Origin of the sequence: Bradyrhizobium mercantei, assembly GCF_001982635.1 — a bacterium.
Classification (GTDB): Bacteria; Pseudomonadota; Alphaproteobacteria; order Rhizobiales; family Xanthobacteraceae; genus Bradyrhizobium; species Bradyrhizobium mercantei.
Map to the genome: position 1 here is coordinate 843,602 of NZ_MKFI01000003.1, position 57,671 is coordinate 901,272.

Annotated in this window: 42 protein-coding genes and 2 riboswitches (1 of these 44 cut by a window edge); of the genes, 22 read left to right on the forward strand and 20 right to left on the reverse strand. The window is 59.4% G+C overall.

Going from position 1 to position 57,671, the window contains the following annotated elements:
• Positions 1-43, forward strand: the final stretch of a protein-coding gene (locus BI327_RS43565; protein WP_283807796.1) for a hypothetical protein. It extends 80 nt beyond the left edge of the window; the window shows 43 of its 123 coding nt (coding positions 81-123); its start codon lies off the left edge, out of view; it ends in the stop codon at positions 41-43.
• Between the two features lie 159 nt (positions 44-202).
• On the opposite strand, the gene BI327_RS17590 is transcribed toward BI327_RS43565, so the two are convergent.
• The 3 genes from BI327_RS17590 to BI327_RS17600 all read right to left on the reverse strand — a co-directional run bounded on the left by BI327_RS17590 (position 203) and on the right by BI327_RS17600 (position 2,124).
• Entirely contained in the window at positions 203-943 is a 741-nt protein-coding gene (locus BI327_RS17590) for an OmpW/AlkL family protein (protein WP_245334846.1), read from the reverse strand.
• Between the two features lie 373 nt (positions 944-1,316).
• Positions 1,317-1,730 carry an ArsC/Spx/MgsR family protein gene (locus BI327_RS17595; RefSeq protein WP_076861980.1) on the reverse strand — a complete coding sequence of 138 codons (414 nt, stop codon included), beginning with the start codon at positions 1,728-1,730 and terminating at the stop codon, positions 1,317-1,319.
• 7 nt (positions 1,731-1,737) lie between these two features.
• Complete coding sequence (locus BI327_RS17600; protein WP_083742114.1) at positions 1,738-2,124, reverse strand: hypothetical protein; 387 nt, start codon at positions 2,122-2,124, stop codon at positions 1,738-1,740.
• A gap of 480 nt (positions 2,125-2,604) precedes the next feature.
• Here BI327_RS17600 and nifH point away from each other — a divergent pair, with 480 nt between their 5' ends.
• The 8 genes from nifH to BI327_RS17635 all read left to right on the forward strand — a co-directional run bounded on the left by nifH (position 2,605) and on the right by BI327_RS17635 (position 10,245).
• The gene (nifH, locus tag BI327_RS17605) at positions 2,605-3,489 is read left to right on the forward strand and encodes a nitrogenase iron protein (RefSeq protein WP_076862202.1); all 885 of its coding nucleotides are present in this window, start codon (positions 2,605-2,607) and stop codon (positions 3,487-3,489) included.
• Positions 3,490-3,642: 153 nt separating this feature from the next.
• On the forward strand, positions 3,643-4,359 hold the full coding sequence (locus BI327_RS17610) for a nitrogen fixation protein NifQ (RefSeq protein WP_083742115.1): 717 nt from the start codon (positions 3,643-3,645) through the stop codon (positions 4,357-4,359).
• Between the two features lie 313 nt (positions 4,360-4,672).
• A complete protein-coding gene (gene nifV / locus BI327_RS17615) occupies positions 4,673-5,821 on the forward strand; it encodes a homocitrate synthase (protein WP_076861985.1) in 1,149 nt (382 codons plus the stop codon).
• A 229-nt stretch (positions 5,822-6,050) separates the two neighbouring features.
• Complete coding sequence (gene nifW, locus BI327_RS17620) at positions 6,051-6,419, forward strand: nitrogenase stabilizing/protective protein NifW (RefSeq protein WP_076861987.1); 369 nt, start codon at positions 6,051-6,053, stop codon at positions 6,417-6,419.
• 129 nt (positions 6,420-6,548) lie between these two features.
• Entirely contained in the window at positions 6,549-6,845 is a 297-nt protein-coding gene (locus BI327_RS41735; protein ID WP_143271626.1) for a hypothetical protein, read from the forward strand.
• Between the two features lie 625 nt (positions 6,846-7,470).
• Entirely contained in the window at positions 7,471-8,580 is a 1,110-nt protein-coding gene (locus BI327_RS17625) for an electron transfer flavoprotein subunit alpha/FixB family protein (RefSeq protein WP_076861989.1), read from the forward strand.
• Between the two features lie 9 nt (positions 8,581-8,589).
• The gene (locus BI327_RS17630) at positions 8,590-9,897 is read left to right on the forward strand and encodes an FAD-dependent oxidoreductase (protein WP_076861991.1); all 1,308 of its coding nucleotides are present in this window, start codon (positions 8,590-8,592) and stop codon (positions 9,895-9,897) included.
• Positions 9,898-9,948: 51 nt separating this feature from the next.
• Positions 9,949-10,245 (forward strand): ferredoxin family protein, encoded by a 297-nt coding sequence (locus tag BI327_RS17635; protein WP_076861993.1) that lies wholly within the window; start codon positions 9,949-9,951, stop codon positions 10,243-10,245.
• 1,088 nt (positions 10,246-11,333) lie between these two features.
• Here BI327_RS17635 and BI327_RS17645 read toward each other — a convergent pair.
• From BI327_RS17645 to BI327_RS17670, 6 genes are all read right to left on the reverse strand, one after another.
• Positions 11,334-11,879: a carboxymuconolactone decarboxylase family protein gene (locus tag BI327_RS17645; RefSeq protein WP_076861997.1), complete on the reverse strand. Its 546-nt coding sequence runs from the start codon at positions 11,877-11,879 to the stop codon at positions 11,334-11,336.
• Between the two features lie 6 nt (positions 11,880-11,885).
• The gene (locus BI327_RS17650) at positions 11,886-12,440 is read right to left on the reverse strand and encodes a peroxiredoxin (RefSeq protein ID WP_076861999.1); all 555 of its coding nucleotides are present in this window, start codon (positions 12,438-12,440) and stop codon (positions 11,886-11,888) included.
• Between the two features lie 388 nt (positions 12,441-12,828).
• Complete coding sequence (locus BI327_RS17655; protein ID WP_076862001.1) at positions 12,829-14,046, reverse strand: TIGR02679 family protein; 1,218 nt, start codon at positions 14,044-14,046, stop codon at positions 12,829-12,831.
• Positions 14,043-18,173: a TIGR02680 family protein gene (locus BI327_RS17660; protein ID WP_076862003.1), complete on the reverse strand. Its 4,131-nt coding sequence runs from the start codon at positions 18,171-18,173 to the stop codon at positions 14,043-14,045. Before BI327_RS17660 ends, BI327_RS17655 begins: the two co-directional genes overlap by 4 nt.
• A complete protein-coding gene (locus tag BI327_RS17665; protein WP_076862005.1) occupies positions 18,170-19,477 on the reverse strand; it encodes a TIGR02678 family protein in 1,308 nt (435 codons plus the stop codon). Before BI327_RS17665 ends, BI327_RS17660 begins: the two co-directional genes overlap by 4 nt.
• Positions 19,474-20,994 (reverse strand): TIGR02677 family protein, encoded by a 1,521-nt coding sequence (locus tag BI327_RS17670; protein ID WP_076862007.1) that lies wholly within the window; start codon positions 20,992-20,994, stop codon positions 19,474-19,476. The genes BI327_RS17665 and BI327_RS17670 overlap by 4 nt, the downstream gene beginning before the upstream one ends.
• Positions 20,995-21,533: 539 nt before the next feature.
• Here BI327_RS17670 and BI327_RS17675 point away from each other — a divergent pair.
• Positions 21,534-22,517: an AAA family ATPase gene (locus BI327_RS17675; RefSeq protein WP_076862009.1), complete on the forward strand. Its 984-nt coding sequence runs from the start codon at positions 21,534-21,536 to the stop codon at positions 22,515-22,517.
• 14 nt (positions 22,518-22,531) lie between these two features.
• On the forward strand, positions 22,532-24,991 hold the full coding sequence (locus tag BI327_RS17680) for a S8 family peptidase (RefSeq protein ID WP_076862011.1): 2,460 nt from the start codon (positions 22,532-22,534) through the stop codon (positions 24,989-24,991).
• Positions 24,992-25,604: 613 nt separating this feature from the next.
• Here BI327_RS17680 and BI327_RS17685 read toward each other — a convergent pair.
• Positions 25,605-25,808, reverse strand: coding sequence for a hypothetical protein (locus BI327_RS17685; RefSeq protein WP_076862012.1), 204 nt, complete (start codon positions 25,806-25,808; stop codon positions 25,605-25,607).
• Positions 25,809-25,826: 18 nt separating this feature from the next.
• Entirely contained in the window at positions 25,827-28,178 is a 2,352-nt protein-coding gene (metE, locus tag BI327_RS17690) for a 5-methyltetrahydropteroyltriglutamate--homocysteine S-methyltransferase (RefSeq protein WP_076862014.1), read from the reverse strand.
• Between the two features lie 112 nt (positions 28,179-28,290).
• Positions 28,291-28,490, reverse strand: a riboswitch (cobalamin riboswitch).
• A gap of 132 nt (positions 28,491-28,622) precedes the next feature.
• A riboswitch (cobalamin riboswitch) is annotated at positions 28,623-28,844 on the forward strand.
• 116 nt (positions 28,845-28,960) lie between these two features.
• Between metE and BI327_RS17695 the strand changes: the two genes are divergently transcribed.
• The 3 genes from BI327_RS17695 to BI327_RS42355 all read left to right on the forward strand — a co-directional run bounded on the left by BI327_RS17695 (position 28,961) and on the right by BI327_RS42355 (position 34,030).
• Positions 28,961-31,837, forward strand: coding sequence for a ribonucleoside-diphosphate reductase subunit alpha (locus BI327_RS17695; protein WP_076862016.1), 2,877 nt, complete (start codon positions 28,961-28,963; stop codon positions 31,835-31,837).
• 22 nt (positions 31,838-31,859) lie between these two features.
• On the forward strand, positions 31,860-33,005 hold the full coding sequence (locus BI327_RS17700; protein WP_076862018.1) for a ribonucleotide-diphosphate reductase subunit beta: 1,146 nt from the start codon (positions 31,860-31,862) through the stop codon (positions 33,003-33,005).
• Positions 33,006-33,889: 884 nt separating this feature from the next.
• A complete protein-coding gene (locus tag BI327_RS42355; protein ID WP_159450461.1) occupies positions 33,890-34,030 on the forward strand; it encodes a hypothetical protein in 141 nt (46 codons plus the stop codon).
• 147 nt (positions 34,031-34,177) lie between these two features.
• Here BI327_RS42355 and BI327_RS17710 read toward each other — a convergent pair whose 3' ends face one another.
• On the reverse strand, positions 34,178-35,035 hold the full coding sequence (locus tag BI327_RS17710; protein WP_083742116.1) for a host specificity protein: 858 nt from the start codon (positions 35,033-35,035) through the stop codon (positions 34,178-34,180).
• Between the two features lie 486 nt (positions 35,036-35,521).
• Here BI327_RS17710 and BI327_RS41740 point away from each other — a divergent pair, with 486 nt between their 5' ends.
• The gene (locus BI327_RS41740; RefSeq protein WP_143271627.1) at positions 35,522-35,731 is read left to right on the forward strand and encodes a hypothetical protein; all 210 of its coding nucleotides are present in this window, start codon (positions 35,522-35,524) and stop codon (positions 35,729-35,731) included.
• Positions 35,732-35,817: 86 nt separating this feature from the next.
• Entirely contained in the window at positions 35,818-36,057 is a 240-nt protein-coding gene (locus BI327_RS42360) for a hypothetical protein (RefSeq protein WP_159450462.1), read from the forward strand.
• Positions 36,058-36,609: 552 nt separating this feature from the next.
• Here the strand turns inward: BI327_RS42360 and modC are convergent.
• Entirely contained in the window at positions 36,610-37,791 is a 1,182-nt protein-coding gene (modC, locus tag BI327_RS17720) for a molybdenum ABC transporter ATP-binding protein (RefSeq protein WP_076862205.1), read from the reverse strand.
• A gap of 138 nt (positions 37,792-37,929) precedes the next feature.
• Between modC and BI327_RS17725 the strand changes: the two genes are divergently transcribed.
• The 3 genes from BI327_RS17725 (at position 37,930) to dctA (ending at position 46,576) form a co-directional block, all read left to right on the forward strand.
• A complete protein-coding gene (locus tag BI327_RS17725; protein ID WP_143271628.1) occupies positions 37,930-38,130 on the forward strand; it encodes a hypothetical protein in 201 nt (66 codons plus the stop codon).
• 2,638 nt (positions 38,131-40,768) lie between these two features.
• Positions 40,769-42,391: an outer membrane beta-barrel protein gene (locus BI327_RS17730; RefSeq protein WP_245334847.1), complete on the forward strand. Its 1,623-nt coding sequence runs from the start codon at positions 40,769-40,771 to the stop codon at positions 42,389-42,391.
• A gap of 2,871 nt (positions 42,392-45,262) precedes the next feature.
• Positions 45,263-46,576, forward strand: coding sequence for a C4-dicarboxylate transporter DctA (gene dctA, locus BI327_RS17735; protein ID WP_076862207.1), 1,314 nt, complete (start codon positions 45,263-45,265; stop codon positions 46,574-46,576).
• 369 nt (positions 46,577-46,945) lie between these two features.
• Here dctA and BI327_RS17740 read toward each other — a convergent pair whose 3' ends face one another.
• From BI327_RS17740 to BI327_RS17750, 3 genes are all read right to left on the reverse strand, one after another.
• The gene (locus BI327_RS17740; RefSeq protein WP_076862022.1) at positions 46,946-47,386 is read right to left on the reverse strand and encodes a VirK family protein; all 441 of its coding nucleotides are present in this window, start codon (positions 47,384-47,386) and stop codon (positions 46,946-46,948) included.
• Between the two features lie 599 nt (positions 47,387-47,985).
• Positions 47,986-48,657, reverse strand: coding sequence for a hypothetical protein (locus tag BI327_RS17745; protein WP_076862023.1), 672 nt, complete (start codon positions 48,655-48,657; stop codon positions 47,986-47,988).
• A gap of 61 nt (positions 48,658-48,718) precedes the next feature.
• Positions 48,719-49,468, reverse strand: coding sequence for a hypothetical protein (locus BI327_RS17750; protein WP_076862024.1), 750 nt, complete (start codon positions 49,466-49,468; stop codon positions 48,719-48,721).
• 734 nt (positions 49,469-50,202) lie between these two features.
• Here BI327_RS17750 and BI327_RS17755 point away from each other — a divergent pair.
• Both BI327_RS17755 and BI327_RS17760 read left to right on the forward strand, forming a co-directional pair.
• Positions 50,203-51,417, forward strand: coding sequence for a hypothetical protein (locus BI327_RS17755; RefSeq protein ID WP_076862025.1), 1,215 nt, complete (start codon positions 50,203-50,205; stop codon positions 51,415-51,417).
• A 657-nt stretch (positions 51,418-52,074) separates the two neighbouring features.
• Positions 52,075-52,428 carry a hypothetical protein gene (locus BI327_RS17760; protein WP_076862026.1) on the forward strand — a complete coding sequence of 118 codons (354 nt, stop codon included), beginning with the start codon at positions 52,075-52,077 and terminating at the stop codon, positions 52,426-52,428.
• A gap of 1,126 nt (positions 52,429-53,554) precedes the next feature.
• Here BI327_RS17760 and BI327_RS17765 read toward each other — a convergent pair.
• From BI327_RS17765 to BI327_RS17780, 4 genes are all read right to left on the reverse strand, one after another.
• A complete protein-coding gene (locus BI327_RS17765; protein ID WP_076862027.1) occupies positions 53,555-54,136 on the reverse strand; it encodes a hypothetical protein in 582 nt (193 codons plus the stop codon).
• 62 nt (positions 54,137-54,198) lie between these two features.
• Positions 54,199-54,669 (reverse strand): hypothetical protein, encoded by a 471-nt coding sequence (locus BI327_RS17770; RefSeq protein WP_076862028.1) that lies wholly within the window; start codon positions 54,667-54,669, stop codon positions 54,199-54,201.
• 16 nt (positions 54,670-54,685) lie between these two features.
• Complete coding sequence (locus tag BI327_RS17775) at positions 54,686-55,348, reverse strand: hypothetical protein (protein ID WP_143271629.1); 663 nt, start codon at positions 55,346-55,348, stop codon at positions 54,686-54,688.
• A gap of 59 nt (positions 55,349-55,407) precedes the next feature.
• On the reverse strand, positions 55,408-55,659 hold the full coding sequence (locus BI327_RS17780) for a hypothetical protein (RefSeq protein ID WP_143271630.1): 252 nt from the start codon (positions 55,657-55,659) through the stop codon (positions 55,408-55,410).
• A 687-nt stretch (positions 55,660-56,346) separates the two neighbouring features.
• Here BI327_RS17780 and BI327_RS17790 point away from each other — a divergent pair.
• Complete coding sequence (locus BI327_RS17790; protein WP_143271631.1) at positions 56,347-56,988, forward strand: hypothetical protein; 642 nt, start codon at positions 56,347-56,349, stop codon at positions 56,986-56,988.
• Positions 56,989-57,671: the final 683 nt, after the last annotated feature.

Consider the following 57,671-nt stretch of genomic DNA (forward strand, 5'->3'; position numbering starts at 1 on the left):
CGAAATGATGGACATCACGATTCATACAGATGAACAGGCGTGATCCCTCGTGCTGGCTTCGTCAATCGCGCACAACCGAAGCGGATGCGGCGTCGGGCCCGGCTCCCGGCGCTGCGCGTGATGACGCTTCTTCGAATCGTTACCTCGCTCGACCTCCTCGTTTAAGCAAATCTGTTCGATTCTTTTGGATCGTGCTCTTTACTCAGAACTTATACGTGACGCCGCCGCTAATCAGCCATGGGTCGATATTAGCGCGCCCCGTGACGGGGATCGTACCGTTTACGGTCGCCGAATAATCCGGCCGCAACCACAACTTCTTCACGTCAAAGTTGAGGCCCCAATGACGATCAAGCATATAGTCGAAGCCGAATTGGATCGCGGGGCTAACTGTGTTGTTGACGTGCAAATCTGTCACCACCAGGCCGGCGAACGGCGTCCTGGCCGCGGATTGGGAGAGGAACGCGGTGTAGTTGATGCCGGCGCCGATATACGGCTTGAATGGGCCGAATTGAGTGAAGTGGTATTGAAGCGTCAGCGTCGGCGGCAACAGCGAGGTTTTACCGATATCAAGCCCGCTCAGCATCCCAGTGCCGCTGATCTGATGTCTGGTCACGGCGAGAATGAGTTCAGCGGAGATGTTGGGGGTGAAGAAATAGGTGATGTCGAGCTCCGGTACGACCCGATCGCTGATCGAGAGCCCGGAATTCGGTGACGATAGGGGCGGGACGCCGCCGACATTGACCGAACTGCCTTCGGAATCTGGCAGCACGCCGAGCACGCGAAGGCGGATCATTAGGGGATTGAAGGGTTCGACCAGTGGAGGTCTAGCGTAGACTTGCGCCGGTGCGAGATCCGCAGCCTGTGCCGACGACGTAGCGCCTCCGTCGACCGCTGCCGCAAGCACGAGCAGGGACGCCTTCGTCAGAATTGTTCTTGCTCTCATCAAAGTCTCCATTCCAAAGTTCGCGTGGATACTCACGCGAACCCTCTGTCACATGAGCGGGATGGCAAAGGATTTGATGCGGATCAAATCGGCTGGGTCTTCGACGCAATTAAGTCGCCGAGTCACATCAGGGATACGCGAAGCGTTCCAAGCTGACGCCGTGCGTCGTATCCCACGCTTGCGCTGCAGGTTCGCTTTTGCGCGAAGCAAAAATCCGCCCGGAGCAGTATCGCCACATCTGCAGTGGGCGATAGAGACCTCTCATCTTCTAATCTTCGCAGCGCGAACTTTGCGCATCGCACGCGCCCTTGAAGAAAGAGGGAGAGAGAGCGTCTGTCCTGTCACTGCCATAACCGGAATTTTTGCAGTCGCCTCACTTGCGTGGACAGTCCATGGAAGTTCCCTCGCGTGAGCATCCTTCGAGATCATCTTGCGCGGTCCGCCCAAGCAACGACAGCACGGGCTCACGATCGAAACCCGCGCATCTTGCGCCGTCGACGTCGATCAGGGGGCGTCGGATCAAAAGCGGATCGCCGAGCATCAGCGCAAGTGCGCTCGCCGCATCGATCGTGTCAGGAGTAACTTCGCCCGACTTGATGCGCGGCGCGGAGGGGTTGAACCAGGATGCGACCGGCCTATGTCCGAAGAACAAGCGCAGTTCCTGCGTGCACCACGGCTCTTTCAAGATATCTTTGACAATCACGCGATGGCCCGCGGCCGTCAATGAGCGGATTTGTCGGGCGTTGGTGGCGCAGCCACTCTTTTGATAGAAGATGATCGTTGCCATGGCGCATCTATTCGAGCGCGCCAGGCTGAGCGATCGGTGTGACGCCACCACCGTCGAGAACGGCTTCGACCTTGTTGCGGTCTGCTTTCAACGTCGCTGGCTTGCCCTGCTCGCCAGGTGCGCCGTCTGTGATGCCGCCGCCCGTGTTGGCCTCGTCTGATGCGTCGCGGACGATCGGGATTCGAACGCCAGAGCATTGGGACGCCATTTCGCCGGTCAGCGCCGGCTCCCTTTGATCCAAAAGACAGCCGCCGAGCGACACCACACCCGGTTCCGGCCAGTCGCCCTTGGCAAGAGCGTGTTCCGGCGTTGCAAGCTGGTGCGTCTTGATCCCATCATACGACCTGCATCGCAGGGCCGCGCGGGCGATCTTGCCATCATCGATCACATACATCGGCCGCTCGCCTATCCCCTTTGATGTTTCGCTCCCGACCTGCATTGTCGTGCTCCGCCAACGATTCACCGCAAGGACCGATTGGCAATTCCCGTTCCACGCTTGAACGCGTCGAAGTAGCCCGCGGCAAGCCGGCCTTGACCCGTTTGATGCTTACGAGGCCTGTTCGGTTTCCGACAGGCGGGCCTAAGTCCTGTCAGGTACACAACAGCCGTGACCTTGCGCTAGATAAGCCGGGGTCTTCCGCAGGTGCGTGGGTTTGCAACACGTATTCAGACGCTTAACGAGCGCGGACAAGGGCTGGCACGGCCGTTGCTATAGGGATGGCGCAACACTGAGTAAGGGCTGAGTGCACGCAGACGCAAAAGACGAGCGATGCTCTCCTTCCCTTGAACCCGTGGGCTCCGTTTCTGAGCAAGAAACAAAGCTCGCGCGCAGAGCAGCGCGTAATGTTTGGCAAATCGGTTGATGGAGAGCAACATGTCTTCACTGAGGCAAATCGCATTCTACGGCAAGGGTGGCATTGGCAAATCGACCACCTCGCAGAACACGCTGGCAGCGCTCGCCGAGATGGGTCAAAAGATCCTGATCGTGGGCTGTGATCCAAAGGCGGACTCGACCCGCCTGATCCTGCACGCCAAGGCGCAGGACACGATCTTGAGTCTGGCAGCGAACGCCGGAAGTGTCGAGGACCTCGAACTCGAGGACGTGATGAAGATCGGCTACAAGGACATCCGCTGCGTGGAATCGGGCGGGCCCGAGCCGGGTGTCGGCTGTGCGGGGCGCGGCGTCATCACCTCGATCAATTTCCTGGAGGAGAATGGGGCGTACGAGGGCATCGACTATGTCTCTTATGACGTGCTCGGCGACGTTGTCTGCGGTGGCTTTGCGATGCCAATCCGCGAGAACAAGGCGCAGGAGATCTATATTGTGATGTCCGGTGAGATGATGGCGATGTACGCCGCCAACAATATCTCCAAGGGCATTCTGAAATACGCCAACTCTGGCGGTGTACGGCTGGGCGGCCTGGTCTGCAACGAGCGGCAGACCGATAAGGAGCTGGAACTGGCGGACGCGCTGGCCAAGAAGCTGGGAACCACGCTGATCTATTTCGTGCCTCGCGACAACATCGTCCAGCATGCGGAATTGCGCCGGATGACGGTGCTGGAGTATGCGCCAGACTCTCAGCAGGCCGATCACTATCGCAAGCTCGCGACCAAGGTCCACAACAACGGCGGCAAAGGCGTCATCCCGACGCCAATCTCCATGGACGAGCTCGAGGACATGCTGATGGAGCACGGCATCATGAAGGCGGTTGACGAGTCAATTGTCGGCAAGAGCGCCGCCGAACTCGCTGCCTCGTAAAGGTGGCGACTCGTGGCCTCGTAAGGGCGCGCGAGCGGGTGCCGGTCTCCCCCAGTTCCCCCCCATCCCGGGAGACCGGCATTCCGGCGCGAGACGCCCTGACAGGGTTGGGATGCGGCTGAGCATACTTGGACCCGCGGTGGAAAGGCCGGCATGTTTGAAGCGAAGTTGCCTCCGCGGTCGGTTGATTGTGCGATCGGGACGAGCGAAGACGTGCATAAAGGTATTGCAACCTATCGCCTGCTCACTGGAGTTCTCCCCGAAGACGCCGAGATAGCCGCCGACAGCGATTTCGATCGCCACGTGCTGGCATCTATTCTGGCGGCTGCCGTAATGGATGGTGGCTCACTTCCCGAAAAAGCCGGCCTGACAGACCATGAACTGGCGGCATTGCTGGATCAGCACTTCTCGTCGATTGAAATCAAAGCCGAACAGTCGCTCGCGTGTTTCGAGTCCAATGTGACCGACGAGGTCGCAATGGTGCGTGATCTCCTGCTCGCGCGACGGTCGACGGAAGGGGATATCGGCCGCTGGCTGGCTGCAATGATCGCCCGACGCGCCATTGAACCAGATCACTTGTGGGAAGACCTCGGACTGCGCAACCGAGGCGAACTCTCTCGGCTTCTAAGCCGCCATTTTGCGCCGCTCGCGGCGCGCAATATTAACAATATGCGATGGAAGCGGTTCTTCTATCGCACGCTATGCGAGGACGAGGGCCTCGTGATGTGTACGACGCCGGTGTGCACGCAATGTAACGACTTCAACGTCTGCTTTGGCGATGAAAGCGGTGAGAGCCGGATGGCCGAGCGCCGGCGCGACGTTCTGCTGCAGGCGGCGAGCCCGATCGTCGCCGGCGACTGGCCGATCTGAGGCGGGCGTAGAGAGCGCCTGTTGGCCAGCTTTCCGGTCGATGACTGCCCAGGCTTGGCGACCAGCCGGCGATCCGTGTCGCAAGCTTGGGTCGAATCCGGCCCGGCGAGGCGCAAGTCAATTTGACGCGTCCGCTCTGCAACGCTGTCGCGTTTGCGACAATCCAATCCCGACAAAAACCACATATCGGTCAATCGTTTGATGTGCTCGCCGGCGTGGCATGCCGGTTGCTGAAGCACATTCCGTGGTCGGACATAGCAGGGGGTTTCTCGTGATCGCTGCCGCAACTGTTGCAAAACCGTCATGGTCTGAAATGGCGCCGGCCAAGCCAATCGTGCTCAACGACACGACATTGCGCGACGGGGAGCAGGCGCCTGGCGTTGCGTTTACCGCCGACGAAAAGCTGGCGATCGCGCGGGCGCTGGAGCGGGCCGGGGTCACCGAAGTCGAAGCCGGGACGCCCGCCATGGGCAGCGAGGAGATCGCTGCGATCCGCGCCATTGTCGAAGCCGGTCTCCCGCTCACCACCATTGGCTGGTGCCGGATGCGAGAGGCCGATGTCGATGCGGCGATCGAGGCGAAGGTATCCATGGTCAACATGTCGATCCCGGCCTCCGACGTGCAGATCGCGGCCAAGATTGGCGGAAATCGCGAATTGGCGCTGGAGCAGATGAAGCGAGTAGTCGGCTACGCCTGTGAGCGGGGGCTCAAGGTCGCTGTTGGCGGCGAGGACTCCTCCCGTGCCGATGTCGAGTTTCTCATCACCCTGGTCGCAACTGCAAAGGCGGCAGGTGCGCGGCGCTTTCGCATTGCCGATACGCTCAGCGTGCTTGATCCAGATTCAACTTGCGCGCTGGTCGGGCATTTGCGTGCGGCCACTGATCTCGAGCTCGAGTTTCACGGCCACGACGATCTCGGGCTTGCGACCGCCAACACGCTCGCTGCCATCAAAGCCGGTGCGAGCCATGCCTCGGTGACGGTCATTGGGCTCGGCGAGCGTGCGGGCAACGCGCCGCTGGAGGAGGTCGCAGTCGCGCTCAAACAGCTCTACGGACGACAGACCACCATCATACTGCCGGAGCTCGAGAACGTCGCTGCGGTGGTCGCGGCCGCGGCAGCACGTGCGATTCCTCTGAACAAGGCGATCGTGGGTGAGCATGTATTCACTCACGAATCCGGTATTCATGTCGACGGTCTGCTGAAGGATCAACGCACCTATCAGTGGCTTGACCCCCGTTTGCTAGGTCGCTCCAACCGTTTTGTGATCGGAAAACATTCTGGACTTTCGGCGATCACAACGCTGCTCGACGAATTGCAGCTTGCCGCGAGCGCCGATGAGGCAAGACAGATTCTGTCGCGGGTGCGGAAATATGCCGTTGAGAACAAGCTGCCGGTTGAGCGCGAGACATTGGTTGGGATTTGGCGCGACGTCTGTGAACGCTCATTGAGCCATCGCGCGTGATGCCATGTCCAGCATTGTCCCCGCCGGCCATCGCCGGCGTCCAGGTGTCCGACCCTGCGCGGTGCCTCGCGAAGGCGATCCAGTGCTACTCGACCGTTTCGCGTTTCCGAAGCCTTGGTTGGCCGTTGGCCGATGCGTTGGGGCTCTGCAAGGCTAAAGGGTGGCAGGATTTTGCGGCTGTGCCGGGCCCGATCGCACGCCGGCGGCTTAGCCGAAGGGAGAGTTTTCGATGAGCGACACACCGGCGACAGCTGGCATCATGGAGCGGCTCAACGCGGCCGCCTCAGCAGAGGAGTTTTTTGCGCTCCTTGACGTCGGCTACGACCCCAAGATCCTCGACGTCGCACGCCTGCATATCCTGGGGCGTATGGGGCAACATCTCGCCAAAGAACAATTCGCCGGCGTCTCGGAACCAGAGGTCATGGCCCGGTGCAAGGCAATGCTGGAGCAGGCCTATGCCGATTTCGTGGTGTCGTCACCGATCGACCAGCGCGTATTCAAGGTGTTGAGGGATGCGGTCGCAGAGCCCAAGAACGCAGAGCACGAGAACGCAGAACCCAAGAGGCCCGCCTTCGTGCCATTGAGTGTTCTGAAGTAGCCGCGCCGTCACACTCGGTGCGGCTTGTTCCCGCGCCCTTGTCGTTACGGCCCAGGTTTGCGGTCTTCGTCTTCATCAAGCTCAACTCGCTGCACGAGTAAGCAAAGCGGCGTTGTTGGATTTGCGACCATGTCAGAAGTTGTCGTGCCGGTGATGTTGCAGGTTATCTTCGCCAAAACATCTCAAGCCATTGTTTTAACTTTTGATTTTCGATGGCGCCGGGACTGGTACGACACTTGCTGTTCTTCTGCCATGTCCGTCACTGACGGCGAGCTGCCGACTTTTGTTCCAGATGAGATTTGGAGGAAGACAAATGACGTTGCGTTTGCTGCTCACTCCCAGTGCCGCGATCATTTCATGGCTCATGCTCACGCGAAGCTCCGTTCGAAATTGCCTTCGGTGCAATTGAGATCAGGGATTGACTGAAAGATGCCGATCCATCGATAGCTCAAGCATCCACACGACCGTCCGGAGAAGGCATGCATACGGCCGTCTGCATCGAGCAGGTTACTGATTTTGCGCTCATCTTCCAACACCCCACGACCAGCAGCATCATCTGCCGGGAGGGTCAATCATCATGGTGGTGTGCGATTTCTTTGCACCGGAAGACGTGCACCAATTACATGACGGGTTCGTCGGAAAGATTAACGCGTTCGCCACAGTCAGCGCGTAGCGCCACGTCGAAGGCGGCGCGCGAGTGTTGCGCACAAATCGGAGCTGCCTGGTCAACCCTTCTGGAAGCGATGAGCGGGACTGGCCGCGGCGGCACGGCCAACGCCGTGCGGCGGGCGCGGGCGCCGGTCGCGATATGGGGCGCGGAGGAGGCCGGAGCCAAGGACATCTTCAAACATGACTTGTCGAAACGTGACCTGTGCGGCAACCGGCGATCGCCGAGCGCTCCTTTTTGCGCTGGGGCCAAACCGCAACGGCGGAGCCGATGGCGGCAGCCAAGAAGCCGGTCCGGCGCTGATCAATCCATCTTCAAGGGGCAATCGAAGCTAGAGCGCGATCCTGTAGCGCAGGCGCGCTGGTTCTGAGGGAATTCAAAGGTATGAGCAACGTCACCAAAGCTGCCATGCCGGCCGTAGGCGGCCGTGCCGCAGCCAAAAGAGAATTGCCGGAGCACTTTAAGGCCTATAAGCACGTCTGGGTCTTCGTCGAGCAGGAGCGCGGTCAGGTACATCCCGTATCCTGGGAGCTCATGGGCGCGGGCCGCAGGCTTGCCGACAAGCTGAAGGTTGATCTCGCCGCAATCGTAATCGGTCCGGAGGGGGAGGCGACGCGCAATGCCGCGCTTGAATCGTTCTGCTATGGCGCCGATCTGAGCTATCTCGTGCCCGACAACATTCTGTCGGAGTATCGCAATGAATCCTATACCAAGGCGCTGACCGAACTTGTCAACGCCTACAAGCCCGAAATACTGCTGCTCGGCGCCACCACGCTCGGCCGCGATCTGGCGGGATCGGTCGCGACGACGCTTCTGACGGGGCTAACTGCTGACTGCACCGCGCTCGACGTCGACGCTGATGGTTCGCTTGCGGCCACACGTCCGACCTTTGGCGGCTCGCTGCTCTGCACGATCTACACCTTGAATTACCGGCCGCAGATGGCAACCGTCCGCCCGCGCGTCATGCCGATGCCCGAACGTGTCGAGTGCGATGCGTCCCGCATCGTTATCCATCCGCTCGGTCTCATTGAGGACGATATCGTCACCAAGGTGCTGTCGTTCATTCCGGACCGCGATTCCGAAACGTCCAATCTTGCCTACGCCGATGTCGTGGTCGCCGGCGGCTTGGGACTGGGATCGCAGGACAACTTCCACTTGGTGCGCCAGCTCGCAACAGTCCTTGGCGCCGAGTATGGTTGCTCACGCCCTCTGGTGCAAAAGGGTTGGGTCTCGACTGACCGGCAGATTGGCCAGACCGGCAAGACCATTCGGCCAAAGCTCTATATCGCCGCTGGCATATCCGGTGCGATCCAGCATAGGGTCGGCGTCGAGGGCGCAGATCTGATCGTCGCGATCAATACCGACAAGAATGCGCCGATATTCGATTTCGCCCATATCGCCATCGTCAACGACGCCCTGCAATTGTTGCCGGCGCTGACGGCCGCATTTCGAGCGCGGCTCTTGCCGCATTCGCGCGCCCGGATCGCGAGCTAGGAGATTGTCATGATCGATGAGAGGTTCGACGCAATCGTCGTTGGCGCCGGGATGGCGGGCAACGCGGCGGCACTGACTCTGGCTAAGCGCGGCATGAAGGTCCTGCAGCTCGAGCGCGGCGAATATGCCGGATCGAAGAATGTACAGGGTGCAATCCTCTATGCCGACATGATGGAAAAGCTGATACCGGCCTTCCGCGACGAGGCGCCGCTCGAACGCCACCTGGTCGAGCAGCGGTTCTGGATGATGGACGATCGCTCCCACCTCGGCATGCAGTATCGCTCCGAGGACTTCAACGAGGAGCGGCCCAACCGCTATACCATCATTCGCGCGCAGTTCGACAAATGGTTCTCGTCAAAAGTGCGGGAGGCTGGCGCGACCGTATTATGCGAGACGACGGTTACCGAGCTCGCACGAGACGACCATGGAAAAGTGATCGGTATTCATACAGATCGCCGCGACGGCGAGATACACGCCGACGTCGTGGTGTTGGCCGAAGGGGTTAATGGCCTGCTTGGGACGCGTGCGGGCCTGCGCGCACGGCCGGAGCCTGACAAGGTGGCATTAGCGGTCAAGGAAATGCACTTCCTGCCGCGCGAGACGATCGAGGCTCGCTTCAATCTCGAGGGCGACGAGGGTCTCGTGATTGAAGCCGCAGGTACCATTTCCCGCGGCATGACCGGAATGGGTTTCATCTATGCCAACAAGGAGTGCATTTCGCTCGGTATCGGTTGCCTTGTCGCCGACTTCCAGCGCACCGGTGAGACGCCCTACGGGTTGCTCGATCACTTCAAGAGGCATCCCTCCGTGGCGCCGCTGATCGCAGGCTCCGAGGTCAAGGAATATTCCGCACACCTCATTCCCGAGGGCGGCTACAAGGCGATTCCGCAGCTCTATGGTGAGGGCTGGGTGGTGGCAGGCGACGCGGCGCAGCTCAACAATGCCGTCCATCGCGAAGGCTCCAACCTTGCGATGACCTCAGGCCGCATCGCCGCCGAAGCAATCTCCCAGCTGAAATCGCGCGGCGATCGCATGACCGCAAAAAACCTGTCGCTCTACAAGAAGATGCTGGATGATTCCTTTGTCATCAAGGATCTGAAGAAATACAAGGATTTGCCGATCCTGATGCACACCAATTCGCAAAACTTCTTCCTCACCTATCCGCAACTGCTCTCAAGGGCGATGCAGAACTTTGTGCGTGTCGATGGTACGCCGAAGGCCGAGAAGGAGAAGATGACTTTGAAATCCTTTGTCAAGGCGCGGTCGTGGACAGGTCTGTTCGGCGATGCATTCCGTTTCGCTCGTGCATGGCGCTGACCAAGATCGAGCCTGACAAACCAAGTCGAACTGGACAAAGGAGGTTAAAGCATGAATGCCGAGCCTTTAGTGCGTGTTGAGGACAAATTGTACTACAACCGCTACCTTGTCGACGTCGGCAGGCCCCACGTCAAGGTGCGCGCCCACACCACGCCATCGCCGCAACTCCTTGCACTTTTGAAAGCCTGCCCCGCGCGCTGCTATGAGCTTAACGACGAGGGGCAGGTCGAAGTCACCGTCGACGGCTGCATCGAGTGTGGCACCTGCCGCGTCATCGGCGAGCCGACCGGCGACATCGAATGGAGTTATCCGCGCGGTGGATATGGTGTGTTATTCAAGTTTGGGTAAGGGGTGAAAGATCGCGGTGTGACGCCATTGAACGAGACGATCCCGCCACGGCTTCAGTTCGCCTCTCACTGGCTTGATGCCGCCAGGCGGCATAGTTACTCCAGGTCGGAATCCGACGAACTCAGGCACAGCGAAGGCGTGGCAGAGCCATTTTCTCAACTCGAGCCGGCGCGCCATCTGTTCGAACTTACCGGCCACACATGCGCGGGGACAGACCGAAGTGTTCCCGAGATCATATGAAATTGGCCTATGCCAAGAAGGCATTTAACGAACAGGCATTCTTGGTCAAATATCCGCAAGGCAATAAAGCCGTCGCGACCAGCGCGAAGGAAAATCCTCGTCACGTGCCATACCCATGTGTCCTCATCGCGCGGCTTGCGTAGCCTTTCCGGTCGGATAGCGACCGGAAGACGTTCCTCAATTACGACATCAGAGGAATAGCAGAGCGCAAAATCTGAAAACGTTGTGTGGCTCATCCGGCCGCAGTCCCACTTTTAATCGCCGAGATCCGGATCCGCGAACGCGATCGGAAGCCGAGCGAGCCTAATACGTCATCGGGAACTGCGCTGTGGAGCGCTTGGTAACAATCTCCAAGCCAAAACCTGACGTAACGTCAGATTTGCATTCTGCGTTCGTGCTGCTAGCTTCAGCTCGGCTGGGGCCAATCTTGGGTGATGCTCGAATGAAAAAATGGTTGTTTGTGACTGCGAGCGCCGTCGTGCTTGCTGCGGCGGTTCCGACTTTCGTCGCTGAGGCATCGCAACCGGTCGACAACAATACGCAGGTCGCCGATGCATCAGATCCTTGCAGCCTGTACCCGTGGCTGGGTGATATCTGCACAACGTTTGTCTGCTTGACCGACCCGGTGTGCAGAAAAACGATAATAAACTAAGGAACAAATTAGACAGGGCGCAAACGACGGACTTGCGATGGCCGTTGATTGAGAAATCCACCGCAGCTTCAGTGCCCCTCTCGACACCGCGCCGAACGACGGCACTCGCAAAGCAACGCACTTTGCTTAAGAACCTGACACAAGGTCAGCTTGCGTCAGGTTTTCACCCGATCTGCAAAGAGCGGGCGAGGGTAGATCAGCCCGTCGGTGCAGCGTCATGCCCGGCCGCTTCGATCGCAACTGCAACCGACTGCACGATGGCGGCAAAACGCGCCGCAGTCTGTATCGTCTCACTACTGACGCCTGCCGCACGCAGCGCCTTCTCGTGCGCGTCAATACAGGCGCCGCAGCCGTTTATGGCCGAGACCGCCAGCGACCACAGCTCGAAATCGGACTTTTCAACGCCGGGATCGCTGATAACGTTCATCCGTAGCCGCGCCGGCATCATCTTGTACTCCGGGTTGCTGGCGAGGTGGACGAAGCGGTAATAGACGTTGTTCATCGCCATCACGGAAGCTGCGGATCTCGCTGCGGTGATCGCGACTGGGGTCATCACGGCGGCGGCAGCCGATTCCATCGCGGCGATCACGGCTGGACTACGGGTGGCGATCGCGCACGCCAACAGTAGCCCGTACTGGCGCTGCAGCGACAACGTCTCATCGGCGACCATCGACATCAGGTTGAGCCTGATGTCCTTTGCGAAGTCGGGGATTTGTTCCTTCAACTGCTCGATCGACGACATGCTGCCTCAAGCCGCGTTCAGCGTTTCGCCGCCGATCTCGCGATTGCACGGGCAGAGTTCGTCAGTCTGCAGCGCATCCAAGACGCGAAGTGTGTCCTTGGGGCTGCGGCCGACATTGAGATTGGTCGCATAGATATGTTGGATGGTGTTGTCAGGATCAGCGATGAAGGTATAGCGGTAAGCCACGCCCTCGGGCGAACGCACGCCAAGGCCATCGACCAAGGCCCCTGTGGTATCGGCAAATTGCCAGATCGGCAGATTGTGCAGGTCCTGGTGTGCGCGTCGCCAAGCGAGTTTGCAGAACTCGTTGTCGGTCGAACCACCCAGTACGACCGCATCGCGGTCGGCAAAATCCTTGGATAGCCGCGCAAACTCGGCGATCTCGGTCGGGCAGACGAACGTGAAATCCTTCGGGTAGAAGAAGATGATCTTCCATTTCCCGGAAAAGCTGTCTTCAGTCAACGTTTCGAATGCGCTCTGCCCTTCTTCCTGCGGCGTGTGAAAGCCAGGCTTTACGCCTGTGATTTCGAACGACGGCAACTTACTTCCAATTCCAAGCATATTGTCCTCCCAAGATCACTTCGCGCCGAAAACCGTGCTTCCGCCATGAGTGAAGCAAGCGACGTGCCACGTGATCTCGCGAGGCAGTTGGTCGACGCAAACGGGACGCTTGCTGTGGGGGATCTGATGCCATTGGCATGTTGGTCGTTCACTCGAGGAATCCCGTCGCGGCTTGTTCGGCAGCACTTTGGCCTCGTACTACGCGAGCCTAGCGTTGCTCGCCTCTGCATCCCCGATGCAGGTTCCTTGAAAATCGCCATAAGCATGTAAATTAGTGAGGAGCAATCGCGTGCGCGGGAGTCTCCCTTAGGGCCGAACCGACGAGATCTGCTCACCCTCGACGCACTCGCAGTCGATCGTCCGGACAGAAGTGCGTTCTCGGATTTAGTCAGGCGTGTAGCGACTCTTTGCCTAAAAGATCAATGATCCGCTCGGCAATGGCCTCTTCTTCGATCTTGATTCCGGTCTTTATCATGGCCGCGGTGAGATCTGCATCCCATGAAGCGATGACTGGCCGGCCGCTCAGTGGTATCGCGAGCTGAGGAGCGCTTTTGGACGCGGCGACGTAGTCTGCCGCTGAGAAGTGCCACGGTACGGCGCCGTATTTCGCTATTACGTAGTTGGCGATCATAATTCCTGGCCAATCATAGTCGCCATGATACCGAAGGTCTGCTCCCGATTCCTTGAGCTGCTTGAGAATGGTCCGCTGAGCCGCACCGAGATGGCCGTCGACGCAAACGACCGGAGGGCAGGCGGTCCCGAGTTGGTCGGCGAGGATTGCGACGAGATTCGGATTCTCGCACACCAAAATGGATCTTCTCGCCACCGTCCATTCCGAAGGCCGCCGAGCGAGAAGCCGCAGTGATGCGTATTGTGGTTCTCCGGGTGAGACTGGCAATCCGCTGCACGGCACGTTCAAGAACAGGGCAGGCTTGGCCAGTTCGTTCACCAGGATGCCGACCGCAGCCCATGTATCGCGGTCATCGCCTGTGTCGGTCGATGAGCGGCTTCGAAGGACGGCCAGCGTGAGAGTGGCGACCGGGCGGGCGCTGTCGAGGCCGTGAGCGTCTCCCAGATGCTCCGCCGCGATTTGGGCCCGCGGTACTCCCGCAGCGGGAAGCCGTCTGAGGATGTCTTCGGTTTGTCTACAGATAAGGGACGCGGAATCCGGTTGATTGCCTGATAGGCGCTTCAGGACGCCAAAGTTGAGCGGCGAGGCCAAATAGGCGATCAGATCGGTGTGCGAGCAGCCGGCCAGAACGGCCGCCCAACTTTCGCGAATCCTGTTCAATTCGGTTTCGCGGTGGATGATCGGACCGTCAAGAAGTTCGAGTGCGGTTCGAAGGGATGGTGCGATACCGGCATCGGAAAGCGCTCGGTCGACTGCGCTGACGTCGATGGAGATTGAGGCTGCCACGCCGCCTCTGCGGCCGACCAGGGACGCGAGTGCGGTGCGTTCCGTTTCGTTCAGCTTGCCCACCTGGATCGATGGGAGCTGGCCGTCGGCCGGTCCGAGCTCGTAGCGCCTGCGCAGCCGCGCGCGCAGATCGGAAAGCTCGGCGCCGCCGAGGAGCCGGACTAGTCGTTCGTCTATAGTTGATGTCATGCGCTACGATTTAACATCAGCCGCGCCGGTTCTTCCATCCTTGAGCGCGTCTTTCCGTTCCATCGCCAGCGGGAGACGTGAATTGCGTCGAACTTGTCGTGTCTCTGGAGTTGGCAGATCGCGACGCCCGGAAGCGTCTTGTAGCAGGCCCATTCGCGCTCGCTCGTGATAACGAAATCCAAATCGAACTCGTGGATCAGGCCCATACAGTGCGCCCGGACGCCGTCGTCGATGCCGGCGTACGCTTCGTCCAGCAGGACAAGGCGCGGCCGGGTGCTGTGCTCGTCGCCGTAGAAGCTTGCGACGGCTGCGAACATGGGAATGGTGAGACCCAACGCACGTTCGCCGCCGGAGGCAGGCTGAGAAATGGAAATCCACCTACCCATTGCATTGCGTTCGACGACGAAGCGGTGCCACTGGCGATAGTCGAGGGCAGCCGAAAGCTGCTCGCGGAGACTGCTGCCGCCCGACTCTTCGGCCTTGAGCCGCTCTTGCTCGATGCGTCGCTGCAGCATGGCCCCGATGGCTTGCCTGTCATTCTCGGTCCACAGATCCGCGTTCGTCTTGAGGAGACGCTTACGGGCGTCCTCCAGATCGGCGGGGGCACCTTGCGCTTCAGTGAGAGGGATCCACCTTAGGCGGAAATAGGTGCCCGTTGAGGTCGGGCGCTTTTCAATCTCCGCATTCACACGGTCCACATACTGCTCGGCGTCCTGGATGAGATTCCGGATTTGGACGGACATCTCCGACTGGAGGTGGTCCTCCAGAATCTTCGTCTCGCTTTCGGTGAGAAGGGTTCGGCGCTGCGTGATCTCGGTGTCGACCTGGGCAAGGACCTCAGCGGGAGACAGTCCGGTCTTGTTCTGGACTGCGATGGTGACCACCAGGCCGAATCCATCGACATTGTTACTGTAGGGGACGTATCCTAGTTGAGCGAGTGCATTCTGGAGATCGACGAATTCACCGTAGATTTTGGACTGCAGGCCGTCCCACTCGTTATCGCGGATGTCGCTGAGCGACTGGTTCAGTTCTGCGGCAAGCCCCCGCGTCTCGTCGACCGTCCATGTCCGGCCGGTGTCGGGGAACGCTACGTTGGGGGCGCCGGCGGCCATCAAGCCTGTTGCTGCGAGCGTTTGCAGATTGCTTGCCGCTCGCTGCCGCTCCTCTACGCGCGTCGCCAAAGCTTGGGTCGCAATTTCGTGCGCACCGACCGCCTGGGTATGGACGGCCACGGCCGAGAGTCGGCGCCCGTCCGTGCTGTCCACGTCGGCCCTGGCATCATTGAGACGCTTCTGCGCGTCAATGAGGCGGCGTTCCCACTGTTCGGAGGTTGCTCCCACACTTTCCTTGAGAGCATCGTATATGGCGCGCGCCGATGTCGCCGATATCGCCGCCGCTTTGACGTCTTCTGCTGCGGCATGATGGCGGCTCCGGGCGGTTTCCGCACGCTCGTTGGTGTCTTGAAGATTTTGCGCGGCGCGGATGGAATTCGAGCAATGTTCGACGACCACGAGGTGGGCTTCGCTGAGGCTATCGCAGGCAATCCGGGCCTGTTCGAGAGCCCGCTTGTCGCACGGAAGAGCGGTGTCGAGCGCGGCCTGCTCGGCGGACTCACTGCACGCTTTCAGAGCCTGTCGTGCGACCGCTGTACCGTTTGCCCTTGCTGCGACGTTTTCAGTGGCCCGGTGTAGATCGTTGGTTGCCGAGCGCACGGTGTCGTGCGACTTGCGGAGATTGGTGTCCGACGGGCAGGTCCTCTCGACCTGTTCGATGGCCTCCGTCGTAGCGGCATTGCTCGTGATGGCGGTTTCGAGATCGGCAAGTTGCTCGCCCAGAGCGGCCGCGGTGGCCTCAAGCTCTTCGATCTTTTTCAGTCTGGCTCTCTCCCGAGCGGAATGGCCAATGTACGTGGCGCGGGATTTCTCCCACGTGCCCGAGAGAGCGCCGAGGCGGAAGTGGCCGGCCGGCGATACCCACATCTCGGCGCCATCGTCGATGTCGGTGCAGGAGACTGCGCACAGAAAAGTCTCGACGGCATCCTGGACCGACGGTTCTCCACAGTGGACAAGCCAGTCGGCGAGGGTCCTACCGGTGACCAAGGGCCTCGAAACAAGCGACACGTCATGCTCGGTCTCGCCGATGAACATCCTGCCGTCGGGGAGGATCCACGCGTCGAGAAGTCCGGATGCCTCAAGTGCGGCTTCGAGGCCAGCCCGAACGCCGTCGTCGGCCTCCGATACAAAGTCAACGGCCTGCCACAAGGCTTGGCCCTTGCGGTCCTTGCGATCAGCCCTGCGTGTGTACGGGATGTGAGGGCGCTCGAATGAGCCGGTTTGCAGATCCGCGATCTGCTTTGCCATGGATTCCAGTTCAGCGCGTACCGCAGCCTCCTGATGTCTCAGCTTGGCCAGCGCCTCGGTCAGCCGTTTGTATGCAAGTCGGCACTCGGCTATGAGCTCGCGCGCGGCCGGGTTTTCGCCTTCGAGCGAGTGAGCCCATTCGACGAGGGCATCCACTGCGTCCTCGGTCGCTATTGCCATGAGATGTCCGCAGGCGCCGATATGGCGGCGCCACGCCGTACCGAGAGCGTCGATCTCACCGTTCAGCGCATTCTCGGCGGCAACAAGAGTCTTGCCGGCTTCGTCAAGCAGACCACGGGCAGTATTCTCGTCGCGCTCCGCGTTCGCCAGCCCCGAAATCTTGTTGTCGACTTCGCGAAGCAGCTCGACAACCGCATCGATGCTGCTTCTGCGGCCCCTGATCGCGGTCAGTAGACTGCCACGCTCGGATTGGAGAGAGGTCTGCCCATCGCGCCCAAGTTCGTTCGGCCACGCGGAGTAGGACTTCGCATGCTCAAATTGTGCGATCATGCCGACGGATCTGGCGAGATCGAGCGCCTTGCTTCGATTGACGGCAAGCGTTTCCATCGCGCGGTCTAGGTCGGCCCTTGCCGTTTGCTGGCGTTCGGACTCCGTCTTCAGATCTGCAGCCGCCGTTGCGGAGCGTTTCTCGGATGCAGTCAGCCGCCCCTCGGCCTCTTCCGCCAGGTTCCGTTTGGTCGCAAGATCTGCCGCCTTGAGGCCGTCGGGATGTTGAAGGATGCCTTTGTATGCCGCATCCGCCGCCTCGGCCTGGCGTTTCGCGGCGATGTTAGCAGTTTCAGCCGCTGTCGATTCATGAAGCGCAGAGGCCAATTGCGCGTCGGCATTGTTTACCTCCGCGCTTGCTTCTTCAAACTTGGTTCTTGCGGTACGGACCTCGCGCGCAAACGTGCGAATCCGCGCGCCTGCGTAGCGGCGGTAGGTTTGCTCGAATTTTCCAATGGCGGCGTGGGCCAATTCATAGGATTTGAGCTGGCTGCGATCCTCTTCAAGGCGGCTCATGGCTTCCGCGATGGTGTCGATCATTTCGGCCGCGACCGGAGGTAGGGCGGCAGTCAGGGCGTTGGAAAGACGCGTCTCGTCGGGGGTCTTTGTGAGCTGCGGATGGCGAAGCTGAATGAGGGTGTCGACCAGGATGCGGTAACGTTCCTCTCCGAGTTGGAAAAGTCTTTGATCCACGGCACGGCGGTAGTCGTCGGCGCGGTCGAAGAAGTGTCCGCCTTTGTCGGAGAGCCCATCCTTCAGCTGCGTTCGGCGAAGCACGGCTCTTTCGGGCGTGATGAACGAGCAATCCTGACCGACACGACTTCCGTCGATGATGAAAAACCAGCTTTCCACGTTCGCGCGGTCTTCGACCGCTTCCAGTCCGCACGCAAGCGTGACGAACTGGTTGTTGCCTTCCTCGTCGACGCGCCCGAACTCGACCCATACATATCCGACGCGGCGCTTGTGCCTCCCCATGAGGAGATTCCACGCCATCTTCTTGGTTCGATCGCCATCCGGCTCGACGCGGAACGGGCTCAGATTGGCGTCGAAGAGGAATGGTAGCGTGAGTGCCAAGAGTTTGGACTTGCCGGCGCCGTTATTGCCCCGATACACGATGTGTCCGTCGATGAACCAGAATTCCTCCACGTCATAGAAAAATATCTCCACGACGCCGGTCCGCAAAGGCTGCCAGCGCTTTTTTCCGGGAAGCGGCAGGACGGGGCCGGTGCTTTGTGGGTTGAAAGCAAGAACGGAGTTCATTCGTCGGCCTCCTCGGAAACATCGGGCAGCCGATCGTTGTCATCGCGATGCTTGATGTCCGGGTCGCCCAGTTTGTAGCGAGAAAGCGCCGGCAGAACCCCGATGCGGTCGCCTTCGATGGTGATGAGCTTGAGTTGGCTGAGACGGTAGATGGCAATCGCCGTCAGCTCCCGCGCGCCGGCTTCGCCCTGGGCGCTGCGCCGCCAATATCGGCCGTATCGCTCGGCCGATTCGGCCACGAACCTTTCGATTCGCAGGCGATCGGGAACGCCGCCGCCGGCATGTGCCAGGTGGTCTGCCACAAGGAGCGTGACGTGAGCATCGGTGCCGTCCGCCGGCATCGCGACGTCGCTGCAATTGCCGTCCGGATCGCAAAGTGCAATGCCCTCGGAACGGAGTTCGACGACAAGGCCGGTGCCAAGCGCGAGGCGGTTGGCCATCGCGCCGCGCTGATTGATGAAGTACTGCATGTCGGCCTCGTCAACTGTGCCGTCGTACACAACGGGATCGTCGAGAAGGCGCCTTGAGATGCGGTGCCGGCTGACATCGCGGCGGCCCTCGTCGGTCTCCGGCTGAATTTCTGCCGTGATGGCGGAGATCCGATCGACGGTTGTCCTCGGTTCATCGTTCTCAGGCCACGTGGATGGCCCACGAACGCATGCAAGAATGCTCGCAAGCGGCCCGCGATTAACATCGTAGAGGACGTCGCGGGACCGATCTTCCGACTGCCCGGACTTGACGAACGACTCGGCGTCTCCATCGATGGCATTGAGTACGCCGAGTTCGCCGAGCGCGACGCAGGCCGATGCAAGGTTGCGTCGGTCGTGGATGTCTGCCATGTCGAGAATGAAACCGCGGTTGAGGAGATCGGTATCCTTTGCAAGGGACAGGATTTGATCACCCAGGGCAGAAAGGGTGATCTGTGGTTCGCTCCGCGCGAGCACCGCGCACACCAGACAGAAGATCGCGTAGCGCCTGCGGTTGAAATTTGCCCATCCTCGCGTTGGATCGCTTGTATCGCTCGGGCGTTTCCACAGTCTGGCGTAGTCGCGCTCTACGCGCAGCGGCCATCCGGCCTCGCGGGCGAACCACTCCCTGAGATACGCGGAGTGACGTCGCACCAGACGGAGAGCCTCTCTTGCTTCGGCGGTTGTGGGCGTCAATAACGGGCGCATCAGGAGCGCGCGAACGGCCTCCCTGCGCTCGGCGTGTTCCTGCGTCTCCTGCTGGCGCAGGATCTCGCGTCCACCAGGGCGGCCGGTCTGAACGGGTGCTTCACGCCGCGTGGACGAGGCGGCGCTCATGCGGCATCCGTCGGTGTGATGGTGATGCGGTGGTCACGGCCACAAAACACGCCGTCTTCGGTGACGATTTCGGCTTCCGTGTCCGCGTCGAGCGGTTCAAGCCGGATGAGATAGAGACCGTCGTTGGACTGGATCTCGGTGACGCCATCGTCGTCGGCGGCCTTGGTCGCGATGGCTTCGCCCAATAGATCGAGGAAAAATCGGAACTCGTGCGAGTTTAGACGCCAGAGCGCCGAGAGGAGCAGGGGGCACCCTGTTGCAAATTTTTGTCTGGCTGCTTCGATCTGCGCATGCTCTTCACCGACCTGCGCTTCGAGCTTCTTGCGTCCGGCGCTTCGATCATGAACGTGCGGGAGCCGTCCGCGGGGCATGCTGTAGCCGGTCTCGCGGAGCCGCAGCGGAACGACGATGGACGGCGCCTTATGCCACGGAATGACACCGGTAACGTCAGCAGCGGCGGTGTTTTCGGCGTAGTGACGCGCTGGGTTGAGCGCAAACGCGGCTCGCGCAAGTCGGTGGGCGTCTTCGTCACCGTCGCAGTCGAGGAACCAGTGAGCGAGGCTCTTGAAGTCGGCCGAGCGGTCGCTGCGGCCGCTTCGGCGTTCGTTGATCGCGATGATTGCTGCAAGCAGTTGCGGAATCGCGGCGCGGGCGCGACTTCTGAGCTGTTCGCTCTGGGACCGCTCGCCGTTCGACCCGCCGACGAACCACATACGCAAGCCCTGCCACCGCTCGTCCCACATCTTCAGTTCCGCTTCGTAGGCCGCCAGCTCTTCGCCCGGAGGGGCGTTGCGTGCCTGACGGCGGGCCACCGACTGGAGCATCGCGTCGATACGCAACTGAAGGGCATTGATGTCTTCCGAAATCGCACCGCTTCGGCTGACCAAGTCGCCAACGAATTGGCGGATGTACTCGATGAGACGCTGCTTGTAGTTCAGCACAGCGTCCACGTCGCCGTCCTGCAAATCGACACCGCGGAGGACGCCGGCCATGAAGGCTCGCGCGGTCTCGGCCATGTTGTTGAACACGGTCATCAGACCGTTGAGGGTCTCATAGATCTTGGCGACGTCAGGATCGTTGCTTCGGCCGAGGTGGATCAGCGTGAGGAGGCTCTTGCCGATGTCTTCAAGCGCGACCGTCTGCAGTTCGCCGCGGCGCTGCATTTCCTTCGCGAAGGCGCTGAGCGCCATCTCGACGGAGACGCCGCCCTTCGAAAGCCGGTAGAGCATGCGGCGGCGATAGAACCCGCTCAACGAGGTTACGCGCGAATTGTCGGCCTGGCAGTCGAGATTGCCCCACTCGGTCAGCTTGTCGAGGATGGCGTCCAGTTCGGAAGTGGTCGGCGGCTCGCCCAGCCACTTTGCTTGCGCGAGAATCTCGGAAGGCCGGACGTAAAGCAGCAGTTGACGCTCTGCTGCCGCGCACACATCCAGGACGCACCGGTACAGCGCCGCATTATCAGCGGTGACGTGACGGAAAAGGTCCTGATGCGTGGCGATCTCGAATTGACCGCTCATGTATGCCCCATAACCACTTGAAATACCTCGCAATGGTGACCCGATGAGCGGCGTCCGTCAAAGCAAATCGGCTGTAGACGACCGCCAAACACAGGAGGCCGAACGTTTGCCCGTTCGGTGATGCCATGGTCTGGCACGGTCGTTCTGTGGCGACGGCGACCCATGGTTGTTTGCGCCGATCTCCCAGGAGTCATTTAGGCCGCACCCGCAGTGGCATTGGCCAGCGCGACCGCGGCTGCTGGTTCTTGACCAAAGACGACCAATGAGTATAATGTTCTCGTTATGTTCTGTCACTATCGACAGTGCATGTTTCTGCCCGCGGCAGGGTAGCCACGCTCCGTCCAGGGATATGACCGGAAATACTTAACCACTCATCGGTAGACTAGTGATTAGCCTTAAAGCCCTGCCGGGGTCGCTGAATCCTGTGAAATCAGGGCCGGCTCGAATAGATGTAAGCGCTTTTGTCCGATACAGCCCCAGGCTTGATCGTTAGTGTCGGTCTTGGAGGAACTCCGGGCTGGAAACAGAAGTAGGGAAGAATGTCGACCGCTCGCCACATCGTCGCGTTGCTGCGCTGCCATATCGACGGAGACGACGACCGCTTCCTCTCCGTGGCGACGCAGCTTGCCGCGCACGAGGCGAGGCAAGGACACGGCAAACTCGCCCAGGAACTGCGCGAGCTGATCGACGCGGCAAAGGGCAAGACTGCGCATGTCGGCCGGCGCGGTGCGGGTCCCGTTCCTCTGGCGCAGCCAAAAGGCGAACTGAGTAGCCTGTTGTCGGCGCGATATTCGGATATTCGCCTCAACAGCATGGTATTGGGGCCAAATCTAAAGGAGCGCTTGACGCGAGTTTTGACCGAACAGCGCCAACAGGAGCGCCTGCGCGTCCGCGGCCTGACGCCTCGACGGAAGTTGCTGTTAATTGGACCTCCGGGTTCGGGCAAGACGATGACGGCGTCCGCTCTTGCCGGCGAGTTAAAGCTACCGCTATTCACAATTCTCTATGAGGGCTTGATCGGCAAGCTCATGGGCGAAACGGCGACGCGTCTTCGCTTGGTGTTTGATGCTGTTGCAGTTCAGCGCGGCGTATACTTCTTTGACGAGTTCGATGCGATCGGTTCACAACGATCGCACGCGAACGATGTCGGCGAGATCCGGCGCGTGCTCAATTCATTCCTCCAGTTTTTGGAGAACGATGACGGCCCGAGCCTGATCGTTGCTGCGACCAACCACCCAGAGCTGCTAGACAAAGCCGTTTTCCGGCGTTTCGACGACGTCATTATTTATGGATTGCCGGACCCGGAGATCGCTCGCGGCATATTGGAATCGCATCTGACGGGATTTGACGTCTCGGACGTCAATTGGTCGTCGATTTTGGAAGCCACTGCGGGTTTGAGCCAGGCGGAAGTATCACGGGCTGCCGACGAGGCGGCGAAGATCGCCGTACTCGAGGACAGAAGCGAGATCAGGACGCCAACGCTGCTCTCGACATTGGCGGAACGCAGAGCCGCCACGAGTTGAGGTGCAGACGATAGATGGCACGACCGCCGCGCAATCGGCCGCATTTTCATGTTGAGGGTGGCGGTGAAGCAGAGCCGTACACATCACCTCGCATTGTCATCACAGGACTGCCTCCCGCCCGGGTAAGAGCGCAGCACGCAGAGAAGCTCGGCCACGCGATCGGTGCAGCCGTCCAGCAGGCCCGGCAAAAACTTGGAACCCGCGACCAAGCGATCGCTGAAGGCGAGAAGGGGTTCTATCTCGAATTCGAGATCCCGGCGGCGGAACAGGACGCTGTGGAAGGTCTTGAGAATAAGCCTGCCAAAATTGAGCTCGTTGCCGTTAGGTCTACCGCCGATAATCAGGAAATGGTTTCGGCCACCGTGTTCGTACCTGAGCGCTCGGCCGAATTCTTTGCCAAAAAGGTCGAGACGTATCGCGACGAGAACACGAAGTCGGGAAAGCCCAGGAACGAAGCCTTGGTCGCGCGAATCGAGGATGTCCGCCTTGGAGCCGTTCGTTCGCTCTTCACCGATGACATGGCGCTTTTTCCGATGGTTGGGCGTCAGGCGTGGTGGGAGGTGTGGGTTCGCGACGGTCGTTTGGAGACCCTTCGGCATGTCGCACAACGCCTCAATGTGACCCTGAAGGAACATGCCATCAGCTTCCCCGAGCGCGATGTGATTCTGGCGCTTGCCAACGAGGAATCGATGGCGAGGCTCGTCGACAATAGCGACGCCGTAGCCGAACTGCGCATTGCCAAGGATACGCCGACGCTCTTTCTCGAGATGCGCCCGGTCGAACAAGCAGACTGGGCGGGCAATCTCGTCGATCGTGTTAACGCACCTGATGCGGTGGCGCCGGCCATCTGTCTTCTCGACAGCGGGGCGACCCGGACACATCCGTTGATCGAGCCGGGCTTAGATGCCGTCGACCAGCACGCCTATGACAAGGGCTGGGGCGTAGGCGATAGCTCTTACTGGAATGGTCATGGCACGTCGATGTCAGGCGTCGCACTCTATGGCGATCTTGAAGCGGCGCTTAGCCATGGTGGTCAAGTTGACCTGCGCCATCGATTGGAGACGGTCAAAATCCTGCCGCCAGCTGGCCAGAACGATCCCGAACTTTATGGAGCAATCACGGAAGTCGGTATCAACAAGGCTGAGGCACAGGCTCCGCGTCGTCGGCGGGTCTTCTGCATGGCGGTGACGAGCGAAGTCGGTCTTGGTCGCGGTCGCCCTTCTTCGTGGTCGGCGGCCATCGACCAGCTTTGCTATGGAGGTGGCGACCGTCGACGCCTCATGGTGCTCGCCGCTGGGAATCTGCGAGGTGACATTGCGGCTCCGGACTACCCGGACCGGAACGACCTTGAAGAGGTCGAGAGCCCCGCTCAGGCGTGGAATCCGCTAGTTGTCGGAGCGTACACCGACAAGATCGGCATCTTTCATCCCGACTTCAATGGCTGGCAGCCAGTGGCGCCCGCCGGCGAATTGTCTCCGGCGAGCCGAACGTCTGGTGTTTGGGATCGTCAGTGGCCGATCCGACCGGATGTCGTGTTCGAAGGCGGCAACTTTGCCCATGACGGTGTCAATCCGGCGTCAGCAATCGACGACCTCCAGCTTATAACAACGCACTATCGTCCGCAAATGCGTCTCTTCGAGACGTTTGGCGATACCAGTGCGGCCGCAGCATTAGGCTCGCATCTTTGCGCCGGAGTTTTGGTTGCCCGGCCCCAGCTTTGGCCAGAAACGGTGCGAGCTCTCGCGGTGCACTCGGCCGAGTGGACGCCCGCCATGCGCGCACGGATCGAGGGGGCTGCTCAGGCACAGAAGGCGGCCATGCTTCGCCGATACGGATGGGGTGTGCCTGATATCGGTCGCGCAGTGATGAGTGCGACTGACGATGCGACCTTGATGGTCGAAGATGCTCTTCTCCCGTTCCGAAAGGATGGTTCGACCATCAAGACTCGCAGCATGAACCTCCACCGCTTGCCGTGGCCCCGAGACGAGCTGCTGGAGTTGGGAGAGCAAGATATCGAGCTGCGGATCACCTTGTCCTATTTCGTCGAGCCCAACCCCGGAGAGCGAGGATGGACGAGACGACACCGCTATTCATCTCACTCGCTGCGTTTTGCAGTGAAGCGGTCATTGGAGAGTCTCCAGCAGTTTCGCCAACGTATCAACAAGGCTGCGGAGGCGGAAGAGGAGGGGCAGGCTGGAGCCGCGGCGGGTGGCGACAATTGGGTGCTCGGTACGATCCGCGATAAGGGATCGATCCACTCGGATATTTGGCGCGGAAGTGCGGCGGAACTAGCCGAGCGAGATGCGATCGGGGTGTTTCCCGTCAGCGGCTGGTGGAAGGAAAAGCCTGCCCTTCAGCGTTGGGATCGCTCGGCGCGTTATGCGCTGGTCGTCTCCGTGAGAGCTCCAGGAGCAAACATCGACATCTACACGCCGATCGCCAACATGCTGGAAATTCCAGTACCTGCTTCATGAGCAGTTGCGGCGCGGGATAGTCGCGTTTGGTGAGTAGAAATCACCAAACGTTGAAATTTTTGATTTTTTGCCTTGACTGGCGGAAGGGGTGACTGCCGAACCGGACCATCAGCGTGTTTGGCTGAGATCAAGAAAGGTGCCGAAATTCACACCGGTCGCGGGAGAGATATCGATAGTTGAAATTAAGATAGTGCGACCAACACCAAAAAGTTCAAGCCGTCACGCACCCTCATCGGCGGGCGTCTGTCCTTGATCCCGAGGTCGGGCAGCTCTCGCTTGGCTTGCAACTCCTTGGAGCGCCTCGCCCAACGTGCCAGTACGCGACCCCGACGGATAGCGAGTTTTCGTGGCTTGCGGGCTGACGCCTCCGACCATTTTTGCAAACGAACCGAACGGACCCAGTGGTTTAAAAACGTCAGTTTGCCGCTTACAGTCGCGAGAGCCAGCTCCGGCATTGTCCGAGAAGACGCACTATTTTCTTGATTGACCATTCGGCACGACCGGCGACAAACCTGAATAACAGGCTTTAGAGGCAAGACAAGCAAGTGGCCCCAGCGGCCGCGTGGCACCAAAATGTGGCGGAGTGGTCACGTGAACCGGAGAGTCTTGCGAGTCAGACGCCATGTCCGGCGGACGCACCGAGGTGAAGCGCCAGAACCTCTCTTGGCGTTTCGTCCACCTCGATGGCTTGAGCGTTGCTGCCGACGAATTCCAGGATCGTCTTGTCGTCCTCGCGCGACATGCCGCTAACGAGCGAGATGTTGACATAGTAGGGCTCCGCTTTGCCATAGCGGGTGCATTTGATCCACAATTGCATCAGCAGCCTCGGTGACAATCAGCCTGCCGCCCGCAGCTCGCGTGCGGCCGCAACCATATTGACGAGCGCCGGCCGGACCTCGTCCCATTTGCGGGTTTTCAGGCCGCAATCCGGATTGACCCAGAGCTGGTCGTCGGACAGGCGCTGCCGCGCCAGCTTGAGTAGCTCGGTCATCTCGGTCACCTCAGGCACCCGCGGCGAGTGGATGTCGTAGACGCCGGGTCCGATCTCGTTCGGATAGCGGTAGTTCCGGAACGCGTCCAGCAAGTCCATCTTCGATCGCGATGTCTCGATCGAGATCACGTCGGCATCCATCGTGCCGATCGCGTCGATGATGTCGTTGAATTCGGAGTAGCACATATGGGTGTGGATCTGGGTCTCGTCCCGGACGCCGGACGAGCAGATACGGAAGCATTCTACAGCCCAGTCGAGATAGGTTGTCCACTCCGAGCGCCGCAGCGGCAGACCTTCGCGCAACGCAGCCTCGTCGATCTGGATCATGCCGGCGCCGGCGCCTTCCAGGTCGATGACCTCGTCGCGGATCGCAAGCGCGATCTGGCGGCAGGCTTGGCTGCGCGGAATGTCGTCGCGGACGAAGGACCAATTCAGGATGGTGACCGGGCCGGTCAGCATCGCCTTCATCGGCTTTGTGGTCAGCGACTGCGCATACTGCCACCATTCGACCGTCATCGGCTTGGGCCGAGACACGTCGCCGAACAGGACCGGCGGCCTGACATAGCGCGAGCCGTAGGACTGCACCCAGGCGTTCTCGGTGAAGACGAATCCTAAGAGCTGCTCACCGAAGTACTGCACCATGTCGTTGCGCTCGAACTCGCCATGGACGAGCACGTCGAGACCGATGCTTTCCTGCCAGCGCACGGTACGTGCTGTCTGGTTCTGCAGGAAGGTCTTGTAGGCGGTATCACTCAGGTCTCCCTTGCCATGCGCGGCGCGTGCTTTCCTGATTTCGTGGGTCTGCGGGAAAGAGCCGATCGTCGTTGTGGGGAAAGCTGGCAGGTTGAAGCGCGCATGCTGAACCTCGGCTCGCTCCTCGAACCGACTGGCGCGCCGGCGCATCGCCTCGTCGATGGCGGCGATGCGGCTTGCCACCTTCGCATCGTGAATGCGCGGCGAGGTCTTGCGCGTGGCTGCGGCGGCGTCGGATTCCTTCAAAGCCTTTGTGATCGACCTGCGCCCGCTCGCAAGTGCCGTGCCGAGCGCGGCTAGTTCCTCGATCTTCTGCACGGAGAAAGCCAGCCAACTCTTCACCTCGGCGTCGAGCTTGCCTTCCAAGGCGAGATCGATTGGCACATGCAGCAGCGAGCAAGAGGGCGAGATCTGCACGCGGTCGTTGCCGAGCTTTGCGACGACTGGCTCAAGTCGATCGAGGATTCTGCTCAGATCGGCGCGCCAGATGTTGCGGCCGTCGAGCACGCCGAGTGAGACGACGCGGTCGACGGGCAGGCGAGCGAGGTCGTCGAGTTGCTCGGGCGCGCGCACCAGGTCGAAATGCAGACCGGCCACGGGAAGCGCGAATGCCGTGTCGCGGTTCGCGCCAAGGCCACCAAAATAGCTCGCCAGCATGATCTTGATCTGCGGCACCGCCCTGGCGATTTCGGCGTAGGCACGCCGCAGCGCGTCATGAGCCGCCTCGTCGAGATCCAGCACCAGGCATGGCTCATCGATTTGCACCCCTTCCGCGCCGCTGCTGGCAAGCTCCCGCAGTACCTCGACATAGACCGGCAGCAGCCGGTCTAGCAGCGACAGCGGCTCGAAGCCGGCATCCTTGCTCTTGGCAAGCTTGAGGAAGGTGACGGGACCGACCAGCACGGGTCGGGTCTGGTAGCCCAGCGCCTTAGCTTCCTCATATTCATCGATCGGCTTGCGCGAGACGAGGCGGAATTGCTGATCCTTCGCGAGTTCGGGAACCATGTAGTGATAATTCGTGTCGAACCACTTGGTCATTTCCTGCGCCGACACGTTGTGGCCATGATGGGCATTGCCGCGGGCCGCATCGTGCGGGTTGCCTTGGACATCACCCTGGCTGCCGCGCGCCATCGCAAAATAGGTAGCAAGCGGTAGGGGACCGCCAATCCAGCCATAGATCGGAGGAATCGCACCGACCATCACCGAGGTGTCGAGCACCTGGTCATAGAACGAGAAATCGTTCGACGGGATCACAGAAACGCCGAGCTTCTTCTGCCGCGCCCAGTTGGCGGCGCGCAATCCGATCCCGGCTTCGATCAGTGCCTTCTCGTCCGATGCGCCGGACCAGAAGCTTTCGAGCGCAAGCTTGAGCTCGCGGCGTGGACCGATCCGCGGCGTACCAAGAGTTGCGACCGTAAGTGAGGAGATAGGTTTAGAAGACATTGGCTTAACCCCAAAAGTTGGGGGCAAAGGCCGTAGTGACACGTCTGGACTCCGCAAGGCGCTTTGAGGCGCGAGCGGGTCACAACCGCACCACCGGGACACCCCGCCCGAGGACGTTTAGTTTGTCGAGGCAGGTCTCCTGGCTCGCGGGTCTTAGCTGTCGTCCGGCCTTCCCGAAACTTGCGCTTCAGTGGCTGAAATGGACGATGGCTCGCCGCTTACAGTTGCGGGGGCAGCGCCGGCATCGGACCGGCTTCCCTCTTAGCTTCGAGAGAAGTTGTCTCTCGAAGAACCACGACGAGGTCACTTACAGACAAGTTCGCGGGCGCGTCAACTCACGCGAGTTGATGGGGCTCCGTCCAAAGATGCTCATGAGCCTTGGATGACGCTGCAAAAAAAATGGAAAGACCATCTTGCGGCCGTTGACATCCTGTCTCAAATCGCGCCACATATAGGCGTCACGGTCCGCCATATCACAAGATTTGGTGGCTAAGAGGGAAGCCGGTGAACTGCGGATTGATCCGCAAAAATCCGGCGCTGCCCCCGCAACTGTAAGCAGTGAGTTGCTCTCGCCCTGTTAAGTCACTGATGCCGCGAGGCATTGGGAAGACGAGGGAGCAACGGCGACCTGCGAGCCAGGAGACCTGCCGCGACACCAAACACGTCCACGGGCGGGGTGTCCCGGCGGTCGCTTGCACAGCCATGCCGGTGACGCTTGTCCGCCGGAATGACGCAGCGTCCTCCTGACATCCAGCCCCAACAAGCATCACGGGGTCTGCACGATGTCTCTTTCTCTCGATCGCGAAACAATTCCAGCGCCACTTATCCTGTTGCGTCCAGAATCGCTCGCCGCGCCGGAAGCCGCGCCTCCGATGCAGGTGATCCGCCGTAACGGCACGGTGTCGAAATTCGATGCCAGCAAGATTTCGGTGGCTATGACCAAGGCGTTCCTCGCGGTCGAGGGACATACCGCGGCCGCCTCGCGCCGGGTGCATGAGATCGTCGAGCAACTCACCGCGGAGGTCGTCAGCGCGCTGTCGCGGCGGATGAGCGAGGGCCGCAGCTTCCACATCGAAGACGTGCAGGATCAGGTCGAACTGGCGCTGATGCGCGGCGAGCACCACAAGGTGGCGCGCGCCTATGTGCTGTACCGCGAAGAGCGCGCGAGGGAGCGCATCGAGCAGGGGGCGGCGAAGGCGGCAAAGCCCGTGACGGGACCAGCGATCCAGGTCACGCTGCGTGGCGGCACCAAGGTGCCGCTCGACCATGCGCGGCTGACGCTGATCATCAACGAGGCCTGTGCCGCCCTTGACGGCGTTGACGCTGCGCCCGTTATCGCCGAGACCGAGCGCAACATCTATGACGGCATCGGCCAGGACGAGCTGGCGCTCGCCTCGGTCATGGCGGCGCGCACCTTGGTGGAGCAGGAGCCGAACTACACCTATGTCAGCGCGCGCCTCTTGCTCGACAAGCTGCGCACCGAGGTGCTGTCCTATGTGCATGACGTGCCGACAAGCGCGTCGCAGGCGGACATGGCCGTATGCTACGTCGAGTGTTTTCCGGCCTATATCAGGACCGGCGTCACGTCCGAACTGCTGGACGCCGAGCTCGGCCGTTTCGACCTCGCGCGGCTTGCCGCAGCGCTTAAGCCGGAGCGTGATCTGTCGTTCCAGTTCCTCGGCCTGCAGACGCTGTACGACCGCTATTTCCTGCATGTCCGAGGTAACCGCATTGAATTGCCGCAGGCCTTCTTCATGCGCGTCGCCATGGGATTGGCGCTGCGCGAGATCGACCGTGAGGCTCGCGCGATCGAGTTCTACGATTTGCTATCGTCGTTCGACTTCATGGCCTCGACGCCGACGCTGTTCAATTCCGGCACGCTGCGGCCGCAGCTCTCGTCGTGTTTCCTGACCACCGTGGCCGATGACCTCGACGGCATCTTCAAGTCGATCAAGGACAACGCGCTGCTCGCCAAATATTCCGGCGGGCTCGGCAACGACTGGACCCGCGTCCGCGGGCTCGGCGCCCATATCAAGGGCACCAATGGCGAAAGCCAGGGCGTGGTTCCGTTCCTGAAAGTGGCCAACGACACGGCGATTGCCGTCAACCAGGGCGGCAAGCGCAAGGGCGCTGTCTGCGCCTATCTCGAGACCTGGCATGTCGACATCGAGGAATTCCTCGACCTGCGCAAGAACACCGGCGACGACCGTCGCCGCACCCATGACATGAACACCGCAAACTGGGTGCCCGATTTGTTCATGCAGCGTGTCGAGTCCGATGGCGAATGGACGCTGTTCTCGCCGGACGAAACGCCGGATCTGCACCATCTCTATGGCAAGCCGTTCGCCGAGCGTTACGCCTATTACGAGGCCAAAGCCGCGCGCGGCGAAATGCGCCTGTTCAAGCAGATCCGCGCCGTCGACCTCTGGCGCAAGATGCTGACCATGCTGTTCGAGACCGGCCATCCCTGGATCACGTTCAAGGACCCGTGCAACCTGCGCTCGCCGCAGCGCCATGCTGGCGTGATCCACTCCTCGAACCTCTGCACCGAGATCACGCTAAACACGTCCGACGACGAGACCGCGGTGTGCAATCTCGGCTCGATCAACCTCGCCAACCACATCCAGGGCGGCCGGCTCGACGATGTCAGGCTGAAGAAGACGGTGACGACGGCGATGCGGATGCTCGACAACGTCATCGACGTCAACTTTTATACCATCCCGGAAGCGCGCTGCTCCAACCTGCGGCATCGCCCAGTCGGTCTCGGCCTGATGGGGTTCCAGGATGCGCTACATATGTTGCGCATTCCGGTAGCATCTGATGCCGCCGTCGCCTTCGCCGACACCAGCATGGAGGCGATCTCATATCACGCGATCTCCGCCTCCACCGATCTCGCCGCCGAGCGAGGACGCTATCCGTCGTTCGAGGGCTCCCTGTGGAGCCAGGGCATCCTGCCGATCGATTCGATCGACTTCGTTGCCGATGCCCGCGGCGGGGTTGCAATGGACCGCACCAGCACGCTTGACTGGGCTGCCCTGCGCGGCCGCGTCACCTCGGTCGGCATGCGCAACTCGAACGTGATGGCGATCGCGCCGACGGCGACGATCTCCAATATCTGCGGCGTCGTGCAGTCTATCGAACCCGCCTACCAGAACCTCTATGTCAAATCCAACATGTCCGGCGACTTCACAGTGGTGAACGACCATCTGGTGCGCGACCTCAAGGCGCGCGGGCTGTGGGACGAGGTCATGGTCAACGACCTCAAATATTTTGACGGCAGCGTCGGTGCGATCGACCGTATCCCAGGCGACCTCAAGGCACTCTACGCGACAGCCTTCGAGATCGATTCGCGTTGGCTGGTCGAGGCCGCCGCGCGGCGGCAGAAATGGATCGACCAGGCGCAGTCTCTCAACCTCTATATCGCCAATCCCTCCGGCAAGAAGCTCGACGCGCTCTACCGTCAGGCCTGGTCGCTGGGCCTGAAGACGACCTATTACTTGCGCTCGCGCAGCGCGACCCATGTCGAGAAGTCAACGCTAAAGGGTACCGACGGCAAGCTCAACGCTGTCTCGCCAGTGGCGCTGACCTCGCCGGTCCCCGATCTACCGGGAGCCATTGCCTGCTCGATCGATAATCCCGACTGCGAAGCCTGCCAGTAATCAAAACAAAGGAACCGACATTATGCTCGACTTTTCAGAAACTGCGACCAAAGTCCGCCAGGAGCGCACACCCTTCATACCGCCGTGCTTCGCGGCGGCGCCCGCCGAAGAGAATGAGGCAACCGGCCTCGGTACGATCGACCGCCATGGCGGTCGCGTCTCGGTCGACGAGAAGCGGATGATCAACTGCCGCGCCGACGTCAACCAACTGCTGCCGCTGAAATACAAATGGGCATGGGAGAAATATCTCGCTGCCTGCAACAATCACTGGATGCCGACCGAGGTCTCGATGCAGGCCGACATCGCGCTGTGGAAGTCGCGTGACGGTCTCTCGGAGGACGAGCGCCGTGCCATCAAGCGCAATCTCGGCTTCTTTGCGGCCTCTGAAAGCCTGGTCGCCAATAACATCGTGCTGGCGATCTACCGCCATCTCACCAACCCGGAATGCCGGCAGTATCTCCTGCGCCAGGCCTTCGAGGAGGCGGTGCACACCCACACCTTCCAGTACATCGTAGAGAGCCTAGGCCTCGACGAGGGCGAGCTGTTCAACATGTACCGCGAGGTGCCCTCGATCACCGACAAGGCGGCCTGGGCGATCAAGCACACCCAGCATCTCGACGATCCCGATTTCAGGATCGGGACGCCGCAGGCCGGTCAGGCGTTCCTGCGCGACCTCGTTGCCTTCTATGTGATCTTTGAGGGCATGTGGTTCTACACGGGCTTCGCGCAGATTCTCTCGTTCGGTCGCCGCAACAAGATGGTCGGCATCGCCGAGCAGTATCAATACATCCTGCGCGACGAGAGCATCCATCTGAACTTCGGCATCGACGTGATCAACCAGATCAAGATCGAGAATCCGCATCTGTGGACATCGGCCTTCCAGGAGGAAGTCCAAAACATGATCCGCGAGGCCGCCGAACTCGAGGCCGCCTATGGCCGCGATACGATGCCGCGGGGCTTCCTCGGGCTGAACGCCGCATTGTGCGAGCAGTACATGTACTTTATTGCCAACCGCCGCTGCGCTCAGATCGGCCTGACGCCGGTGTTCGCGGAGGCAGAAAATCCGTTTCCGTGGATGTCGGAGGCGATGGACCTGAAAAAAGAGAAGAATTTTTTCGAGACCCGCGTCATCGAGTATCAGAACGGCGGTGCGCTCGATTGGGGATGAACTAATTTGCGGTGACCATTGCCTGTGCATACGGGTGATACGAGCCGGACCGTCGTAATGTCGGACATTGCCCCTGACGCGCGATGCTGCGCCGCCGGATCACTTTGATCATTTTGCGAGCGAAGTGGTCCGGACTGCTCGATGGATTCTGATCGTTGTCGCTCCGTTCATCGCGCGACCGGGTGATGCAGCCTTTAAACAAAGCGAGCAGCGTGCCGAACCGAGGCCGCAGCTACCGCGAGCATGTCAACGCGAGGATCATCTTCGAAGGGGCTTGAAGCTTACGCGGCGTCATGTTGTACATTCTTAGTCCTGTGTTTTGCGATTTAGCAAAATGGGGCCGGGGATGGTAACAAACGCGGGTGGCGAACAAAACCCGACGGTCGTTGGACTGCTTCAACGAGCCTTGGAGACGGACTTACCTTGGCGGCATGCTCTTGAACGGGGGCATCTGGCGAAGCCGGCAAAACCCGCGGCGAGAGCATCAATCCAGCTCGCGCTGCAGGCCGGCACCAAGGGCTGACCACATGCAGCCGGCGTTGCTTTGTCTGCGGATGCTCGACGACGGAATTTCCTGCATACCGGCGGTAACTGCATCGAGCGGCCGCAGGACTTCTTCTGGGGTTCGGTGCAATGGATGCGCCGCAATGACAAGAGCAACAAGGTCCGCTTCGATGACCGGGCCACGGCGCACATTGACACTTTTCCGGTTCGCGTTGCGGAGTTCCAGAACAAGAAGTGCGACTGCAGTCCGGGTCCCCGACAACGAGAAACGATGACATCCATGCCGATCGTAGTCAGCGGCGAAACCGTGAAACTACTGAGAGTGTCAGGTCAAGCCGAAATGGAAGGGCCCTCGGATATAAGACCGGTGGAGGAACAGGATGAAGGCGACGCTAGGGGAATTGCAGGCGCTCAGGCTATTGCGTGCATTCTCGAAGATCGATGACGAAGACAAACGAAAAGCCGTGCTTGAACACGTCGAAGCCGAAGCGGTGTCTTCGAAGAATCCTAAAAAGAAATAATCGACAGCTTCGGCCGCCTCGTCGCCGAGACGGCCGACTGGAAGAAACGCCGCAATGCCAAATGCGTTGGCGTCAAGTGGCTCAACCGAAGCGGCCCGTTGCCAAATCAGGTCAATTTCGACCAGTCCAAACCGCTGTGCCGAGAGACTAGCTCGTCGGCGGGCCCATATTGAGGCGATCGAAGTACCAAGACGGATCGTCCCCAGACGAATCTGTCTCGATATATTCTTCGTTCGAATTATCGTCCTGACTTCCTTCAACAGGATCCTCGCTCTCCGCTTGGAGATACAGTCGAGGCTTGTCTGCAGGTTGCCATTCATCCTGGTCGTTTTTCGTCCACTTATCAGCATGTTGTCTAGGGTCGAGCACGAACTCGTTCCCACCCACGTCAATAAACCCCATCTGCTCCAGACGGGGCTTTGCTTCATCGTTAGCAGGACGCGACATGACCAAAGGCCGCTTGCCGTCAAGCCGAAGTTGATGTTCGAGCAGGACATCGCCCGCGTTCTCAACGAGCGGATGAGTAACTCGGAGAGCTACGACAGATGAGATGTTTCTACGACCCGGAAAGTGCTCCTCCTGCCACGCCTCGCCTTTGATGCGGAAGCCTGGATCCGTCCTTAGGAGTCCGACGCTCTTATCGCCCAGCTGGTAGCTGAAGTACCGCGAACCCGTCTTGTGATTTACGGTCGCGCCGGCTCTAGCGACCATCGCGGTGCTCTCTGCCTTGGAGGACACGAAATCCGAGTACTCTTGCGGATTGTCGGCTATGTGCTTCACATCGTCACCGTAAAAGTTCCTCAGTTCTTGCCTGAATGTATTGCTGTTCATCTCGTAAATGGGAGGCTCGGAGGTGAGGGAATACGTACGTGTCGCCGATGACGAACCAGACGCGACGTCTGCAAGCGTCTGCCTAAACATCCGGTCATCCGCTAACTGCCCGGATTCATCGGCTTGGCCCGCGCTTGTAGATGGGATGGACGGTCCAGTGATTCTGCCATACATGCGAGTAGTTCTCCTATCGACAGCATTGGGTCCTGGTTGACGTCGGTCTACTCAAGACCGGTCAGTAACTTGAGCGAGCGAGCTGACCACAAGCTGATGTAAAGAAAAGCGCACGGCTGCCGGCCCTAACGTACTCGCGCGCGTCAAGCTGACCGACCATGTCGGGGCCCATTGGTTTTGTCCCGAGTTTGCACGGGGTTGCACGGCTGCCCTCCAGCTGAAGCCGACATGCAAGGATACATCCGCGTTAGCTCACCATCGGTTCACCAGATGGTGCTGACGCTTGAACGCAAAGGTCCCCAACCAGCGGCGCCGCAGGACCTGCTAAGTCGTTGATTTATCGTGCTCCGTTAGGTTCCCGCTACGTTTCGCTCAGCGGGCGCCCCGATTCATTGCGATTTTCGGCACTCTAAAGATAGTCTGAGCTAAAGTGGACGCGCCGGCGTTTTTCGGCATAGGCTTTGACTAGGTTGTCAGGAGACGAGCATGGCTGCCCGCACCGAAGGCGCCGGTCGCTCGCACGCTGATTTCAAGCGAGCGGCGAATGACGAGCTAACCAAGTTCGAGCACCGCGAGCGCGAGTTTCAAAAAGAAGACCGCGACGAACGAGCCAAAAGGTTGCAGTTGCCGGTGGAAAGATACAACCGTGAGGATTGGCGCGTAAGGAAACCATCAAGGCCATTTTATAGAGCCTGAGAGGTCTGGCCTCGCCTTTACGATGTCGTGCGCAACGCGACACGCGACTTCGGCGGCGACGGACATAGTCAGCGCGAGGTTTGACCGTGTTGAACGCTGCATCGGATCGCACCACGCCCAGCCTAGCCGTCACTCCCGTGGTCGAGACGCTCCTTGACGTTTATGGAGGTGAGCACCGGCGGCTTGGTCTTGCGGGGCTGCTCGTACCGGGACGCAAGATCCAGGAGCCGCCGCTTGATAAACGGGTCGGCCCGATCGGCAAGGTCGCGAACCAGACGAGCCCGCTGCCTGTTAAATTCATCATCCAGCATGCGATCACCAAATAATTCAGTTTGTACTGCGGATCGGTCAACATGGCTAGCCGTTGAATGGCGTGTGGTTAAGCGAGCCGGGCCTCAATGGGTTAGTTGCGGCTTCATCCGGCAAAGAGTGCGGTGGGCGTCACCCAGCGTACTTCTGCCAAGCCTCTGAGCGCAGCTCGATTCTCGAATTGCCTGTCCACGCTCCGGACTTGTCCTAATCCTTAAGATAGGGCGCTGTTCCCAGAGGAAGCATGCTCCAGAGCAAGTAGGCTCCGCGTCGGCGGCTGTAGTCGTGCGTCCGGCTGGGGGCTTGAGATGTTCACCTGCGCGGCATGCAGCTACGGTAACGGCCAATTCAACTTGCCGATGATCGTTGCCGGGAAATAGCAGTTTGCCACAAGCGTCGCCGTGCGCGGCAATGGTAAGACTGCAATGTCGCTTATACGTTACGTATGACGTGTTCTTTCAGCCTTACGGTTTCCTTCTCTATTCCTGACCTCCTCTCGTCAAGGGATATGCTGGCTCGAGGCGCTGCGGCAGAGTCTTTGAGCGAGGCCGCCAGTCGCGGGCTTCGTCCTATTGTCGGAGCGCCACCTCCGCGGTACTTGCGGCTCCAGCATTTGTCGATACGCTCGAAGTCGAAATCGCGTGCAATGGTGGTTCAGACGCCGAGACCAGGAAAATGCGTCCGATTTCGGCGAATATATCCATTCCATCCCTGAGGTCCAGTGCATGAAAGGCGCGGCGCGTGATGCGCGCCAGGATCTGTGCGGCCGAAACTCCGGTCTCGAGCGCGAGCACCAATGTGACCTCGGCCGCGCTGAACGGCAAAGAGGCCTTGATGCGCGCTGGCAAGACATTGAGGGTGGGGCTTGCGCGCGGCGCCTCACGAGCGATGCTGACGTCGCTGGCTGCGATGCGCAGCCTTTGACGCGCACCGGGTTTGAGCGGAGGTCCCGGCACCAAAAGGCGCGCACCTTTGAGGCGGAGGACGATGAGCCCATAACGTCCGTCGTAGCCGCCGACCACCGCGTCAAGGCTCACAGCGGCTTCGTCGCGCCCCGCAAGCCACTGCGCCGGATCGGTCTGCAAGACATGCAACGGCCCAGCCGCAGTCACCCGTCCGTCTTCCATCATGACAAGATGATCGGCAAAGCGTTCAACGTCAGCCAAATCGTGGCAGACATAGATCATCGGCAGCGTGAGCGTTTCATGCATCCGCTCGAGGGTCGGCAGGATCTCCTGCTTGGCGGAGCGATCGAGCAAGGCAAGCGGCTCATCCATCACAAGTAATCGGGGCTGGGACAGCAGCGCGCGGGCTATGGCGACGCGCTGCCGCTCGCCGACGGAGAGATGTGAGGAAGAACGGTCAAGGAGCGATGCCAAGCCCAGCAGTTCGACCACTTCCTCAAAACCGATCAGCGTTGGTTCCATTTTGGGCGCGGCATCAAGCAAATGGCATCTGACAGACAAATGAGGAAAAATAGTCGGATGCCGGACCACATAGCTGACGGGACGCAAATGCGTCGGGCGAAACGTGCTCTCATCCTGCCACACCTCGCCATCGATCTTACAGAAACCAGTCGGCAGATGCTGGAAGCCTGCGATGCAACGCGCCACCGTGGTCTTGCCGCAGCCTGGTGGGCCGAAAATAGCCGTCATGCCACTTGCCGGCACGCTGAATTGCGCGTCGAGCGGAATGCCCGCGAGCGAGCCGCTGAAGGCGACTTTGATAAGGCCCGGTTTTGCTGTCCTCACGTGCCCGGTCCGCATCGTTCGATCCAGGTTACCATCGGGGCCACCACAAGCCACAACGTCACGATGGTGGACGAAAAGCCAGCTTGTTTCGCTTCGCGACGGCTGCCCGCAGCACTCCCATAAGGAGTGGAGGCAAGATTGCAGGCCAACGGTCTTATGATGCGCGGCATTTTGAGCGCCTCCGTGTCATTCATCAGCGCCGCAGTGGAATTGCGCGGCGCGCGCCCGTCGATTGGACGGGTGAAGTTTCTTAGCGGAACTGCGGTGCCTTGGCCGATCACTCTGCTCGAGCTGAGTCGTCGGCAGGTGGAGACAGCTGAAGTGGACCGGCTTGCATGATCTAGCTGTAGAACGGTCGGCTCGTATCATGGCTCACAAGTGCCTCGTGTGCGGTCTTCAGCTTGAACGGGGCTGCAATCTCCCTGGCGCGCGGCGCGAGGGTGCGCTCCAACCACCAAATCAGTGTTCACTGCCCCAGCGCTTCCGAGCGTGAACAGCATCAGAGCCGCAACGATCAGAATCAACTGGACCAGTCTCAGCTTCATCGGGGCTCCGAGCGTCAGCTGCTGCGCCACTTCCTTGCGGCGGCTCTCGGTCCTCTCACAGCAAGCTGCGTGCCGGCCCCGGAATTGTGCGCGCGTGGCTTGATGGGGTGAAATGTGAGCCGCCAGCGCAGCGTCCCGGCCGCGCGGTATCCGTCCAGTTTTCGACGTTGATGTCTTCAAAGGGACATAGATAGCAGACGAGAGCCGCACCCGACGGCGCGGGCTTTGGGCGCAAGCATCGAGGCGGAGGCCGGTTCGATCGTCGGCAGCCCGTCTCGCGCCGGGCTGCCGCGATCGTCAACGAAGCGTCAACCAGCAGAGGTCGCGCGCCTCCTCGCTGGTCGCTTGAAGCGACGGCCTGGCCGCCTCGATCGTGATCGAGATCCGGGACGGATGATATCGGAAAACAGAGCTGCCGGATAACTGACTAGCAGACCGTTTGGAGCGAGGGAGGGGACGGCCACGGCTTGAATCTCTTTGCACGTTCGGTTTGAACGCGTGCCGTGCAAGGCAATCTCTCTTTTCATGCGAAAAGACATTCGACGATCTCGGCACTTCAACCCGTTGGAATGGTAACACTGAATACATCGGCCCCGCACGAGATGCGGAATACGCAATGTTCGTCCGAGACATGGTTCTCATGCCAGCCCCTGCCTGTCAGATCGGGACCCAGTTCCAGACAAAAACCTCAGCCAACTTGAGCGGAAAACAGGGAGGGGTCCGGCCATATGACGCGCGAGAGAGTCTGAATTGTGCAAGTCGAACGGCGACACAGAGAGGCGTGCTTACGGATCAGCCGCCCTTTCGTTGTCAGGACATGACGACGGGTTGGACCGCCCTTCACAAGGCATCCGGAGTTACAAGGCCAGGGTTTTCACCGCCGGTCGTGGCCGGCCAGATGTTTCGAGACGTAGGCGTGAGATTATCGTCCCACCCCGTGCAAAAATAAGGACTTGAAGCGTACGTAGCGTCAGGTTGTACGATCGAGGCAGGCGGCTGTCGCTTCTCGAAACTTCGCCTCGGGCAGTAAAGAACTCGAATGTCTCAACGTTGTAAAGCTCACTCCGCGAAGGTCCTTTGTGTATCCTCGCGGAGAGCTCAGTACGAAAAGTGGCTATGCACGGCATAGGTGGGGGCCGAACTGCACCGAAGCCGGACGAGCAGTTAAAGATCTGAGCGGACCGTCTTAGCGTTCGTGCTGCTGGACTGGAGGGCACCCGGGCGAGGTGCGATCTTCAATGTTCCGCACCGCCCTTCGCGGATGGTCGAGTTTACAGGACCGTAGGTGTCATAGACGTCAAGTGCTGGCTCGGGATGAACTGCTTACTCTCATCAACAAGCTATGGTGTCACCGACACACTTGGGTTGACCCAACTCGCAATCACTCCGCATTCGGCCGGGATCTGATCGTCTTGTAGGGATGTCGCTCGTCCACCCACTTCGCGGCAAGGATCGTTTGGGAGCGAACTCAATCATCGCTTGATGGTCAGATTGTGGGCGGGTGCCAGCGGCGCTCTGAGAGCGATCGCGCGCCCAGGCCAGCACTGGGAGATTCGTAAGTAAATCTCTCTCGCTGTGCGCCCGCAAATGAAGTTGTTCTCGGCTGTGAGTAGTTTCGTATGCCAACGAATCGAGAGCGCTGCTTTGATCGGGAGAGGACGAGAACGCGCTACTGCCATCTTCGTTTCCAAGACCTTCGGTTTGTTTTCTGGTTGACAGGCCATGTTGCACATTGCGCGAGACAATAGCGAAGGACACGTAGCTTAAGAGAGATATGGTGAATAAAAATCGACGCACTTATTGGATCTGCATGGCATATCGCTTTGCAGCGGCCATCGCTGTTGTGGCGATGACAACAACTGCGCATACAAGACACGCTCGAGCGCGAGATCTGAGGCCGGCAGAGACATTAGCGTCGTGCAGGCCAGACTTGGTCCGCTTCTGTGGCCACTTTACTGGGCGAGATGACCCAGATGCCGCTATGTTTTGTCTCAGAGAGAACTTTAAGGCCTTGCGTGCCAAATGCCGCCGCGTGGTTCCAGGTGCGGCGGAGATAAGGGGGCACGTCAGACGAGGCGGCATCAACAAGCTGCCATCTTCGAGCGTCTCCGCCCGGAAGAAAGCATCCGAGCTGCAAGTTCACAGCAGTACTAGAGGACGCCGTCCTACTGATGCGACGCTCGGACTATCATTGCGCCGAGGGAATCGAAACAATCAGTAGGGAAGAAAGAAGCTTTGCCCCACCAAGATTGGTAGCTGGTCCATCGACGGACACGTGACTACGAGCGTAGCCAATTGTCCTCCGGCCATCGATCGATGGCGCACATCGCGACAGTGGGGCTACGATGCGATCTGGAGTAAGTATTTGGGCGGCCGCCACGGTTGCGCTCATTGGAGGCGGTGCGGCCAACTCAGCAGACCTAGAGCCAACGGTGAAGCTGCCATCGGCGGTGTGGAGTTGGTCCGGAGGATATGTTGGCGTGCACGTCGGCGGTGGTTACGGCCGCACGTCCTTCAGTAATCCCTACGGTTCCTCAATCTATGGGGATGTCGTCGATACCCCTGTCTTCCTGGCAGGTGGCCAATTTGGCTATAATTGGCAGAACAATAGTTGGGTTTTGGGCGTCGAACTGGACGCCAGCCGGGCTGTTTCCGATGGCACAAATAGCTGCCTCGCAGCCGCCGGCAATATTGTGAGCGCAAACTGCAAGGCAAGCCCAACCGCCTTTGTCGCGGGGACCGGTCGTCTCGGTTACGCTTTTGGCCCGCAGGGTCACACACTGGCTTACATCAAGGCAGGCGTAGCCTGGCAAAATAATCGCGGGGACGTCGTCAACAACAATGAATACTTTGGCTTCATGTCACAGGAGACAACCCACTTCGATTATGGTCGTGTCGGGGGCATCATCGGGTTCGGCATCGAGCAGGCGCTGACGCCGGCATGGTCGGTCAAATTCGAGTATGACTCTTTGCAATTTGGCGGGCCGAGCGTGGTGACCTCTCCGACCGTGCAGTTTCCACCGTTTGCAATTCTTCCCCCGAACACGACCAGCCTGTCCAGCAGCTATCAGATCGGAAAGGTCGCTCTCAACTACCATTTTGGCGCCGACCCGCGGGCGGCGCCAAAATGGTTCGATCCGCAGCTGTACGCGAAAACAACCGACCCCATACGGCCAATTGCCTTCGCAGCCGGTTGGTCGTTCGAGGGCGGCTCACGGCTGTGGCCCAGCCGGGGACGATTCCAATGGGACAACAGCGCTGTGCCATCAATCTCTGGAGATCCCAGCATTCTTGAATCAAGGCTTACTTATCACCAGTTGGACGGACTTTCCGGGGAATTGTTTGGCCGACTCGACAGCCCCTGGGGGATATTCCTGAAGGGCTACGTTGGAGCCGGGCGCTTCAACCGCGGAAACATGAACGACGAAGACTGGGGAATCTACGGTATATCCTATACCGACACGATATCTGGTCAGTCGAACGGAAAGTTCACATACTACACGGCCGACGCCGGCTTTGACCTCCTACGCAGCACCGACTACAAAGTCGGTGGATTCATCGGCTGGACATATTACGGCCAGAAGTCGGACACGCCAGGCTGCGTGCAACTCGCCAACATCTTCTTTCCGTGCCTTGAGCCGGGCGACAACACGATCATCGGCAAACAGAGTACTCATTGGAATGCTCCGCGCATCGGCGTGAGCGGTGAGACCATGCTCGCCGAGCGCTGGCGCGTCAGCGCCGACATTGCCTACCTGCCCTGGACCGATTTCAGTGGTCGTGACAACCACCTCTTGCGACCGACGACCACGTTCTTTGATCAACGCGGGAATGGTGGCGGGGGAGTGCAGGCTCAAGGGGTGTTGTCGTACTTCATCACCAACAATTTCAGCGTGGGAATCGGCGGCCGTTATTGGGCTATGTGGACCAAAAAGGACAGCGATTTCATGTGCAGCGGCTGCGGCGGCCCGGGCACGATCGCTGGGCCTGAATTTGCGAAATACAGTATGGAGCGTTGGGGCGTATTCTTCCAAGTCGCTTATAAGCTCGACTGAAGAGACCTGATAGCTGGCAAGTCCTAAGTACCGGTCGATCAGACGGCTGCGAAAAGGCGAGAGTCATTCGGTCGATTCGGGAGAGGCCCGAAGTGAAACTGCCGACGCTATCGGCTGCGAAAGACGAATAGCTGCATCGATGTCAACGCACGTGAAAGCCAAGCGTCACGGACGGTACAGTTCCGTACAAGGAGATCTGCCAGATCGGAGCGGCTCCTTTGTTCCCGCGACTGATGCGTGCCGGACGATAGCACTTGGCTGACCGTCTTCCCGACCGCCGAGACCTCTTGGCGAGTCCGCGTTTCGAGCGATGGTGTCGGAGCAGTTGCCTCGCATATAAAAGCTCAACTACACCGTAAGTCTGGTCACAACGGGTCCTGTTTGCAACATGATGCCCGCGAAGATGCGGAGGACGGTACCTTTGTTGCGGGATTGTTGACGGGGGCGGTTCGCCCCCGACATCGAGGATCGGTCATCGGATCGAGCAAGAAAGGCCGTCTACGTCAGCTTCCAGCGATCTTTCTGGAATCGGCAATTAAGCCCATCACGGTATTCTCTAATGAAGCTGCACTGTGGTGGCGAAGTAGTGCGCTTAGGCAGCTCTCGGAAGCGATATGCGATGGTCTAGAGAGAATCCATTCATCACACGGTTGGCGGCACCGGCCGTGTTTCAGAGCCGGAAAGTCAAAGGAAATGTTTTCGCTAACAGCTTCTCAAAGGCAGAATGCTGTTCAAGAAGGCGATTTTCAATGAGCTTCCGATCCGCATCAGGTAATTCTGTCTGAAGCAACTTACGACAACGCCAAATGTGGTTGCGTACCGATCTAATCTCACTGAGCCTATCATCAACCGAGATCATCGCGCACGCCGACTAACTTCCAACTAACCCTTGAAGTGACCAATCGCGCCGCTACGCCGCTAAGCCACCGCTCCATCACGCCGGGGTATGCCAACTGGTTTCGCGTCCAAGCTTTTGCAAGGCGCGGGCCAATTTGCTTCGGGACATTGCGAATAGTGCGGTATACGCAAGGCGTTCAATCGATATCACTCTGCCACCGCCAGTGTGATGGTCATTTGCCGTAGATCTCGAATTTTATCTGCATTGTCGGCGCGCCCGTTGGGGAATTCCTGCACGTCACGAGGAGGTCGGGTTCACACCGCAGAGCGGCAAAGGCCGTTAAACCGAGGCTGGGTCGTAGCGGAACGCAAGTCTTTTGGGGGCTAAGGCAATACACCCGTGCAGCGATAAAGGCGCCGTTATTTTGACGCTTCGGTGCTTTGCGAACTTTGTGAGTGTTCGATTGAACGTCATGTTCTGTGAGTGGCGGAATATCACCGTATGCAGGCTCGAATAGGTCTCGGATTGGCGAGCAGCATCGCTCTGAATGGACTGCGCGCTCTATCGATTGCGGCACAAAAAGGAAAACTGTCGTGCACGAGGCATTCGCGGTTATTGCCCGACAACCGACACTTGAGCGAGATCTGCTCGTTTTGATGAATCAGCTTCAAAACATCAGATTGCCTATCCGGCATGTTCCAGGCGTGAGTTTCGCGCAACGGCGGGACATCGTCGCGCCGTGAGTTTCGAGGTTTCGCCCTGCAGCTTGATATTGACGCCCGGCGACGTGGCGCGGCTCGCGGACGTTCGAGAGCGTTGCATCTGCTTCTCAGGTGCGTAACGTTTGAGCTGACTGCAAGATCTAGGATCGATGTCCTGACGGATACCCCTCCCGATTCGGAGGAGTTCGGCGGCTGTGATCGGCCGAGAACTATCATCCACACGTGATCGATCAACGAAGATGAGCCGAGACAGCCGACTGCCCGGCGCCGAAAACTCGTCAGCAGACTTTGGAAACCGTTTGATTCGGCTGCGCCGACGCCGGTGATGCCTTGTCGCTGGCCGCGTCAGATTCGAACGGCGCTGAACTGAAAATCTCGGACCGGGCTCGAGCGCAAGCCGCCCAGAAGGCGAGGCCGGCACGAAAAGCATCACGCCGGCCTGTCAACGTTTTGTCGTGTTTCCGCAATGTTGAGTTGAAGGCATCAATGTCGCAAGTCCGACTAAGGTGCAAGCGTTCCGCGCGAACGTCGCAAAGCGCGAGGTATTTTTCCCGTTTAAGCAAAGCTCGCACGCTTCTTTTGCGGCATGCCATTTGCTGGATGGGAAGAACAAGATAAGCGGCGACCACGCAAGCCTTGCAGTCGCCAGTCAGGGAGGTTGAACGTGACGAAGAGATTCGTCGAAGGTGGGCTGATAGCGAAGATACGACGGATCTTTATCCTGCGAAGGCGTGCCGACATTCGGTGGCCGTGCTCGGGATTCCGTCATCGCTACTCGCATGTCGTGGCATCGGCGAATAACCACGATCCAGTCCACGACCGAAATTTCATCCGCTCTCCGATCGCCGTCAACGGACAAACCCGGAGCAGTGCGCATTGTCGATCAACAGCCGCAAAGTCCGGCCAACTTCGTGTAGGATCTGCCGCAGTTCGCGCGGTCGCGACTTTCGACGGAGACGATATAGCAGCGTTCAAGTGCGACTATGCGGATATCATCCCCGTCCTGATCCATAGCCTGCTGCGGGCCGCGCTCCGAAATCCTGTCCGCCATAGCTACGTTCTGGCTTTATGCCGGCGCCTCCGGCATCGCATTCGAGCCTTGTTTGCCTTTGTAGAAGCATTGCTCGGGGCGCCAATCGCATGTTGGCCGGGTAAGACGCGACCCGGCACTTTTGGCTCGCTCGGTCTCACACGGCCACAAACAGCATTGGCTAGCCTGAAAAGGCAATCTTCACGTAATCCTACCGAGAGGAGAAGATCTAGTGTGTGGGGCTGCGGCGCGTGTCCTTGTTCGCTTGGGAAGGGACCATCATGGTAATCATCGCAGCCGCTCCGCCGGCGGCGCCCTCGCGTTCCTGGTATAAAATTCCCTACGTCCAGGTACTTATCGCAATCCTGATCGGCGTCATGGTCGGCTACTTGTGGCCTTCTGTTGCGACAAATGACTGGATCAAGGCGCTCGGCGATGGATTCATCAAGCTGATCAAAATGCTTGTCGCGCCGATCATCTTTTGCACCGTCGTATCCGGCATTTCGCACATTCAAGATGCCGGAAAGGTCGGCCGGGTCGGCATCAAGGCGCTGGTCTATTTCGAGGTTGTTTCCACTTTCGCCCTGTTGCTTGGTCTGGTCATAGGCAATCTGTTCCCGATCGGCCATGGGCTCGCGGTCAAGCCCGATGCCGTGGCTGTGGCCGGCCTGGTGAACAAATCAGAAGCGCAGAAGGGGGTCGATTTCGTCCTCAACATCATTCCGGACAGTGTGGTCGGGGCTCTGGCGCGGGGCGACATCCTGCAAGTGCTGCTGTTTGCCATTCTGCTAGGCTTTTCGCTGATGGCCCTGGGCGAGAGGGGTGCGCGGTTGCGTGGGATCATTGACGATGCCGCACACGCAGTATTCGGCGTCATTGCCATCGTGATGAAGGCCGCGCCGATCGGCGCCTTTGGCGCCATGGCCTACACAATCGGCAAATTCGGACCAGCTGCGCTCAGCAATCTGGTCGGATTGATCCTCCTGTTCTATGCCACGGCCGCGCTTTTCGTCGTGCTTGTGCTCGGCCTGATTGGGCGCATGATCGGCTTTTCCATCTTCAAGTTCATTGCGTATATCAAGGATGAGCTATTGATCGTGCTGGGTACCTCGTCTTCGGAAAGCGCGCTCCCGCAGCTGATGAAAAAGCTGGAACGGCTGGGTTGTTCGAAGCCGCTGGTGGGCCTCGTGGTGCCGACCGGATACTCATTCAATCTCGACGGTACCAACATCTACATGACGTTGGCGACGTTGTTCATCGCGCAGGCGCTCGACATTAACCTGACCTTGGGTCAGCAGTTCACAATCATAATTGTAGCGATGCTGACGTCGAAAGGCGCAAGCGGTGTCACCGGCGCCGGCTTCATCACGCTCGCAGCGACCCTGACGGTTGTCAGTCCCGCGCTGGTTCCAGGCATCGCGATTGTCTTCTCGATCGATAAATTTATGAGTGAGGTGCGTGCGCTCACAAATGTCACGGGGAACGGTGTTGCCGCAATGTTTGTGTCCTGGTGGGAAGGCGAGCTTGACCAAGCGCGCCTATGCAAGCAACTCAACCGGGAAGACCGACCCGCCGATGTCGGGACATCCGAATAGGACGGGGTGGATGGCAGCGTTTCAACCGCGAGCAGTGTTGGCGAAGGAACATGGCGCCGGTTGTGATCCTTCGATCGCCATTGGCGACGTCGCCGCCGGCTGATGGATTGGCATTTCGGCGTGAATCTCACGCTTCGTCTGGCGGTGGATGGCAGACGCGCATCGGGTGCCGGGAATACGTGGAGAGCGCACCGCGACCTATACTTGATATTGCCGCCATGGCATCGGCGGAGCTCATCGCCAATCTCGTGGCGGACGATACATCGGTTATTGCCCGCCAAAGGTCACCGTGGACCAGAGCAGGAAGCGCGCCAGCCATCGGCAGGATGCGCGAAACTGCACACCGGCCGACGGCCGCGCTTTCTGCGACTACCAGACGAACTTCGCGCCGTCCGGCAATTCGCAGACGAATTCGCCCTGGCTCACGGCTTCCGCCGATCCGGCAGCCAGCTTGGAAGCCCGCACGGTGAGCCTGCCGTCGCGGCCTAGGCTGTGGCGAATATATTCGGTCACAGGATGTCCGGAGCTGTCCAGGGTTTGATGCGGATCGGCGAAGCTGATGCCGTTCTGGGCGGACACCCTGAAGGCACGGATAGTCAGCCCGCCCTGCACGGCCGGTCCGGGTTTGCCGCCATCGGCGGTGGTGCACCGGCTCAGGTCCAGTATGACTTTGACATTCTTGCCGTCCTGCAGGGCACTGAGCACCTCGGCGTATTTCGGCGAGGGCTCATCGGCCCGAGCGATTGCGCTCACGCTTGCAACCGACAGCAGGGACAACAGGATTGACAGGCATCTGCCACTGAACTGCATATGGTATTCTCCTCGATAGGAATCAAAGTCCGCGCAAGCGCCAGCGTGCCCAGCGTCGTGCTTGGCGGAATTCGGACATCTGGCGCGTTTGCTTTCCGACAACACCACGCGTTGCAACCGCAAGCTAGTCTTTGCGAAGGCTAATCGAACGTCACAAACTCGTATGTGAGCTTCGAAATGACCCGACGATTTCCGCCTCCCTCGCTCAGAACCGAGCCAACACGATCGACTCGGTCGCAACCAGGCGGCATTTCGCGAGCGTACTGGCCAGGCAGCTACGCTGATCCCCGTACTGCGCAATCAAATCGAGATCTGTGCGCCGGCGCAGTAAGACCAGGCAGTCTGACGTTCGATGGGAGGATTCATGGACTGGATTAGTCGGTCGAAGCGAGATCAGCTCATTCTGCCCATGCTCCAGGCCTGGCAGGTCCAACAGTCATCACACCACCCGCGCGATCGCCTATCGCCGACGCCGCGGCCTCGCATCGGGGGAGGTCATCCTGGCCAATGACCAACGACCGGGCTCATAACCGGACATTTGATGCAGTCGATCCGATTAAGATAACTAGCAATGGTGTCGCGACATTGAACCCTCGGGTCTAGTATGGTCTCCGTATCTGAGCGCCCATTTCTAAATCCCGAAGCAGGGTATAACTTCCGCGAATCCATTGATGCAGCTCGGTCGACCAATCCTTCTCGTTCCGCAGATATCCAGTGAAGGAGAAACTCAGTCGGTTTATGTAGGCCTTTAGAAATGTCGGCAGCGCGGGGATGCGGAGCACATGCCCGTCATCCATGATGTCAGGCAATGCGCCGCGTAGCACGAATTCATTGTGGACGGTGACGAGCGCCCCTGGCGGCGTCTGTCGCCGCAGCATCTCATAACTGCGCCAGGACATACGATCAGTGTCTGCGACGAACAGGATGATCGGGACGACATAACGGCGCACCGTCTCATTCATGAAGCGAATCTCTTCGCACGTCTTGAAAAATTCGTCGAACGCATGACAGCCGAGGTCAATCACCTTGGCCACCCGATCGTGGACGATAAGCGGGTCGATCAGTTGGACCTTACCGTACGTATCGGTCACATCTGCGGTCTCCGTGATGTGAGGGAGGTAATCGAGCAATGACGGCTCCCTCAGATTGACATCGAAAGAGAGAGCCGTGCCGTTCTTCAGTACCAGGAACTCGCTTACAAGGCGAGCGATCAGGGTTTTACCGACCTGCGGGCTAGGAGAGCAGATGATGTAGATGGGCGTTGCTAACATAGCCGGCAGAATCAATCGAGTTTTGTACGTGGGCTCAGCCCGTTCCTCGCCGCATACGCGGCTATTTCTCGCCGCTGCGGGTCATCGACTTCGCACCGGTCAATTCGGTCAAGTTTATGCGGTCATACTCGCCCCAGACATTTGCAAGCCAGTGACGGACATAGCCGCGCAACACGAAGGAGTAGTTCGCCGGCTCATCGCGCCGCCCCTTGTTCGCGACGAAGTCGACGAAGGGCACGGAAGCGACTTCGACTTGCTCATAGGCCATCGCGTCGAGCTTGGGTATGGTCAGCTCGGTCGCATACTTGATGCGATGGAAATAGGAGTTGTAGGTCGACTGGTCCCACTGGAAGAACTGGGTGTCGTTGATGAAGTTCTTCACCAGGAAGTATTTCGCGCCGCTCATGAAATCGGCGGTTTCGGCGATCTCGTCCAGCGAGGCGATGGAAGGGCCAAGTATATGGAACACGGCAAATGTGATTTGGCCGGACCGCGCGGCATCCAAAAAGCCGATGTCGCGCAAAGAACCCAACGCTGAGGACAATAGGCCAGCGCGCGCATCGATCACTGTGACGGACAGTCCGGAGTTTAAGGTATCAAAAATCTTCATCTGATCCGCGGTCGTCGTCATATCGACGATCTCGGTGATGTCAGGGTGAAAACGCTTCAACGTTCCCCGCGGTGATTCCGTGTCAAAAGCGCGTGTCTGCACGGCATTGTTGCTGAAGTAGTCGAGGAGCGTTCGCGATACTGTCGTCTTTCCAACGCCACCCTTGTCCGCGCCGACCACAATCACAACTGGCTTCACCATGGAATTCCCCTGAGGCACTCGCTTTCGCGCCGGCGCGACATGCGCCAGCGGCAGGCGTCTGCTTTGGGTGCGAACATGGCAGAACGAGGGACAGTTGAGTTTTTGATGCGTCATCGGAGTGTTTGGTCGACAGCTTTCATTGCCCGGCCGCCAGGAAGTGGAATGCAATGACGATGATAGAGCGAAGAGAGCGGCAGCGCTGATGTTGGCTTCAACGAACTTCCAACATCTGATCGAGCAATTTAGCATAGGATCGACTGCTGAGATGTTTGCGGCCGGATAACTGTCGCGTCGTTCGAATATGCAACAGTAATAAAATGACTTGAATCGCACGTAGCGTCAGGTTGTATAATTGGAAGCGTGACGACGTAGGATATGGCGCGCTGACATTGATGACTAACAGGATAATCAAGCGAGGTCATGTGAGTGAGTGAATTGGGGCGCAGTCATCTCGAAGAGATAAGGATCATGCCGGTGCGAGACCACGCGCGTTTGCTTGATGCAGCGTGTGATGATGTAGAATAGCGCGACGCGTGGTGAGGGGAGTTGGAATCGAATTTGCTCGTGTCGGACGGGGGTTGGAGTCAGGCAATAAGGGGTTAGCAAACGCCAAGAGCGGACAACCATTGCTCTCGCGCTGTGGCGGCCGCCAATGCTAGCCTACCGCAGACAGGGATGATGACCCTGCGGGACCGCGAGACGCGACGGCGGCGTACCTTGGAAAGGATTGTGCGTTGCTTAATGCCGCCCTGGTCGAGATTGAGTGCGCGAGCCGCATCAGCGACTTCTCGATCGCAGTGGTCAGGCACGACAAGCAGTTGCGTACGGTGGCCGATCGCGCAATGTTCCTGCAAAAGGCTGCCGCGGATTTCCAACTTCGATTTGTGGCAGGCTTCGAGGATAACATTCGCGCCGGAAAATCGTGGGGGTACGCCACGACATGTAACGTGTTGAGCCGGGAGGCCGCAGGTCAGCCAGGCATCGACGCCTGCAAGGCAATAGCGGCTCGGGTATCTGGCCTCGATGATGAACTGATCGGAAAGGTCCAATGCAAGACCGTTTCGCTCTTGGCATCATCGTTCGCTCGGCACTCCGCGATGGCCGACTGTCGCAATGGAACGATCAGGATCGCCGCATTTTGCCGAGGCAAGAGCGGAATAGTGCCGCGGCTGAACAGTCAACATGTGTCACTGCTGGTAAACGCTTTCAGCAAGTGGTCCCAAGAACCGACCTTTCGCCAGGCCGCGGTCGCAATCGCGGATGAAGTCGTTCGCCGCGGGAGCCGCCGCGTGCGGCTTTCTGAGTTTTCTCCACAGGGACTATCGACGCTGGTGAACGGTTTCAGCAAGTGGCTCGACGAGGAGAGCGCTTGCAAGGCCATAGTCGCGATCGCCGGTGAAGTTCGTCGCCGCGCCGATTGCGCGGAGATCGGACTCTCTGAGTTTGTTACGCAGGGGTTGGTGGCTCTCGTGAACGGGTTCAATGAATCGCCGGAGCAGGAAGACTGCCACCACGCCATAGTCGCCATCGCCGGTGAAATCTTGAGCCGCGGCGGCAAACTCTCTCGTTTTGCGCCGATGGAACTCGCGAGCCTTCTGAATGGTGTCAGCAGGTGGCCGGAAGAACTCCCTTGTCAGAAAGCCGCGATCGCGACCGCCCGTGAGGTTCTTAGCCGTGGAGATCAAATTGTTCGCTTTAACGCGCACGACTTGTCGAACTTGGTGAACGGCTTCTGCAAGTGGCCGGATGACCCTGCCTGCCGCCAAGCCGGAGTGGCCTTCGCTGGTGAGGTTCTGCGCCGCGCCGACCAGGATGAGCGGCTCTCTGATTTCAATCACCAGGACCTGACGAACCTGGTCGACAGTTTCAGCACGTGGCCGGAAGAGCCGGCATGCCGGCACGCGATAGATCGCATCGCTAGAGGGCGACACAGCCAGGGATTCGAATGACGATAGCGCGGACTTAAGCAAGTCGTGAGGCTATGCTGGTTCGAGGTAAGGGCTTGGGAGGCGCCTGCGAACCCTGCAAGAACGCACATATCCACCATTGGGCGCCAAAAGGCCGGGCCACCAGCCGGGCGACGGATTCCTTTGGGCTGCGAGATATTCAGCCTGTGATCGCGCAAGATTTCCACGTCACCTACCGATACACTTACACGGAGAACTCGTTGCAGCCCTCTGCCCCAGTTAATCGCCCAAGTCGACCTGACAGGCTCAGGCAGATCCTCGATCAGCAGACTGCTCCGGCCTGTGGCTAACGCGGTGGTCGAACGATCGGCTTCTTCGCTAGCAACGGTACGACACGGTCGCAGTCCCTAACCTTAGGCTCGGCATCCCGTGTCGGAATGGCCCAAGGCCTCGCTAAGCCTTTCGAGCACGGCGATGCTCCGGTCAATCCACTGGCCCCTCCGCGCAATTGCGCTCGCAAGCATCGATCACTCGATTGAACACTGCAACTTAGAATGTCCCCGAATTGCCGATTTAGGTGGATGGGAAAACAATGCGATCGCTGTTTGAGTCAACGCCGTTCCGGGTATCAAGACAGCCCAGAACCACGTCCAATATTGGGAGGTGCCTTTCATCCTTCCTTTTCGGTACGCTTAGACGATGAGTTCAACGTCGAAGATTGTAGCGGTAGGAGCAATATTCCTGGGAGAAGCCCTTTCGATACTCGCGGAGTTGATCGCCTCAAAGCAGTTTGGAAAAGCCGGCGGGTATCTAACAACGCTCCTGCCGATGTTCCTGCTGATAACCATCGGCGGCATCCTGCTCGTATGCGGATACGCACTCGGTTACATGCATCTCAAGAATATGTGGATAATTGTCACAATATCGGTGGGAGCAATTTTAGTGGTGGAACCGCTTCTCACGCTTCTGCTGTTTCGAGACGTGCCAACGGCCGGTTCGCTGATCGGGCTGGCGCTCGGCGCGCTTGGCACGCTCGCTGCGATATTTTTATGAGCGTATTCTGAATTTTCATGGGCGTATTCTGAGCGGGCTAAAACGGGGTGCACCTTCGGAAAGATCGTGCTTTGAAGAGGAGTTGCGCAAGATCGGTCCTGCTCAATTCGAACGCGTGGGAAGGAAATGTTTTTTGACGGGCGTTCTACGTCTAGTCAGGATCCGCATATGGTTGGATTTGAGAGCGCTTCGGTCGAAGACGTGCATCTCCTTCCAGGAAATAGGACGTGCGCGGCAGCCGAAGATCTCCCAATCGATATTACGCCGGGTACTGTTCCGTCACCACAATTTTCCAGCCCTTCCACGACGCGGGCGTGTTTGTTGGCGACGTTTTTGGGGTGACTCTCTGCCAAGTCACTTCCATAGACCGGCATAGTTGGGTTCTTGAGGATCGCCGGCGCGGACAGCGCGCGAGGATTAAGCGCTTTGCGCTCGGACCCCACCCTCGTCCCTAGGGAAGGTAGCAAATGTTTGTCCATCTTGGAGTGGATGTGCTCTGGGCCCAAGATAGGCGGCGCCGCACGCCCGTCACCCGCCAGTTTCGGATGTGGCAGCCACGAGCGGGCGATCCAGATGGTTTTCGATCACCGGGCGAGCAAGCCTCCCTTGAGTCGATTGCGGCGAAGACCGACTGCACGGGCGAGAAGCTGCGCCAGGAACATGTGCCTGGTGCCGACGGCCCGTTCGGATGTCATCCTGCTCGGGCGTGAAAGGCCGGGATGTCCGCCGCTCACTGATGGACAACTTCCGGCGGGATCTCGAGCGGCTTTCGGGTGATCAGCATGCCGGGAGATAAGTATCCCGAGCCGGTTTGACGAATCGAATGGGCGATGCACAATGAGGCTGCCTATCCATTTGCTACCCTTGGATACGGCCACGACGGCCCCAGCATCCTGGCCCCCACGGCCCCCAGAAGGTGCTGGGGCTTTTCGTTCTCCGCCCTTATACTAGGCGAACAGCTCTCCCCCGCTTGCAACAAGCTCGTAGTGCGCCGGGTGCTCATCAACCGCCCCAGCAGCCTCCAAATACGGTGGGTTCTTTTCGGACTCGATCGTCGCCGCCGGCTGGTGGCTTGGTAAGCTATCGATCGGGCGCACCGTCGCGTCCCGGAACCGTTAAGCCCCGATCATTTGCAGGCGATCTCTAGGTCATCCAGGTCACGAGGTGCTTCGTTTTGGCTAGCAGCCGCGCCAATGAACTTCATGCTGATTTTGGGCGGCACGGCGAAGTCGATATCAAGGTAGGCAGTTCCCATCTTCATCGTGCTTTGAATGCGCTGTGCCATCGCGGCGCTGCTGATTACAGTGGACACCAAGAGACCGCCGCCGGTCGCTTTAGCGGCGATGGCATTCACCTTCTGAACATCCGCGTTTCCGCTCGACTTCAAGCGCAGCCGAGCTTTTGGTGGCAGACCCCACGTCACCCGAAACATCGTGACCTCGTAACCCATCTGTTCGAGAATCGGCAGGGCCTCACCGAGTTGTTGCGTAAAGGCACTGAATTCACCGGTCAGCTTTCCCGTCGCATCCGAAAAATCGGGCAGCGATAGATCAGGCATTGATGGCAGCGACACGGCTGGCATCGAAGGCATCAAATCGCGAGCGGACTTTGTGATGCTCTCAATTCGGCTAGGTGGCGCTTTGTCCTCAGCATGAGCGAGGCCGATGCCCGACGAGAACAGCGCGACCAGCAGTGCAAACTTGTTCATTCGATACTCCCAGTATCCCAGTCGACGAGTTACGACCTTAGCGTGAGGGTCCCGCGTAGCCCTCAGTTGGGCGCCGGAGGCAGACACTTGTTGATTCGGGCCTCCTGTTTCGTCTTTACGAAGCGGCACACCCCGAGGAGTGCCTCCTCGAAGACCTGATCCACCGATGGTGTGAGGTCCGTAGTGTCATACATCAAGCCGAGAGGAATACCTCGACTGCATTCATTCGCGTTTCGCGTTCGATAGACAAGATCGTTGCATCGCTGTTGGTGCGCCCCAATTGCCTGCCAAGCTCTATCTCGCATTTCCTTGTCGGAGTGTTTGAGGTTGGCCTCTTCGGTCACTGCATCCGCTCGCAACTGACGAATTTGCTCGTCTGACATGAGCGAGACACGGTAGGCTCGCATTGCCGACAGCTCGGTTGTCGACCAATCGTCTTGCTTGGCTTGATAGAGCAGGCCTCCGCCAATCAAGCCAGCCAGCCCAACCGCAAGAGCAACTCCCAGAGCGGGCCAACTGAACAAACGAGCCATTGGTGGATTTACCAGGCTACGGCGCAAAAGCGCCGACCAACGCCTTTGCAAATCCCGCGAGGGATGTTCGTGCGAGAGTGAGCGCTAGAAGCGCGATGGCAATTGGCACGCAGACCTCCAGACTCTTGCGCACGTGCCTGAGCACGCGAGGAAGCCGCCTGATCCCGATGCGGCCCTCCGCCTTTCTGACAGCAGCATTGGCGGCATCTTCTACCTTGCCATACGCATCCCACCAAGGCTCGGGGTCCGGAGTATAGTCGCCCTCGCGCATCTCGCGTTCCTGCTGAACCATATAATCGTCGGCTGATCTCGCCGAGGCGAGAGCGGCCTTTGTGCGCTCTCCCTCGATGTATCGGGTCACCAGCACGCCGGTCTCACGATCACGCAGTAGATCGGTCGATGCGCGGAGGAGAAAGTTCACCAGTAGCAACAAGACTCCAAGCACAAGCAGCATCGACAGCACATCTGAGCGCCCTCCGAAGTCCAAGGGAATGAGGCTCGTGGGTTGGAGACGGACGTTGAAGAGCACAGCCGTCATGCAGATCGCCGATATCACGATAAGATATCGCGCCGTGCGCATGGTTTCTTCGCTGAGCGGGTCCCCATAGAGACTCTCCAGGAAAGTGCTCGCGGACATCGCGTCACCGTTCGCATCGTTGTTTGTTTTTTTGTCGGTCACTTGCGGTGGAGTCCAGAAAGAGGTTTGATTGATGCCGTTGCTGTCAAAGTCGTATCAAATCATCTCGAAGCCACGCGCTGACGATAGGCGTCGATCATCGCGCTCGTCACGTCATGCGGATAGCAGATTGGGGCAGCACCGCCGGGCCGCGAGTAGGCGCTCCTCGCACCGCAAGATCGACCGTTGCGGATTAGGTCATCCGGACACGCGCAGGGCTTACCAGTCGCGTGATACTGATCCCGGCTCGCCTTGATCAGGATCGCGACGATGGCGGCGGCGGTCAGAGTGGCCTCGACCTTGCGCTTGGGCACGGGCATCTTGTCATGTGGATTGCGTTTGGCCAGTGCGGAACTTGGGATGGATGATGGCGGCGACGCGGCGATTGTCGGCGCGGCAACGACCGGTGGAGCTGTGAACGCAAGGGGCTTCGCTATGGCGGCGGATTGCTGCGCAACAGTCGGCGTTGGCACGCTTGTCGGCGCACCGTGACGACCAACTGAATAGGCTCCGAGGGCGGTAACGCCCAAGAGCAAAATAACAACCCCGCCTCGCATAATCTAAAAACTAGAGCGCAACCAGCAGGCGAGATCAATAGAGCGTGGCACGTCGCCGCACTAGACGTTAGTTGTGTGTGCACGAAAGATTTTCATCTTGTGATTGAACTTCGCTTCTTGGATCTAGAGCCCGTCTCGATTTTGGGGCATTCAAGGAGAACTGCATTGAAGAAAATAGTGATTGTCGCAGTCGCACTGCTTTGCTCAACGGCGTTCGCACAGGCCAGAGGCGGCGGACACGGCGGAGGCCGGGTTTCCTACGGTGGAGGTCATCACACCTCTAGTCACGGCGGTTCCTACTTCGGCGGATCAGGATCGTCTCATAGGGGCGGCTCGTATCGGAATTTCAGCACTGGCAACCGGTACGGCACCCACAGATAATTCACTCTTCATACCCCGGCATCCGAACTTTCGGCGCTGGGGTATGGCCACGGAGGGCGACTTTTGCCTCTTTACGATAACGCATCTGATCAGGCCGTTTTGTTGCTTCCGTCGGGACAAACGCTGAAGGTGCAGGGCATCGAACTGTATCCAGCCGACGAATTGGGGCACATCGCGGCGACCCGGGCGGAAGCAGCCCGAAATCTCGGTACCGTGTCGACAGGTATTGGCTTCATTGGCTCTCCGGCATGGGCTATCGGTGCCAGCGCGGCACTTGGCTTCATCGAGTCGGCCGTCGCGGAGGCGAACAAGAAAGCAGGGCTTCGCTTGCTCGCCAAGGCTGAAGAGATGTGGACGGCGACCAGCCGCCGAGGCCTCCTATTTCGCGTTCTCGATATAGACCGTATAGACCGACCGGCACCAAGTGCTTGGGTTGGAAACGTGCCGGCCTCGGAGCCTGTCTTCGTCGGTGCAATGGGGCGAAAGGAGAAGCGCCAGTTTCTCGAATTGCATGGCAAGACCGAGGCGGATGTCGTGAACGACCACGTCGAGCGCCGGACTTCGAGATCGTATGTTCACCATGGCGACGACTTCATCATGGTCGATACTGAATTCGGTTTGATGAATGTCAGATGGTCAAGTGTGGTGGGTTACGTCGCTCCGAGCCGAGCAGCGAGCCAGCCGCCGCCGATACCAACAATCTAGGATGCGAGGGCGTGCGCGCCCACGGGAGGGGGACACAAGTGTTAACGGCGCAAGAAATTTCGGAAGCCAAAACGCGAGTCCGGTATGGCAACAGAGAGGTGTTGCACGAGCACGACGATTGTATCCGTATTGCCTATGAGTGGCTGGATGAGCAGACCAAGATCAAGGGGCTGATGCGGCAGACCTTGCCCATCAAGCACATCATCGAGAAGTGGGCGGATGCTACGTGTCACAGTCTGATGTCGAGGTCGCAGCCGAGTTGCACCCCGATGTCAGGGGTACATACCCCCACTTCAACATCGGCTCTCGTCTTGTCCTTCCGTCCGACGCACGCTTGGTGAACATTCCAGAGACGAAGACGCAAGACTATAAAATGACGGAGAGGCAAATCGCGCATACCTAGGGCAGCCGTCGAGAATAGGGTTGCGGCGGAAGAAAAAGCCCTCCCCGTGGCTTAATAGAGATTGCACATGCGGGGATGGCTCGCGTGCTACCAATACATGTTGGCAGATCGATCAATTTCGGGGCCCAAAAGTTAGGCGGGCGTCACTCGCAGTCCGTGATTTTGCGGGTTGCTCCCCTCGACGAGCGTGACGAGGATGGACTCCCACGTCGGACGAGCGGGCGCCCGGCTTGACCAACGGATAGCGACGGAACGGCAGCACGGCACTTGCAGTTGGGCG

Bases quoted from the DNA above. Each gene is read 5' to 3' on its own strand.
- BI327_RS17590 (WP_245334846.1), bottom strand. From the start codon at position 943: ATGAGAGCAAGAACAATTCTGACGAAGGCGTCCCTGCTCGTGCTTGCG.
- BI327_RS17595 (WP_076861980.1), bottom strand. From the start codon at position 1,730: ATGGCAACGATCATCTTCTATCAAAAGAGTGGCTGCGCCACCAACGCC.
- BI327_RS17600 (WP_083742114.1), bottom strand. From the start codon at position 2,124: ATGTATGTGATCGATGATGGCAAGATCGCCCGCGCGGCCCTGCGATGC.
- nifH (WP_076862202.1), top strand. From the start codon at position 2,605: ATGTCTTCACTGAGGCAAATCGCATTCTACGGCAAGGGTGGCATTGGC.
- BI327_RS17610 (WP_083742115.1), top strand. From the start codon at position 3,643: ATGTTTGAAGCGAAGTTGCCTCCGCGGTCGGTTGATTGTGCGATCGGG.
- nifV (WP_076861985.1), top strand. From the start codon at position 4,673: ATGGCGCCGGCCAAGCCAATCGTGCTCAACGACACGACATTGCGCGAC.
- nifW (WP_076861987.1), top strand. From the start codon at position 6,051: ATGAGCGACACACCGGCGACAGCTGGCATCATGGAGCGGCTCAACGCG.
- BI327_RS41735 (WP_143271626.1), top strand. From the start codon at position 6,549: ATGTCAGAAGTTGTCGTGCCGGTGATGTTGCAGGTTATCTTCGCCAAA.
- BI327_RS17625 (WP_076861989.1), top strand. From the start codon at position 7,471: ATGAGCAACGTCACCAAAGCTGCCATGCCGGCCGTAGGCGGCCGTGCC.
- BI327_RS17630 (WP_076861991.1), top strand. From the start codon at position 8,590: ATGATCGATGAGAGGTTCGACGCAATCGTCGTTGGCGCCGGGATGGCG.
- BI327_RS17635 (WP_076861993.1), top strand. From the start codon at position 9,949: ATGAATGCCGAGCCTTTAGTGCGTGTTGAGGACAAATTGTACTACAAC.
- BI327_RS17645 (WP_076861997.1), bottom strand. From the start codon at position 11,879: ATGTCGTCGATCGAGCAGTTGAAGGAACAAATCCCCGACTTCGCAAAG.
- BI327_RS17650 (WP_076861999.1), bottom strand. From the start codon at position 12,440: ATGCTTGGAATTGGAAGTAAGTTGCCGTCGTTCGAAATCACAGGCGTA.
- BI327_RS17655 (WP_076862001.1), bottom strand. From the start codon at position 14,046: ATGACATCAACTATAGACGAACGACTAGTCCGGCTCCTCGGCGGCGCC.
- BI327_RS17660 (WP_076862003.1), bottom strand. From the start codon at position 18,173: ATGAACTCCGTTCTTGCTTTCAACCCACAAAGCACCGGCCCCGTCCTG.
- BI327_RS17665 (WP_076862005.1), bottom strand. From the start codon at position 19,477: ATGAGCGCCGCCTCGTCCACGCGGCGTGAAGCACCCGTTCAGACCGGC.
- BI327_RS17670 (WP_076862007.1), bottom strand. From the start codon at position 20,994: ATGAGCGGTCAATTCGAGATCGCCACGCATCAGGACCTTTTCCGTCAC.
- BI327_RS17675 (WP_076862009.1), top strand. From the start codon at position 21,534: ATGTCGACCGCTCGCCACATCGTCGCGTTGCTGCGCTGCCATATCGAC.
- BI327_RS17680 (WP_076862011.1), top strand. From the start codon at position 22,532: ATGGCACGACCGCCGCGCAATCGGCCGCATTTTCATGTTGAGGGTGGC.
- BI327_RS17685 (WP_076862012.1), bottom strand. From the start codon at position 25,808: ATGCAATTGTGGATCAAATGCACCCGCTATGGCAAAGCGGAGCCCTAC.
- metE (WP_076862014.1), bottom strand. From the start codon at position 28,178: ATGTCTTCTAAACCTATCTCCTCACTTACGGTCGCAACTCTTGGTACG.
- BI327_RS17695 (WP_076862016.1), top strand. From the start codon at position 28,961: ATGTCTCTTTCTCTCGATCGCGAAACAATTCCAGCGCCACTTATCCTG.
- BI327_RS17700 (WP_076862018.1), top strand. From the start codon at position 31,860: ATGCTCGACTTTTCAGAAACTGCGACCAAAGTCCGCCAGGAGCGCACA.
- BI327_RS42355 (WP_159450461.1), top strand. From the start codon at position 33,890: ATGAAGGCGACGCTAGGGGAATTGCAGGCGCTCAGGCTATTGCGTGCA.
- BI327_RS17710 (WP_083742116.1), bottom strand. From the start codon at position 35,035: ATGTATGGCAGAATCACTGGACCGTCCATCCCATCTACAAGCGCGGGC.
- BI327_RS41740 (WP_143271627.1), top strand. From the start codon at position 35,522: ATGGCTGCCCGCACCGAAGGCGCCGGTCGCTCGCACGCTGATTTCAAG.
- dctA (WP_076862207.1), top strand. From the start codon at position 45,263: ATGGTAATCATCGCAGCCGCTCCGCCGGCGGCGCCCTCGCGTTCCTGG.
- BI327_RS17740 (WP_076862022.1), bottom strand. From the start codon at position 47,386: ATGCAGTTCAGTGGCAGATGCCTGTCAATCCTGTTGTCCCTGCTGTCG.
- BI327_RS17745 (WP_076862023.1), bottom strand. From the start codon at position 48,657: ATGTTAGCAACGCCCATCTACATCATCTGCTCTCCTAGCCCGCAGGTC.
- BI327_RS17750 (WP_076862024.1), bottom strand. From the start codon at position 49,468: ATGGTGAAGCCAGTTGTGATTGTGGTCGGCGCGGACAAGGGTGGCGTT.
- BI327_RS17760 (WP_076862026.1), top strand. From the start codon at position 52,075: ATGAGTTCAACGTCGAAGATTGTAGCGGTAGGAGCAATATTCCTGGGA.
- BI327_RS17765 (WP_076862027.1), bottom strand. From the start codon at position 54,136: ATGAACAAGTTTGCACTGCTGGTCGCGCTGTTCTCGTCGGGCATCGGC.
- BI327_RS17770 (WP_076862028.1), bottom strand. From the start codon at position 54,669: ATGGCTCGTTTGTTCAGTTGGCCCGCTCTGGGAGTTGCTCTTGCGGTT.